The following is a 57,671-nucleotide window of genomic DNA, read 5'->3' as shown; positions in this document are numbered from 1 at the left end:
ACGTGGAGCGGCTCACGGAGCTGGGCACGGTCTTCGCCGGGGCGGCCCTGCAGGCGGGTGCGTTCCCCGCGGACCTGCTCGGCAAGGCCTAGCCGCCCTAAGCGCATCTCGGCAAGGCCTGGCCGCGCTCGGCGCATGTGGCCCCACCGCCGGGGTACTCGCCCGTTCCGCGGCCTCGAACGATCCTCCGTAGACGGGGCCGGGGAGACGAAGGGAGAACCTCGTGTTCCGTGCGATCGCAGATGTGCTGCGCCAGATCGCTGGGGCCATCGCCACCGTGGTCACCCTGCCGTTCCGGGCCCTGGCCCGGCTGTTCGGCGGAGCTTCGCGTTCCGGGCGCCGGTCCGGCCGGGCCCGCCGGGTCTGACCGCAGGTCCGGCCGGGTCCGGCCGCTCCGGGCCCCGGGTCTGACTGCCTCGCTGTCGGTGCCACCTGCCACAATTGGCGGGCAACCCCAGTGAGAAGGCGGTACCGGAACGTGACGACCACCCCAGCGTCCATCGAAGGCAGGATCGCCGAGGAACTCGGCGTGCGGGAGCGGCAGGTGAAGGCCGCCGTGGACCTGCTCGACGGCGGGTCGACGGTGCCCTTCATCGCGCGCTACCGCAAGGAAGCCACCGAGATGCTCGACGACGCGCAGCTGCGCACGCTCGAGGAGCGGCTGCGCTATCTGCGGGAGCTGGAGGAGCGGCGGAGCGCCATCCTCGACTCGGTGCGCGAGCAGGGCAAGCTCACCGACGAGCTGGAGGCCCGCATCCGCGAGGCCGACACGAAGGCCCGCCTGGAGGACATCTACCTGCCGTTCAAGCCGAAGCGGCGGACCAAGGCGCAGATCGCCCGCGAGGCCGGTCTCGAGCCGCTGGCCGAGGGACTGCTCGGGGACCCGACGGTGGAGCCGCAGGCCGCGGCCGCCGCGTTCGTCGACGCGGACAAGGGCGTCGCCGACCCGCAGGCCGCCCTGGACGGCGCACGCGCCATTCTCACGGAGCGGTTCTCCGAGGACGCCGACCTCATCGGCGAGCTGCGCGAGCGCATGTGGGTGCGCGGCCGCCTCGCCGCGAAGGTGCGCGACGGCAAGGAGGAGGCGGGCGCGAAGTTCGCCGACTACTTCGACTTCGCCGAGCCGTTCACGGAGCTGCCCTCGCACCGCGTCCTCGCGATGCTGCGCGGCGAGAAGGAGGACGTGCTCGACCTGGTCCTGGAGCCGGAGGAGGCCACCGAGGGCCCGTCGTCGTACGAGGGCTCGATCGCCCGGCGCTTCGGGATCGCCGACCGAGGCAGGCCCGCCGACAAGTGGCTGACGGACACGGTGCGCTGGGCCTGGCGGACCCGCGTCCTGGTGCACCTCGGCATCGACCTGCGGCTCCGGCTGCGCACGGCCGCCGAGGACGAGGCGGTGCGGGTGTTCGCCGCGAACCTGCGCGACCTGCTGCTCGCCGCCCCCGCGGGCACGCGCGCGACGCTGGGCCTCGACCCCGGTTTCCGTACGGGCGTGAAGGTCGCCGTCGTGGACGCCACCGGCAAGGTCGTGGCCACGGACACGATCCACCCGCACGTCCCCGCGAACAAGTGGGACCAGTCGCTCGCCACCCTCGCGCGGCTCGCGAAGGAGCACGACGTCGACCTGGTCGCGATCGGCAACGGCACGGCGTCCCGCGAGACCGACAAGCTCGCCGGTGAACTCATCACCAAGCACCCCGAGTTGAAGCTCACGAAGGTGATGGTGTCCGAGGCGGGCGCTTCGGTGTACTCGGCGTCGGCGTTCGCCTCGCAGGAGCTGCCGGAGCTGGACGTGTCGCTGCGCGGCGCCGTGTCCATCGCCCGGCGTCTGCAGGACCCGCTCGCCGAGCTGGTGAAGATCGACCCGAAGTCCATCGGCGTCGGTCAGTACCAGCACGACCTGTCCGAGGTGAAGCTGTCCCGCTCCCTCGACGCGGTCGTCGAGGACTGTGTGAACGGCGTGGGCGTGGACGTGAACACGGCCTCCGCCCCGCTGCTCGCCCGGGTCTCCGGCATCGGCTCCGGCCTCGCCGAGAACATCGTGGCGCACCGCGACGCGAACGGCCCCTTCAAGAGCCGCAAGGGCCTCAAGGACGTGCCCCGGCTCGGCCCGAAGGCCTACGAGCAGTGCGCGGGCTTCCTGCGCATCCTGGGCGGCGACGACCCGCTCGACGCCTCCAGCGTGCACCCCGAGGCGTACCCCGTGGTGCGGCGGATGGCGGGCACGGCGGGCGGCGCCGTGGGCTCGCTGATCGGCGACACGGCCACGCTGCGGTCCCTGCGGCCCGCCGACTTCGTCGACGACAGCTTCGGCCTGCCGACCGTCACGGACATCCTCAAGGAGCTGGAGAAGCCCGGGCGCGACCCGCGGCCCGCCTTCAAGACGGCCACCTTCAAGGACGGCGTCGAGAAGATCTCCGACCTCACGTCCGGCATGGTCCTGGAGGGCGTCGTCACGAACGTCGCCGCGTTCGGCGCGTTCGTCGACGTCGGCGTCCACCAGGACGGCCTGGTGCACGTCTCCGCGATGTCCAGGACCTTCGTCAAGGATCCCCGGGACGTGGTGAAGCCGGGCGACATCGTCAAGGTGAAGGTCCTCGACGTCGACGTGCCGCGCAAGCGGATCTCGCTGACGCTCAGGCTCGACGACGAGGCGGCCCAGGACTCCGCCGGGGGCGGCGGACGCCAGGAGCGCGGCGGACGTCCGCCGCAGCAGCGCGGCGGGGCCCCCGGCCAGGGTCAGGGCCGCCGTGGCCAGGGCCGGGGGCAAGGCCAGGGCGGTCGCCCCCAGCGGCAGCAGCGGCAGGCGCCGCCGCCCGCGAACGACGCGATGGCGGAGGCTCTGCGCCGCGCCGGTCTTGTCGATCCCAAGCAGCGCTAGCGCTCACTCCGCCGGTTCGCCCGGCCAAGCCGACCCGCGTCTGCGGGCTCGTCCTGGCCGGGCGCGCCGTTCCCCGCGCCCTTTGAGGCGCGATCCGGCGTCGCAGTGGACGGGCGGGGTCAGGGGGACGGTTCCGCCACCTTGCCCTCCGCCACTTCCAGACGGCGCGTGACGTGCACGGCGTCGAGCATGCGGCGGTCGTGCGTGACCAGGAGAAGCGTGCCCGTGTAGGAGTCGAGGGCCGACTCCAATTGCTCGATGGCGGGCAGGTCCAGGTGGTTGGTGGGCTCGTCGAGGACCAGCAGGTTCACGCCCCGCCCCTGGAGCAGGGCCAGCGCCGCGCGCGTGCGCTCGCCCGGGGACAGGGTCACCGCGGGCCGCAGCACGTGATCCGCCTTCAGGCCGAACTTGGCGAGGAGCGTGCGGACTTCCGCCGGGTCGGTGTCGGGCACCGCCGCCCGGAACGCGTCGAACAGCGACTCCGCGCCGTGGAACAGCGCCCGGGCCTGGTCGACCTCGCCCACGACGACACCCGAGCCGAGCGCGGCATGGCCCTCGTCCACGGCGACGCGGCCGAGCAGGGCGGCCAGGAGCGTCGACTTGCCCGCGCCGTTGGCGCCGGTGATGGCGACGCGGTCGGCCCAGTCGAGCTGGAGGTCGACCGGACCGAGCGCGAAGGAGCCACGACGGACGACCGCGCCGCGCAGGGTGGCCACGACCGTGCCGGAGCGCGGTGCCGCCGCGATCTCCATGCGCAGCTGCCACTCCTTGCGCGGTTCCTCGACAACGTCGAGGCGCTCGATCATGCGCTGGGTCTGGCGTGCCTTCGCCGCCTGCTTCTCGCTGGCCTCGCTGCGGAACTTGCGGCCGAGCTTGTCGCTGTCGGAGGCCTTGCGGCGGGCGTTCTTGACGCCCTTGTCCATCCAGGTCCGCTGCATCTGGGCGCGGTCCTGGAGGGCGGCGCGCTTGTCGGCGTACTCCTCGTAGTCGTCGCGGGCGTGCCTGCGGGCGACCTCGCGCTCCTCCAGATACGCCTCGTAGCCGCCGCCGTAGAGGTTGATCTGCTGCTGGGCCAGGTCGAGTTCGAGGACCTTGGTGACCGTGCGGGTCAGGAACTCGCGGTCGTGGCTCACGACGACGGTGCCCGCGCGGAGGCCCTGGACGAAGGACTCCAGGCGGTCGAGGCCCGCCAGGTCCAGGTCGTTGGTGGGCTCGTCCAGCAGGAACACGTCGTAGCGGGACAGGAGCAGCGAGGCGAGGCCCGCGCGCGCGGCCTGGCCGCCGGAGAGCGCCGTCATCGGCTGGTCGAGGCGCACGCCGAGGCCGAGCGAATCGGTCACTTCCTCGGCGCGTTCGTCCAGGTCGGCGCCGCCGAGGGCAAGCCAGCGCTCCAGGCTGTTCGCGTACGCGTCGTCGGCGCCCGGCGCGCCCGCCACGAGGAGTTCGGTGGCCTCGTCCATGGCGGTCTGCGCGGCGGTGACGCCGGTGCGGCGGGCCAGGAACGCCTGGACGGTCTCGCCCGGGCGGCGGTCGGGCTCCTGGGGCAGGTGGCCGACCGAGGCGGTCGGCGGGGAGAGGCCGACGCGTCCGGACTCCGGGGTGTCCAGGCCGGCGAGGAGGCGAAGCAGCGTGGACTTGCCCGCGCCGTTGGCGCCCACCAGGCCGATGACGTCGCCGGGGGCGACGACGAGGTCCAGGCCCTCGAAGAGGGTGCGGTCGCCGTGGCCGGCGGCTAGGTCTTTCGCGACAAGAGTGGCGTTCATCAGGGCCTGAGCCTAATGCGCGGGGGTGGGGCGCGGTGGGGGTGGTACCGGAAGCGCGGGGGGTGGCGCGTCGCGGTGGTGGGCCGCGCGCCGCGGGACGGGGAGGCGCGGGCGGCGGGCCAAGGGCCCCGGGGCTTCCCACCGCGGAGCAGCAAGCCCCGACGGGCTTGTCACCGCGGAGCAGCAAGCCCCGAAGCGTCACGCGGGCGCCGCCGCGTCAGGCCCACCGCCTAGGACGAAGCCGACGCCACCAGCACGCTGTCCGGCGTCCGCGCCACCACGTAGCGGGCCCGGTCCGGCAGGGGCACCCGGTGCTCGCCCGGTTCCAGGACCTCGTCGAGGACCTCGTGGACGCGGGTGCGGTAGAGGCGGTCGACGCGGTAGACGGTGAGCCGTACCCGGCACGTGGAGGTGATCTCGGTGACCACGCTGTCGCCCGCCACCGCGAGCCGGGTCAGCCTGCGCTGCGCCAGCGGGCTGCGGTCGAGGGCGTACTCGATCTGGGCGACGAGCAGCGGAACGATGGGCGCGAGGCCGTCCACGAACGCGACGTCGACGCCCGCGGTGTCGAACGAGGCCCGCACCGCGTCCCGGGTCGGCGCGGGCACCTCCCGCCCGAACGCCACCGCCCCGTACGTCCGCAGCTCCTCCGCCGGTACCCCCGCCGCGTCCGCCGCGATCTCCGCGCCGATGCCGATGGTGCGCAGCGCCGCCGCGAGCTTGGCGTTCAGCGCCACCCGGGCCCCGATGAGGAGCACCCGCCGCCCGGCCCCCGGCGCGACCCCGTTCAGTAACCGCCCCAGCTCCGCCCGGTACTCGCCGCCGCGGAAGCGGAACGGCCCTATGCCGTGGTAGCCGTTGAGCTCCAGGTCGGCCTGCTCGGAGGTCTGCCAGGCGAAGTCGCGCCACACATAGTCGCCGTCGTCGGCACCGTCGTCCCCGGCGGCACCGTCGTCCCCGGCGGCGCTCCCCCGCGTCCGCTCGATCACCGCCGTGACGGCCCCGCACTCCAAGCCCTCGCACTCCGGACAGCCGTAGATCACGTACCGCCCGTCCCGCAGCGGGGCCTCGGCCTCCAGGAGCAGGCGGCGCACATGGGTCGTGAAGATCGCCGGAGGGATGTCGGACGCCAGCGGGGACACCGCGTCGAGGTCGGCGAGCTGGAACAGCAGCGGGCGGCCGTTCACGATGAAGTCGACGAATTCGCGGTGCACTTGATAGTCACCACCTGCGAGAACTCCACCGGCGCGCATCGCCGGTGCCAGGCCGAAGGTCGCATACTCGGCAGACATGCTGTGAGTATCCCCACCCGGTCCGGGGTCTGAGCACGACATGGTGTATTCCGCTACGTTTCCGGGATGGGTGGGACTGACAAGGCGGATGTGACGATCATCGGCGGCGGGGTCATCGGCCTCACCACCGCCGTGCTGCTCGCGGAGCGCGGCCACCGCACCCGGGTCTGGACGCGGGACCCGGTCGAGCGCACGACCTCGGCCGTTGCGGGCGGCCTGTGGTGGCCCTATCGCATCGAACCCGAGGCGCTCGTCGGCGCGTGGTCGACGCGCTCCCTGGAGGTGTACGAGGAGTTGGCGGCCGACGCGGAACGCACGGGCGTACGCATGGTCGAGGGCGTACACGCCGGGCTCGACCTGGACGGCCTGGGGCCGTGGGCCGCGCGGGTGCGGGGGCTGCGCGCGGCGACGCCCGAGGAGTGCGCGGACGGCGGGCTGTGGGCGCGGCTTCCGCTGATCGACATGCCGGCGCACCTGGCATGGCTGCGGGAGCGGCTGCTCGCGGCGGGCGGCACGGTCGAGGAGCGGACGGCGAAGAGCCTCGACGACGCGCTCGACGAGACCCCGTGCGTCGTCAACTGCTCGGGGCTCGGCGCCCGGGAGCTCGTACCGGGAGACGGGACACGTCCCGTGCGGGGGCAGTTGGTGCTCGTGGAGAACCCCGGGATCCGTACGTGGTTCACGTCCGTCGACGCTTCGCCGGCGACGACGTACTTCATGCCGCAGCCCGGGCGGCTGGTGCTCGGCGGGACAGCCGACGACGGTGACTGGTCCCTGGAGCCCGATCCGGCGGTGGCGAAGGACATCGTCGAGCGGTGCGCGCGGGTGCGGCCGGAGATCGCGGCGGCGCGGGTCATCGGACACCGGGTGGGGCTGCGGCCCGCGCGCGCGTCGGTACGCCTGGAGCGCGAGGCACGCGGGGGCGGGCGGGTGCTCGTGCACAACTACGGGCACGGCGGGGCCGGGGTGACCGTGGCGTGGGGCTGCGCCGGGGTGGCGGCGCGGCTCGTGGCGGAGGCCACCGCGTGACCTCCACGACGGTCTGAAGGCGGCCGCCACGAGGACCTGGTGGCGGCCGCGAAAGCCGTACCGGCCACGGCGGCGTGCGCCGTGGCCGGTACGCGGCTCCGAGCAGGCCTCAGCGAGCCGGATCCGGCTGCTGCTCGGCGCCGGAGTCGGTGTCCGTGCCGTCCCCGTCGTCCCCGTTCTCGGACGGGCCGATCTGGAGCTCGAACTCGCCGACGCCGTACTGCTCGTGACCGGCGATGACGGCCTTCTCGACGGCCTCGGTGCCGTGCTCGCCCCGCACGATCAGCGGGTCGTGGCGCAGATCGCGCATCAGCGCCACACACATCCCGATCATGACCAGGGTGAACGGCGCCGCCACGAGGATCGTCAGATTCTGCAGGCCCGTGAGGGCGTTGTCCTTCCCGTCGCCGATGAGCAGCATGATCGCCGCCACGGCGCCCGTCACCACGCCCCAGAAGATCACCACGAGGCGACCGGGTTCGAGCGAACCCTTCTGGGAGAGCGTGCCCATGACGATCGAGGCGGCGTCCGCCCCGGACACGAAGAAGATGCCGACGAGGATCATCACGAGCAGGCTGGTGGCCGTCGCGATGGGGTACTCGTGCAGCAGACCGAACAGCTGCGCCTCCGGGGTGTCGTCCCCCTTGAAGCCGCCGCCCTCCTTGACCTTTATGGCGCTGCCGCCGAAGACGGCGAACCAGATCAGGCTGACCGTGCTGGGCACGAGGATGACGCCGCCGACGAACTGCCGGATGGTGCGGCCGCGGCTGATGCGGGCGATGAACATGCCGACGAACGGCGTCCACGAGATCCACCAGGCCCAGTAGAAGACCGTCCAGCTGCCGAGCCACGCCGAGACGCCCTCACCGCTCGATGCCTCCGTGCGCCCGATGAGCTGGGGCAGGTCGCCCAGATACGAGCCGATGGAGGTGGGGATCAGGTCGAGGATGATGACGGTCGGGCCCGCGATGAAGACGAACACGACCAGGACCAGGGCCAGCACCATGTTGATGTTCGACAGCCACTGGATGCCCTTCTCCACGCCGGACACCGCCGAGGCCACGAACGCCACGGTCAGCACGGCGATGACGGCGATCAGCAGCCCGGTCGTCGCCTTCTCCCGCCAGTCCAGTTCCTCTATGCCGCTGCCGATCTGGAGCGCGCCGAGACCGAGGGAGGCCGCGGAGCCGAAGAGCGTGGCGAGGATGGCGAGGATGTCGATGACCCGGCCCCACGTCCCGTGGGCGTGCTTCTCGCCGATGAGCGGGACGAAGACGGAGCTGATGGTCTGGCGCCGGTTCCGCCGGAACGTGCTGTAGGCGATGGCGAGGCCCACGACCGCGTAGATCGCCCACGGGTGCAGCGTCCAGTGGAAGAGGGTCGTCGCCATGGAGGTCTCCATGGCGGCGGCCTTGTCCGCAGGGTCGGTGCCGGGCGGTGGCGTGGAGAAGTGCGCGAGCGGCTCGCTCACGCCGTAGAACATCAGACCGATGCCCATGCCGGCGCTGAACATCATCGCGACCCAGGACACGGTCCGGAACTCGGGCTCCTCCCCCTCCTTGCCGAGTGTGATCTTGCCGTACCGGCTCAACGCCAGCCACAGCGCGAAGACCACGAAGCCGGACGCCGCCAGCATGAAGGCCCAACCACCGTTGTGGATCAGGCCTTCGAGCATGTCCCCCGAGACGTCCTCGAGGGTGTCCGTGGCGACGGCACCCCAGACCACGAACGCCAGGGTGAGCACGGCGGTGACGCCGAACACCACCCGGTCGGTCTGGGCGGACCGGCCGCCGGAGGGGCCCACCGCGAGGGGCGGGCCTCCTCCGCCGTCCGCTTTCTCTGTTTCCTGGGTCACAAGTGCACCTTTCGCGGAGTCGTTGATCGACCTTGGGTTCTTCTCCGCTACCCCCTACCACATGTGACGTGCGCTCCGATGCCTCAACAGTCGGTGTCGGGCTGCCCGGTGACGAGGTGGTACGGCGCGCGTTCGTCCAGGAGCAGCGGGACGAGTGCGCGCGCGGACTGCCGCAGCGGCACGAGGGCGCCCGCGCCGTCCCGCTTCACGGTAACGCCGTGGAGGCCGAGTTCATCCTTGACGTCGGCGAACTGTTGCGGCGTCAGGCGGTAGCCGCACGGCGGATCCGCGATGACTTCGGCGGGCTCGGCCGGGTCGTTGTCAGCCCCGCCCAGGTAGACGGGTCCCCGGTCGCGCAGGCCCGCGAGGCGGGACGCGGTGCTCGCCGCCTCCAGGCGGTACCGGTGCTCGTCGGCGTACGAGAACAAGCCGCCGAGCGCCGAGAGTTGTGAGTGCACCCGGCGCCGGTTGTTCAGGGCCTCGTCGTTCTTCTCGGCGTCGGAATTGGGGCCTCCCCTGCTCGAACGGAGTTGAGAGCTTGGGGAAGGGTCGACTCGGCTCTCGATGAGGAGTCCTGCGGCGTGCTTGAGGCCGGAGGCGTTGCGCAGGATGCGCTCCTGGCCGTCGCCCGCGACCTGCTTGATGGGCTCGCCGGTGACCGGGTCGGTCCAGATGCCGTACGTGCCCGTGGTGTAGCCGTCGGCCTCGGCCGCGGGCCGGACGTAGTCGAGGGACAGCGCCTTGGCCTCCCGGTGCACCGCGCCGTGCGTGTTGAGGTTGCGCGGCCACAGGTCGAACAGGTCCTTGTCGTAGTACTTGGGCGTGGCCCCGTACTCGTGCAGGTCGTAGATGGAGTCGGGCCTGTGGTCGCGGATGACGGCGGCCATGGCGCGGCCCTCGGCGGTGGCGAGGGCGATGTGGTCGCGGTTGATGTCGACGCCGTCGGAGTTGCCGCGGGTGTTCGCGGCGCGCCCGTCGGGGTTGGCGGTGGGCACGAACAGGAGGGTGGTGCGGGACAGGAAGCGCCGGGTCTCCTTGTCCTTGGCGTACGCCAGGTCGCGGATCGTGCTGAGGCAGGCGTCACGGCCGGACGGCTCGTCGCCGTGCTGGCTGCACACGAGCAGCACGGTGCTCGCGGTGCGGCGCTCGCCGACCCGCACCAGCTGCACGGGCCGGTCCTGCTTGGTGGTGCCGATGCGGGACACCGACACCCGGTCGGTGGCCTTGTCGATCGTCTTCAGGAGCCGCTGCTCCTCGGGCTGGCTGGTCCAGCGCGCGCCGTTGCTCTCCTCGAAGCCGGTGCGCGGCGGCTTGGGCGGGGCCGCCTGCGCGGGGGCCGTCAGAAGAGGTGCGGCGAGGGCGGCACAGGCCGCGGCCAGGGCCACGGCGCGGATGCGGGGTCTCATGAGGTGCGGCCTCCAGGGATGGGGGTGATCGGGCGCGGCTCCGCGACGCCCTCGAGCCGGGACTCGCGCGGGATGGTGCTGTGCGGGGTCGTGGCGAGGGCCTTGGTGCCGCCGACGAGGGGGACGCGGGCGACGGTGCGGGCGAGGTCGACGGTCAGGGTCGGGGTGTCGGCGGGAGCCGTGATGAGGTTCCGGTCGGTGCCGCCGACGATGAGCGCGAGCCGGTGCCCCTTCGGTACGACGTGGTCGCTCGCGGCCAGGTCCAGGGTGATGGTGTACGGCTTGCCGGGGGTCAGCGGCTCGCCGTGCTGGTCGGAGGCGTGGTTGCCGAGGTCGGCCCAGCCGCGGCTGAAGATGGTGTAGTCGACGGCGGCGGTCCTGGCCTCGGTGTTCTTGAAGCAGGAGCTGTCGCCGGGGGTGCTCGCGCCCCAGCAGGAGCGGTCGGGAAGCGTGTTGATGCCCTCGTCGTCGTGGGCGTAGTCGCGGATGGTGTCGGGGCCGAGGTCGACGAGGACGGCGCTCAGATGGGCCGTGCGGGTCGTCGGCGTGACCGTCACCTTCACCTGCGAGGAACCGGAGACGCGCAGGTCACGGGCGAGCGGCCGGGTGGTGAAACCGGCCTTGGCGGACGTGGACGAGTCGATCGTCGCGGCCCAGTCGGTCTCGCTGAGCCGCCGGTCGTCGGTGAACGTCTCGGTGCCCTTGCCGGGGCTGACGCCGAGGACGCCGACGCCGGGCGCGGAGCCCTTGGCGGGGCGCAGCGCGGTGGTGTGCGTGCCGCGCGGCGGCCAGGTGCGGTCGGTGGACCAGCGGTCGGGGGCGCGCTCGATGTCGGCCATGGGCTCGCGGTCGATGCCGTTGCGGTGGCCGAGGAGTTCATGGTCGAACCAGCGGTGCAGGGTGCGGACCCACTCGGCGCGCCGGAAGTCGAAGGGGTCGACGTGCCCGGCCTGGCTCAGCCAGATCTTGCGCTGCACACCGGCGTCGGCGAGGGCGTCCCACCACTGCCCGAAGTGCTTGGTGCGCACGTTCAGGTCCTGCTGGCCGTGCACGACGAAGACGCTGGCCTTGACCTTGCGGGCGTCCGGCACGTGGTCGCGCTCGGTCCACAGCGGGGTCCAGTCGCCGGTGCGGGGCGCGCCCTGGATCAGGCGCTGCTTGACGTGGCCGCAGCGGGCGGCGGCCTCGGGGCTCTCCACGCCACGTGCGAGGCCGTCGGGGCCGCTGTTGAACAGCGGGGCGCCCTTGGCGAAGTAGTAGTCGTACCAGGAGGAGATGGCGCCGATCGGCACGATCGTCTCCAGGCCCTCGACGCCGGTGGCGGCGACGCCGTTGGCGACGGTGCCGTCGTAGCTCTTGCCGATCATGCCGGTGCGGCCGTTGGTCCAGCGCGCGTCGGTCCGCTTGTCGCCGGTGCGCGAGGTGTAGCCGCGGGCGCGGCCGTTCAGCCAGTCGACGACGGCCTTGGCGGACTGGACGTCGGAGCGGCCGCCGATGTCGACGCAGCCGTAGGAGCGGTTGGTGCCCGCGAGGTCGACGGCGACGAAGGCGTAGCCGCGGGGCACGAAGTAGTTGTCGTAGTACAGCGGGAACTGGACGGGGTCGCCGTTCGCGTCGTACGTCTTCTTCTGGCTCTCGTTGCCGCGCCCGCAGCAGGAGTAGTACGGGCTCGCGTCCATGATGACCGGTATCTTCCGGCCCTTGGCGGCGGGTTCGCGGGGCCGGACTATGTCGACGGCGACGCGGTCGGTCTTGCCGTCCGCGTCGCCGTCGATCCGGGTGTCGACCCACACGGACTCGCGTATCGCGTCCGCGTAGGAGTAGACGGGTCTGCTCTCCTTGGGCTGCGCGTGCGCCTCGGGGCCGCGCGGCGCGGAGTGCGCGGCGCCGCCCGGGGACAGGAGCGTGGCCAGGAGGGCGGCGAGGGCCGCCACCAGGAGCGCTCTCCACATCGTCGGGGTCAGGGGGCGCGTGCGTCGCGCGCGTATCGGCATGGCGCGGAAGGTACACGCGTCAACAGCCGCCGGAAAGAGGGCCGTCGAGAGATCGGAAAGGTCCATGGGACACAAACGCACATGTCGGCCGAATGGCGATCGTGTGACATAAGCGGCCATGGACATGGCCAGGAGCGGGAGTGCTCAATAGGGTCGACCGCATCGTGCGTCACCTCGTGCCGGACGCGGCTCGGCGGCCCCGTATCCCTGGGGCCGCCGAGCCGCGCCTTGGCGCAACCCGTCTCGTTCCGTGATGACTTGGAGTTCCACGTGCACCGCAGACTCATCGCCCCGGGCGCTCTCGCGGCCGCTCTCGCCCTGCTGGCGATCCCGGCATCGGCCGCCGACTTCTCCCCCGGGGCCCCGGGCGCCGGCGACCACTACTACCCCGACGCGGGCAACGGCGGCTACGACGTCTCCCATTACGACCTGCGCCTGAAGTACCAGCCGAAGACGGACCTCCTGGAGGGCACGGCCACCCTCCAGGCCACCACCACCCAGGACCTGTCCCGCTTCAACCTCGACTTCGGCCTGAAGGTCAGCGAGGTCCGGGTCAACGGCAAGAAGGCGGCGTTCGCCAAGACCGGCGAGCAGGAGCTGGAGATCACGCCGAAGGCGGGCCTGCCCAAGGGCAGTTCGGTCTCGATCGTGGTCCGTTACGCGGGCAAGCCCTCCGAGGTCAAGATCCACGGCTTCACGGCCTGGCAGCGCACGCCCGACGGCGGCGTGGCGGCGCAGGAGCCGGAGTCGTCGGCCTGGTGGTTCCCCGGCAACGACCACCCGCGCGACAAGGCGACGTACGACGTGTCGGTGTCCGTGCCGGACGGCACCCAGGCCATCTCCAACGGCGTGCTCCAGTCGCAGTCCTCCAAGCTCGGCTGGACCCGCTTCAACTGGCGCTCCAACAAGCCGCAGGCCACGTATCTCGCCACGCTCGCCGTCGGCAAGTTCGACATCACCACGGACAAGACCGACAACGGCCTGCCCGTCCTCAACGCCTACAGCAAGGACCTCGGCGACAACGCGGGCGCCGCGCGCGCCAGCATCGAGCGGACCACCGAGGTCGCGGAGTGGCTGGAGGAGGTCTTCGGCAAGTACCCGTTCAACGCCCTTGGCGGGTACGTCCCGAACGTGCCCACGAGCTTCGCCCTGGAGACCCAGACGCGGCCCTTCTACAGCCCGAAGGCCTTCGCGAACGGCTCCAACGTCTCCATCGTCGTCCATGAGCTGGCCCACCAGTGGTACGGCGACAGCGTCTCCGTGGAGAACTGGAAGGACATCTGGGTCAACGAGGGCTTCGCCCGCTACAGCCAGTGGCTGTGGTCGGAGAAGGAGGGCGAGGGCACGGCGCAGGAGCTCGCCGACTTCGTGTACGCGAACAACGCGGCGGACTCCCCCTTCTGGCAGGTCAAGCCGGGCGACCCGGGCCCGGACAACCAGTTCCACATCGCCGTGTACGACCGTGGGGCGCTCGCCCTGCAGGCCCTGCGCAACGAGGTCGGCGACAAGACCTTCTTCCGCATCCTGAAGGGCTGGCCGAAGGAGAACGCGTACGGCAACGCGAGCGTGCGCGACTTCGTGACCTACGCCGAGAAGGTCAGCGGCAAGCCGCTCTCCGCGCTCTTCGACACCTGGCTCTACAAGGCCGGGAAGCCGGCCGCCCCGGCCGCGCGCGACGCCGGTGTCGCCCGGGCGAAGGGCAGCGCCGCGGCGGCGAAGCCGAAGTCCTGGAAGAAGATCGCGGCGACGAACTCGATCCACGACCATGAGGACGGCGGCCACGGCAAGGCTGGCCACGGCAAGGGTCACGACCACCGCTGACGGCTGTACGTGTGTGAGGCGCGCTCCCGCCCGGTGCTCCGGTGCCGGGCGGGGCGTCGGTCAGCCCCGCGCGCGCCGCGCCGCGCGGGCCCGGCGGGCCGGGGGCGCGTAGCGGAGGCGTTCGGGCAGGCGCGGGTACGCCCAGCGGACCGCGCGGCCGAAGCGACGCAGGCGGCGCTCCTGGGCGGGCGTCCAGGCGAGGCCGATGGCGGCACGGGCGTCGGCGGGCATCAGGCCCACGGTGAGGAAGCGCCGGAACCGCGCGAGGCCCGGGAGCAGCACGGGCCACAGCACCCGCAGGACGACCTGGAGGGTGCGCGACCCGCGGTCGGGCGGCGGCAGCGGGCGGTCGACGGCGACGAGGTCGCGTACCACCGCCGTCTGCTCGAGTTCCTCGGCGAGGATCCGCCGGTAGTACGGCCAGAACTCCTCCAGGGACTGCGGCATGTCCCGGTCGTGGAGCCCGAGGACCCGGCCCACCTGGAGGCACTCCGCGTACAGCTGCCGTTCCTGCGCGGGCGTGAACGGCTGCCCCAGGCAGGCCCGGGAGCGCAGGTAGACGGGGAATCCCGTGGCGTGCACCCAGGCGTAGTTCGCGGGGGTGAGCGCGTGATAGCTCCGCCCGCGGGTGTCGGTGCCCCGGATGTCGCGGTGCAGGGCGCGCAGCCTGCGCCCCTCCTCGGCGGCGGCCTCGCCCCCGTACACCCAGAGCAGCAGGGACCTGATCGAGCGCTCGCCGCGCCCCCACGGGTCCGTGCGGAACACCGAGTGCTCGTCGACGCCCGCGCCGACCGCCGGGTGCGCCACCTGGAGGACCATCGCGGCGGGCAGGGCCAGGAGCGTGCGGTACTCACCGGCGATGTCCCACAGGATCCCGTCGGGCGGGGGTGGCGCGGGGTCGGGCACACCACCAGTATGCGGCGGTATGCCCCCCATGTGCCCGGCTCCGGGAGCTCTGCGGACGCAAAGGCGGGCGGCGCCCCGAAGGACACCGCCCGCCGCCTGGGCCGTGCGCGCAGGCTCTCGCATCGCGCGCCGCCGGTGCTACTTGCCGAGCTCGGCCGCCTCGCGCTCGGTCTCGCGGTCCTGCTTGCGGCGGATCGCGTACCAGCCGACGGTGAGCGCGGCCGCCACGATCGGGATGAGGAAGAGCGTCTTGCGGCCCACCTCGGCGTCCTTCCACATCAGGCCGAGCACGGCCAGGAGGAAGGCGATGGTGATGTACTGCGTGACGCCGCTGCCGGGGAGCCGGAAGTTCGGCCTGGTCAGGTGGCCTTCCTTGGCCCTGCGGACGAAGGCGAGGTGGCAGACCATGATGCTGATCCAGGTGCCGATGATGCCGAGCGACGCCACGTTCAGGACGATCTCGAACGCCTTGTCCGGCACCACGCGGTTGAGGGCGACACCGAGGACACCCACCGACGCGGTGAGCAGGATGCCGCCGTAGGGCACCTGGTTGCGGTTCATCTTCGCCGTGAACTTCGGCGCCGAGCCCGCCATGGCCATGGAGCGCAGGATGCGTCCGGTGGAGTACAGGCCGGAGTTCAGCGAGGACATGGCGGCGGTGAGGACGACGAAGTTCATCACGTCACCGGCACCGGAGACACCGATCTTGGAGAGCACCGTGACGAACGGGCTCTCGTCGGCGGAGTAGACCGAGCCGGGGAGCAGCAGCGCGAGCAGCACGACCGAGCCGACGTAGAACACACCCACACGCCACATGATCGAGTTCACCGCGCGCGGGACGACCTTCTGCGGGTCCTTGGTCTCACCAGCGGCGACACCGACCAGTTCCAGGGAGGCGTACGCGAAGACGACACCCTGGAGGACGATCACGACCGGCATCAGGCCGTTCGGCAGGAAGCCGCCGTGGTCGGTGATCATGTTCAGGCCCGGGGTCTCGCCGCCCACCTTGTGCTGGGTGGAGACCAGGAAGATGCCGACGAACATGAACGCGACGAGCGCCGCGACCTTGATGATCGCGAACCAGAACTCCATCTCGCCGAACCACTTCACGGAGATGAGGTTCACGGCGAGGACCACAGCGAGCGCGGCGAGCGCGAGCAGCCACTGCGGGATGTCCGTGAAGAAGCTCCAGTAGTGCGTGTAGAGCGCGATGGCCGTGATGTCGGCGATGCACGTGGTCGACCAGTTGAGGAAGTACATCCAGCCGGCGACGTAGGCGCCCTTCTCGCCCAGGAACTCCCGGGCGTAGCTCACGAAGGAGCCGGACGAGGGCCGGTAGAGGACCATCTCGCCGAGGGCGCGGACCACGAAGAAGGCGATGATGCCGCACACGAGGTACGCGACGGCGAGCGCGGGGCCCGCCGAGTGGAGGCGGCCACCCGCCCCGAGGAACAGGCCGGTGCCGATCGCGCCACCGATCGCGATCATGTTGACGTGGCGGCCCTTGAGGTCCTTGCTGTAACCGGCGTCGCCCGCGTCCGCGGGGGCGGCCTGGGACGCGTTGCGGGCGTCCGCGGCCGTGTCTACGGCGTCGTTGCTCACGTGGAAGGTCCACTCTGTGGTGCCCGGAAGAGGTTCCGGGGTCCGGATGTGCTGCGGGTCCGCGGCACCCCTGACGTGCGCGGACCAACGCGACACCTTCCCTCAGGGATGGTTCCGGATGCGGTGGCGCACATCACATAGCGGCACTTCTCACATGGTGGGCGGCGTCTGTACAGGCCTACGTCACTCGGTGTACATGCTCTCGATGACGTCGGCGTACTTGTCTCTGATGACGCGGCGGCGCAGCTTCAGGGACGGCGTCAGCTCCCCGGACTCCGGGCTCCACTCCTTGTCGAGCAGCCGGTACTTCTTGATCTGCTCGGTGCGGTTCAGGCGCGCGTTGGCCGCCTCGACGGCGCGGTCGACCTCGGCGCGCACGACGGGGTGGTCGGCGAGTTCGCCGGGGGTGGTGTCGATGCCGTGGGCGGCCGCCCACGCGGGTGCCATCTCGGGGTCCAGGACGAGCAGCGCCACCAGGTACGAGCGGCCGTCGCCGTGGACGAGGGCCTGGCCGACGAGCGGGTGCTCCTTGAGGGCGTTCTCGACGAGCGCGGGCGCGACGTTCTTGCCCGTGGACGTCACGATCAGCTCCTTCTTACGGTCGGTGATCCAGAGGAAGCCGTCGTCGTCGAGGTGCCCGATGTCGCCGGTCGCGAACCAGCCGTCCGCGTCGCAGCCGCCGTCCACCCCGCCGCCGTGGCCCTCGCCGCGCAGATAGCCCGCGAAGACGAACGGGCCGCGCACCATGACCTCGCCGTCGTCGGCGACGCGCACCTCCATGCCCGCCAGCGGCTTGCCCACGGAGCCGATCCTGAAGGCCGCGGGGCTGTTGATGGTGACCACGCCCGTCGTCTCGGTCAGCCCCCACGCGTCCATGACGACCAGGCCGAAGCCCGCCCAGAAGCGGACCACGTCCACCGGCATCGGAGCCGCCGCGCTGGCCGTCCACAGCAGCCGGTCGAACCCGGCCAGCGCGAGCAGCGGGTCGAGCACCCCCTCCTTGGCCTCGCGGTACGCCGCCGCCAGCTCGGCGGACGGCTCCTCGCCGCGTTCGCGGCAGGCCACGTGGGCGCGGGCCGTCTCGTTCGCGGCCGCCACCGCCCGGCGCCGCTCCTCGGGCAGCCCGGCGAGCGCCGCCCGCACGGCCGCGGCGAGCTTCTCCCACACCCTCGGCACGCCGAAGAACTGGTGCGGGCGCAGCTCCCGCACGGTGGCGGCGACCTGCGTCGGCTCGGCGCACAGATAGACGTGGGCGGCGCGGAGCAGCGGCAGATAGATCCCGAGCATGCGCTCGGCGATGTGCGCGAACGGCAGGTAGCAGATGTGGCCGACGTGCTCGGGGAACTCGATCACGGAGTCCAGGGCGGTGCCGTTGCCCACGACCATGCCGTGCGTCAGGCGCACGCCCTTGGGATCGCCGGTCGTGCCCGAGGTGTAGACGACGGTCAGCGGATCCGTGGCCCGGCTCTCCCGCCAGGTCTTCTCGAAGGTGTCCGGGCTGAACAGGCGGGCGCCGGCGGCGTGCAGCGAGCCGTACGTCCGGTGCGGTCCTGCGGCGGCCGGGTCGACGACCACGAGGCGTTCGAGCGGCGCCGTCGGGTCGTCGAGCAGGGGCTCCCAGCGGGGCAGCTCCCGCGCGCCCTCGACGATCGCGACGCGGGCGCCGCTGTGCCGGACGATGTGCGCGATCTGTTCGGGCGCCGACGTCCCGTACACGGTGACGGGGACCGCGCCGAGGTGGACCAGGGCGAGGTCGCTCAGCCAGTGCTCGGGGGTGTTGCCCATCATCATCAGGACGTGCTCGCCGCGCCCGACGCCGAGCGCGGCGTACCCGGCGGCGAGGACGGCGGTCTTGCGGCGCACCTCGCTCCAGGTGAGCGTCGTCCAGCCGGTGCCCTCGCGCCAGGAGAGGGCGGGGAGTCCGGGGTGGTCCTCGGCGTTGCGCAGCAGCAGGGCGGGGAAGGTGATGCGGGCCGGGTCTGCGGGAAGCCGCAGGATCGTGGTCATGAAACCGCCTCCTGACACCGTGGGTTCGTCATCGGCTACGTGGCGTGACTGGCCCGGAGGCTTTCACAACAGTGGTGGCACAGCAATACTGTTGCACCGCATTGGTGCAGCAGCCGGGGAGGTGAGGAGCCGCGATGACGACGGACATGGAGCGGTCCGCGGCGACGGAGGAGTCCGCCGCGGCGGACGTTTCCGCGGCGGCGGAGGAATCGACGTTCACCGTCGACGAGTTGGCCGCCCGCGCGGGCGTCACGGTCCGCACGATCCGCTTCTACAGCACCAAGGGCCTGCTGCCGCCACCGGTGATCGGCCCGCGCCGCGTGGGCCACTACGGCCCGGAGCATCTGTCCCGCCTCGCCCTCATCGAGGAGTTGCAGCACCAGGGCATGACGCTCGCCGCCATCGAGCGCTACCTGGAGCAGCTGCCGCCCGACCTGAGCGCCCACGACCTGGCCATCCACCGTGCGGTGGTGGCCTCGTGGGCGCCGGACGCGGCGGAGGACATGGCGCGCGCCGAGCTGGAGCGGCGGGCGGGCCGGGCCCTGTCGGACGCGGACCTGGACCGGCTCGCGGCGATGGGCGTGGTGGGCCGCGCGGCGGAGGCGGAGGACCGGCTGCGGGTGGACACCGGGCTGCTGCGGCTCGGTGTGCAGCTCCTCGACGTGCCGATCGCGCACGAGACGATCCTGGCCTCGCGCACGGTCCTGATGGAGCACGCGCGCGCGGCGGCGCACGAGTTGTCGCGGCTCTTCCGGGACGAGGTGGGGGACGCCTGCCGCGAGCGGGAGTCGGACCCCGAGCACGTCGCCGCGATGCGGTCCCTGTCGGCGCACATGCAGCCGATGGTGGTGCAGGCCCTGGTGACGGCGTTTCAGCGGTCGCTGAAGGAAGAGCTGAGGGAGTGGCTCAAGGAGACCTGAGCCACTCCCCCTGTGTACGGCGCCGGGTCAGGCGTCGCTGAACCGCTCGCCCCGCTCGGCCTTCTCCACGAGCAGCGCGGGCGGCGCGAACCGCTCGCCGTAGCGCTCGGCCAGCTCCCGCGCGCGGGCCACGAACGCGGGCAGCCCGGCGCCGTCGTCGTAGCCGTTGATGTACTGCAGGACGCCGCCGGTCCAGCCGGGGAAGCCGATGCCGAAGATGGAGCCGATGTTGGCGTCGGCGACCGACGTCAGGACGCCCTCCTCCATGAGCCGCACCGTGTCGAGCGCCTCGGAGAACAGCATCCGCTCCTGCATGTCACGGAACGGGATCTCGTGCCCCTGCTTCGTGAAGTGCTCCCGCAGGCCGGGCCACAGACGGGTGCGCCTGCCGTCCTCGCCGTACTCGTAGAAGCCGCCGCCACCGCTGCGGCCGGTGCGCCCGAACTCGTCGATCATCCGGTCGATGACGCCCTCCGCGGGGTGGCTGGGCCAGGTGCCGCCCGCCTCCTCGACGGCCCGCTTGGACTCGTTGCGGATCTTGCGGGGCAGGGTGAGGGTCAGCTCGTCCATGAGGGAGAGGACCTTGGCGGGGTAGCCGGCCTGGGCGGCGGCCTGCTCGACCGAGGCGGGCTCGATGCCCTCGCCGACCATCGCGACGCCCTCGTTGATGAAGTGCCCGATGACGCGCGAGGTGAAGAAGCCGCGCGAGTCGTTGACGACGATGGGCGTCTTGTTGATCTGGCGGACCAGGTCGAAGGCGCGCGCCAGGGCCTCCTCGCCGGTGCGCTCGCCCTTGATGATCTCCACGAGGGGCATCTTGTCGACGGGCGAGAAGAAGTGCAGGCCGATGAAGTCGACCGGCCGGGCGACGCCCTCGGCGAGCGCGGTGATGGGCAGCGTCGAGGTGTTGGAGCACAGCAGCGCGTCGGGCTCGACGATGTCCTGGATCTCCTGGAACACCTTGTGCTTGAGCGCCGGGTCCTCGAACACGGCCTCGATCACGGCGTCGCAGCCCGCCACGTCCTGCGGGTCGGCGGTAGGCGTGATGAGGGCGAGCAGCGCGTCCGCCTTCTCCTGGGTGGTACGCCCCCGGGAGACGGCCTTGGCGCACAGCTTCTCCGAGTACGCCTTGCCCTTCTGCGCCGCCTCGGCGGAGACGTCCTTGAGGACGACCTCGATGCCCGCGCGGGCGCAGGAGTAGGCGATGCCCGCGCCCATCATCCCGGCGCCGAGCACGGCGACCTTGCGGACGGTCCGCGGCTCGATGCCCTGGGGGCGGTTTCTGCCCGCGTTGACGGCCTGGAGGTCGAAGAAGAACGCCTGGATCATGTTCTTGGAGACCTGGCCGGTGACCAGCTCGGTGAAGTACCGGGCCTCGATGGTCAGGGCGGTCTCGAAGTCGACCTGGGAGCCCTCGACGGCGGCCGCGAGGATGTTGCGCGGAGCCGGGTAGGGGGCGCCCGCCAGCTGCTTCTTCAGGTTGGCGGGGAACGCGGGCAGGTTGGCGGCGAACTTCGGGTTCGCCGGGGTGCCGCCGGGGATGCGGTAGCCGGGGACGTCCCAGGGCTGCTGCGACTCGGGGTGGGCGTCGATGAAGGCGCGGGCCTTCTCGATCATCTCCTCGGGGGTGGCCGCCAGTTCGTGCACGAGGCCGTTCTCCAGGGCTCGCTTCGGGTTGTACTGGGTGCCCTGGAGCAGCACCTTCAGGAGCGCGTCGGCGATGCCCATGAGGCGTACGGTGCGGGTGACGCCGCCGCCCGCGGGCAGCAGGCCGAGGGTGACCTCGGGCAGGCCGATCTTGGAGCCGGGCGCGTCGAGGGCCACGCGGTGGTGGCTGGCGAGGGCGATCTCGTAACCGCCGCCGAGGGCCGCGCCGTTGAGGGCGGCGACGACGGGCTTGCCGAGGGTCTCGATGCGGCGCAGCGAGTTCTTGATGGCGGTGCCGGTCTCGAACGCCACCCGGGCGTTCTCGGGGCCGACCTGGATCATGTCCTTCAGGTCGCCGCCCGCGAAGAAGGTCTTCTTCGCGGACGTGTAGATGAAGCCGCGGATGGCGTCCTTGTCCGCCTGGACGGCGGCCTCGGCGCGGTCGGCGATGGCGGCGATGGAGTCCTTGAACGCCTGGTTCATGGTGTTCGCGGACTGGTTGGGGTCGTCGAGGACGAGGGTGACGACGCCGGTGTCGTCCTGTTCCCAGCGGATGGTGGTGCTTGCGGTCATGTCTTTGTCTCCGTGAAGTCTGTGGCGGGCGGATTCCGGGGAGGGCGGTACTGTCTCGTTGCCGACTGGCCGCCGGTGGGGGCTGGTCGCGCAGTTCCCCGCGCCCCTGAGGCAAGCGGTTCCGCCGCGCCTCAAGAGGCGCACGGAGTGCGCCTTTCAGGGGCGCGGGGAACTGCGCGAGCAACCACGACGCACCCGCGGTCGGCGACGCACCCCTAGCCCCTACGGCGACTAGCCCTACAGCCGCTCGACGATCGTCGCGATGCCCATCCCGCCTCCGACGCACAACGTCGCAAGCCCGTACCGCAGGTCACGCCGCTCCAGCTCGTCCACGAGCGTGCCGAGGATCATCGCCCCGGTCGCCCCCAAGGGATGGCCCAACGCGATCGCCCCGCCATTGACATTGACCTTGTCCAGGGACAGGCCCATGTCCTTGACGAAGCGGAGCACCACCGCCGCGAAGGCCTCGTTGATCTCGACGAGGTCGATGTCGTCGATGGTGAGCCCGGCCTTGGCGAGGGCCTTGCGCGTCGCGGGCGCGGGCCCGGTCAGCATGATCAGCGGCTCGGAGCCCGACACCGCCACGGAGACGATCCGCGCACGCGGCGCGAGGCCGTACCGCTCGCCGACCTCCTTGGTGCCGACGGCGACCAGCGAGGCGCCGTCGACGATGCCGGAGGAGTTGCCCGCGTGGTGGACGTGGTCGATCTCCTCGATCCAGTGGTACTTCTGCAGCGCGACCGCGTCGAAGCCGCCCAGGTCGCCGATGTCCTTGAAGGACGGCTTGAGCTTGGCGAGGGAGTCGGCGGTGGTGCCGGGGCGCAGGTGCTCGTCGTGGTCGAGCACGGTGAGGCCGCTGCGGTCCTTGACGGGCACGACGGACCGCTCGAAGCGGCCCTCCTTCCAGGCCGCGGCGGCCCGCTCCTGGGAGAGGGCCGCGTACTCGTCGACGTCGCGGCGGCTGAAGCCCTCGATCGTGGCGATGAGGTCGGCGCCGATGCCCTGGGGCGCGAAGTTCGTGTCCCAGTTGGTCATCGGGTCGGCGAACCAGGCACCGCCGTCGGAGGCCATCGGCACCCGCGACATCGACTCGACGCCGCCCGCGAGCACCAGGTCCTCCCAGCCCGAACGGACCTTCATGGCGGCCAGGTTGACCGCTTCGAGGCCCGAGGCACAGAAGCGGTTCTCCTGGACGCCCGCGACCGTGTCGGGCAGTCCGGCGGCGATGGCGGCGATCCGCGCGATGTCGGAGCCCTGGTCGCCGACGGGGCCGACCACGCCGAGCACGATGTCGTCGATGGCGGCCGGGTCGAGGCCGGGGAAGCGGGCCTGGATCTCGTGGATGAGACCGACGACGAGGTCGATCGGCTTGGTGCCGTGCAGGGCACCGTTGGCCTTGCCGCGTCCGCGCGGGGTGCGGATCGCGTCGTACACATACGCTTCGGTGGTCACGCCAGAGCCTTTCGGGGGTGTCCGGGAGGGGTGGGGTCAGCCGAGCAGCGAGCGGCCGATGATCTCTTTCATGATCTCGGTCGTGCCGCCGTAGATGGTCTGGATCCGGCCGTCGGTGAACGCCTTCGCGACGCGGTACTCCGTCATGTAGCCGTAGCCGCCGTGCAGTTGCAGACAGCGGTCCGCGACCCGCTTCTGCAGCTCGGTGGCCCACCACTTGGCCATGGAGGCGTGCACGGCGTCCAGCGTGCCCGCGGAGTGGTCGGCGATGCACCGGTCCAGGAAGGTGCGGGTCACGGCGCACTCGGTGGCCATCTCGGCTATCTCGAACCGGATGTGCTGGAGCTTGGCCAGCGGGCGCCCGAAGGCCTCGCGCTCCTTGACATACGCGGTGGTGATCTCGAGCAGGTACTCGGCGGCGGCGATCCCGGCGACGGCGATGCCCATGCGCTCCTGCGCGAGGTTCGTCATCAGGTGCACGAAGGCGCCGTTGAGCTCGCCGAGCAGGTTCTCCTTGGGCACCCGCACGTCGTTGAAGAACAGCTCGGCGGTGTCCTGGGCCTTCTGGCCGATCTTGTCGAGGTTGCGGCCGCGTTCGAAGCCGGCCGTGCCACGCTCGACGACGAGCAGGGACAGGCCGTGGGCGCCGCCCTCGGGGGTGGTCTTGGCGACGACGATGACGAGGTCGGCGAGGATGCCGTTGGAGATGAACGTCTTGGAGCCGTTGAGCAGCCAGTGGTCGCCCTTGTCCTCGGCGGTCGTGCGGATGCCCTGGAGGTCGGAGCCCGCGCCGGGCTCGGTCATGGCGATCGCCGTGATGGTCTCGCCGGAGCAGAAGCCGGGCAGCCAGCGGCGCTTCTGCTCGTCGGTGGCGAGGCCGGTCAGATACGGCCCGATGATGTCGTTGTGCAGGCCGACGGCGAGGCCCGCGGCGCCCGCGCGGGTGAACTCCTCGGCGAGGACGGCGGCGTAGCGGAAGTCGGGGTTGCCGCCGCCTCCGTACTCCTCGGGCACGGCGAGGCCGAGCAGGCCCTGGCGCCCGGCGGCGAGCCAGGCCTCGCGGGAGACGACGCCGTCCTTCTCCCACTGTTCGTAGTGCGGAAGGACCTCCTTGGCGAGGAAGGTGCGGACCGTCTCGCGGAACGCGTCGTGCTCGGGGTCGAAGAGCTGCCGTTGCATGTGTCAGTGACCTCCCCGGCCCTAGAGCCAGCCCTTGACGGTTTCGATGAGTCCGGCCGGGTCGGGGCCGACCGGAACGACGTTCAGCATGGTGACGCCCGCGGCGCGGAACACCTCGACGCGTTCGCGCACGTACTCCGCGGGGCCGCACAGCGACATCAGTTCGCAGAACTCGTCGGGCACGGCGGCCTCGGCCTCCTTCTTGTGCCCGGCCAGATACAGCTCCTGGATGCGCGCGGCCTCCTTCTCGTAGCCGTACGCGACCGCCAGGTCGTTGTAGAAGTTCTTGCCGACCGCGCCCATGCCGCCGACGTAGAGGGCGATCTGCGGCCGGGCGAGGTCGCGGGCCGCCGCCGCGTCGTCGCCGATGGCGAGCAGTCCGCCCGCGACGACCTGGAGCGGGCCGAGCGCCGGATCGCGCCGGGCGCGGCCCTCGGCGAGGGGCGCGCCCCAGACTTCGTGCGCCTTCTCCGGCAGGAAGAGCGTGGGCAGCCAGCCGTCGGCGATCTCGGCGGTCATGCGGACGTTCGCGGGCCCCAGGGACGCGACGTACAGCGGCACTTCGGGGCGGACCGGCCTGGTGAGGATCTTCAGGGGCTTGCCGAGGCCGCTGCCCCGCTCCGGGGGGAGCGGCATGTCCGTGATGCCGTGGTGGTCGATGACCTCGCGGCGCAGGATGCGGCGGGTCAGCTCGATGGTCTCGCGGGTGCGGCCGAGCGGCTTGTCGTACGCCTTGCCGTGCCAGCCCTCGACGACCTGCGGCCCGGACGCGCCGAGGCCGATGATGGCGCGGCCCCCGGAGACGGCGTCGAGCCCGGCGGCGGTCTGGGCGATGAGGGCGGGGGTGCGCGAGTAGACGTTGAGGATCCCGGCGCCGATGCGCATGCGCTCGGTGCGGGCGGCCAGATAGCCCATGATCGTGGGCGAGTCGAAGCCGTACGCCTCGGCGACCCAGACGGCGTCGAGGCCCGCCCGTTCCAGGGCCGCGACGGCGTCGGCGCCCGCGCGGGGGTCGCCCGCGTAGGCGAGCGGGGTGGAGATCTCCATCAGGCGCCTTCCTGGCCGGGGTGGTGCGGGGCGGGTGCTGCCGGGTCCGGTGCGTGCGGGGCGAGCAGGTCCGGTACGTCCCAGTCGTGGGCCACGGCCGCCGTGTCGGCGCCGGGCCGCGCGGGCCCCGAGCGCACGGACGTGGGCGTCGCGGAGAAGCGCGGCGCGGGCGCGGGCTGGGTGATGCCGCCGTGCTCGGTGAACGTGCCGCGGGCGGCGAGGTGCGGGTGGTGCGGGGCCTCCCCCAGCGAGAGCACGGGCGCCACGCAGGCGTCGGAGCCCTCGAAGAGCGCCGTCCACTCCGCGCGCGTACGCGTCCGGAACCGGGCGGCCACCGCCTCGCGCAGCTCGCCCCAGCGCGCGAGGTCCTTGCGCGCCGGGGCGACCTCGGCGAGGCCGATGAGCGCGATGAACTCGTCGTAGAACTGCTGCTCCAGGGCGCCGACGGCCATGAACTCGCCGTCGGCGGTCTCGTACGTCCCGTAGAACGGGCAGCCGCCGTCGAGGAGGTTCGCGCCCCTGCGGTCCTGCCAGCTGCCCGCCGCGACCATGCCGCGGATCATCGAGGACAGATGGGACGTGCCGTCGACGATGGCGGCGTCCACGACCTGTCCGGCGCCGGTGGCGCGCGCGTGGTGCAGGGCGGCGAGGACGCCGACGACCAGGTACAGCGAGCCGCCCGCGTAGTCCCCGAGGAGGTTCGCGGGGACGGTGGGCGGCTCGCCGGGCGCGCCGATCATGCCGAGGGTGCCGGTGAGGGCGATGTACGCGATGTCGTGCCCGGCGCGCTGGGCGAGCGGGCCCTCCTGGCCCCAGCCCGTCATGCGGCCGTAGACCAGCTGCGGATTGCGGGCGTGGCAGGGCTCGGGGCCGACGCCGAGGCGCTCGGCGACGCCCGGGCGATAGCCCTCGATCAGCACGTCCGCGCGGGTGACCAGGTCGAGGACGCGGGCCGGGCCATCGGGGGACTTGAGGTCGACGACGACGCTGCGCTTGTTGCGGTTCGTGATGTCGTACGCGGGGTCGATCGCGAGTCCGCCGCCGCCGGGGCGGTCGACGCGCACCACGTCGGCGCCGAGGTCGGCGAGCAGCATGGCGGCGAACGGGCCGGGCCCGATGCCCGCCAGCTCGACCACGCGCACCCCGGCGAGCGGCCCGTGAACGCCCTTGTCCGGCACTGCCATTGAGCCCCCAGCGCTGTGACACAACCGATGTAACACCAGTGATGCTAAGAACGCGTTCCACTCCGCACAAGCCCCTGACGAGCAAGCGCTTAGCCGAGGGGCCGGCCGGGGCGGGTCCTGGCAGGGCGCGGCGGAGCGCTCCGCACGGGCCGCGTGGGGGCGTGCGGCCTCATGTGCCGCGCTCCTCCAGTTCCGCCACGCGCTTCTTCGGTGCGATCGTCCGATAACTCTCCTCGACCCAGTCGCACAGGAGGTCCGCGGCCGGGGCGCCCTTGGCCTCCAGCGGGATCGACACCCAGCCGGACCTGCCGAGGCCATACCCTGCGGGTTCGGCGCCCGGGGCGGTCAGCGCGTGGGCGTGCGCCGCCTCGTCGGTGAGCTTGACGGTGACACCCATGGGATAGCTGCCGTCGTCGACGCCGAGGAAGACGAACACTTTCTTGTGAACCTTCGCGACGGTCTCGCCCCAGGGGAACTCCTCGGTGGCGCCGGGGAGGCCGAGCGCGAAGCCCCGCACCCGCTCCCACTTGGCCAGCGCGGCCTTCGACGGCCGCTTCTGCTTCTTCGGTCGCTCCGGATCGCCCGCCTGCGGTCCTGCCGTGTCCGCCATGGCACCTCCTCGTTCGGGGCCCGCTCGTTCACGCTAGCCTCAGCCACCGACAACGGCGCGGGACACACGGCTGAGAGGTGCCATGACCAGTCATGACAAGGACCGTCCCTATGACATCGTGCTCTTCGGAGCGACGAGTTTCGTGGGGGCGCTGACCGCCGAGTACCTCTCCGCGCACGCCCCCGACACCCTGCGGTGGGCCATCGCGGGGCGGGACGCGGCCAAGCTGCGCCGCCTGCGGGAGCGGCTCGCCGAGGACCGTCCCGGCTGCGCGGAGCTGCCCGTCGTGCACGCGGACGCGACCGACCCGGTGGCCCTGCGGGAGCTTGCGGCGGGGGCGCGCGTGGTGGCGAGCACCGTCGGCCCCTACCTCAGCCATGGGCAGGACCTCGTGGCCGCGTGCGCGGAGACCGGCACGGACTACGTCGACCTGTGCGGCGAGCCCGAGTTCGTGGACCTCGTGTACGTGCGGCACGACGCCCGCGCGCGGGAGACCGGCGCGCGCCTGGTGCACGCCTGCGGCTTCGACTCCGTGCCGCACGACCTGGGCGCGTACTACACCGTGCGCCAGCTCCCTCAGGACGTGCCGCTGCGCGTCGACGGGTTCATCAGCGCCGACGCGCGCTTCTCCGGCGGTACGTTCTCCTCCGCCCTGCAGCAGTTCGCGCGCGGGCCGCAGATGCTGGCCGCCGCGCGGGACCGGCGACGGCACGAGCCACGGCTCGTGGAGCGCCGCGCCTCCACCCCGGCGAGCGGTCCCCGCTACGCCGGGGAGGTCGGTGCCTGGGCGCTGCCGCTGCCGACCATCGACCCGCAGATCGTGGCGCGCTCGGCGCGGGCCCTGCCCCGCTACGGCCCCGACTTCCGCTACCGCCACTACGCCGCCGTGAAGTCGCTCCCCGTCGCCATCGGCGGGGTGGCCGCCGCGGGCGCGCTGTTCACCGTGGCCCAGGTGCCGCCGGTGCGGCGCTGGCTCGGCGGCCTCCTCAAGCCCGGCGAGGGGCCCGACGCGGCGCGCCGTGCGACCAGTTGGTTCTCCATGCGCTTCGTCGGCGAGGGCGGCGGCAGGCGCGTGTACACCGAGGTGTGGGGCGGCGACCCCGGCTACGGCGAGACCGCGAAGATCCTCGCCGAGGGCGCGATGTCCCTGGCCCTGGACGAACTGCCCGCCGTCGCGGGCCAGGTGACCACGGCAGTGGCGATGGGCGACGCGCTGACCCGGCGCCTCATGGACGCGGGGATCGGGTTCCGTGTGGCGGCGGTGCGCTGACGGGTGCGTGGGCCGGGTCCGGGGCGGCCGGGTCCGGGGCGGCCGTGGAGCCCGCCTCGGGCCGGGCGGCGCCCGGGGCCGGGTGCCGCCCCGTCAGCCGCCCGTCGCCTCCCGCAGGGCCGCCCTGCACAGCGCGTCCGCTCTGCGGGTGGTCTCGGGCAGGCGGTAGCGCGGGGTGAGGTGGAGGGTGTGGGCGCGGGCGTCGGCGAGGGTCACGCGGTGGCCCACCGACACGAACACCGGCTTGACGCCCTCGCGGGTGCGCAGCGCGCTGCCGACCTCCTCCGCGCCGTCGAGCAGCGGCGCCGCGCTGCCGCGTGCGGCGCCCGGCGCCTCGTACGCGAAGGTGAACGGGTTCTTGGCGACGCCGATCGTGGGCCGTCCGGTCAGCACGCCGAGGTGGCTCGCGAGCCCGAAGCGGCGCGGGTGCGCGACGCCGTAGCCGTCGCACACGACGAGCCCCGGGTCGGCCGTCAGCGCTTCCAGGGCCGCGAGCACCGCAGGGACCTCCCGGAACGCCAGCAGGCCCGGCACGTACGGGAAGGCGACCCGGCCGACCGCCGTCGCCTCCTCCACGACCTCCAGGCTCGCCCCGTCGAGCACCACCACGGCCGCGGCGACCACGTCGCGCTCGTCGTCGTAGGCGACGTCCACGCCCGCGACGTGTCCGGTGCCTGGCCGGGGCCCCGGCTCGTCGCGTACGACCCGCTGACGCAGGGCGTCCTGGACGGCGCGGGCCGCGGCCTCGTCCGTGGGCCAGTCGGCGGGCAGGGGCGGGATCGTGGTGGTGGTGGTCGTGTTCATGGTGGGCCGAGCCTAGGGCCTGTCCGATGGGTCGGCGGGGACGGCGGCCTGGCCCGGGTAGCCTCTCGATCATGTTTGTCATGGAGCTGACCTACACCGCCCCCGTCGACCGCGTCGACGCCCTGCTCGCCGACCACGTCGCCTGGCTGGACGCCCAGTACGCGGCCGGGGTCTTCATCGCGTCGGGGCGCAAGAACCCGCGCGACGGCGGCGTGATCCTGGCCGTGGGCGAGAGCCGGGAGGAGATCGAGAAGCTGGCGGCGAGCGACCCGTTCACCGTCGGCGGTGTGTGCGCGTACCGCATCACGGAGTTCCTGGCGACGAAGACGGCACCCGAGCTGGCCGGTTACCGGCAGCAGCTGCCGGGCTGAGCCCGGCGGCAGCCGCCGCGCGCCGGTGCCCTCAGCCCCGTTCGAGCCGCGCCACCCGCCCCTTCTCCCCGGCCGCCCAGCAGCCCAGGTCCCGCGCGCAGTCGACGGTGTCGTACGAACCCGTGTCGACCGTCCGCCAGCTGCGGCCGCCGTCCGTCGTGAGATCCGTGCCCGTGGGGCCGACCGCGAGGGCGGAGCGGCGGGTGTGCGGCAGCCAGGTGACGCCCGAGCGGTACGCGGGGACGGGCTTCGCGGCGGGCCGCCAGGTGCGGCCGCCGTCGGTGGTCGTCGCGGCGGCGCGGGGCGACTGCTGGTCGGCGCGGTAGTCGCCGCCGACCGCGATGCCGTGCGCGCGGTCGCGGAAGGCCAGGCCGAAGACGCCGCGCGCGGGGTCGCCGCCCGGGATCGGGGCGTCCGTGGCGGTCCACGTCAGGCCCCGGTCGGCGGAGTGCAGCACCCGTGCGCGGGCGGCTCCGCCGGTCGCGAGCCACACGTCGCGCGGGCCCGAGCTGACCAGGCACTGGCCGCTCGCGGCGAACCCCGACTCGCCCTCCTGCGCCTTCGGCATGCCCTTGTCGGGAAGGACCTTCCAGGAGCGGCCGCCGTCCCTGGTCGACAGGATGCGGTACTTGCCGTTCACGGGGTCGCTCATCGCCAGGCCGTGACGGCGGTCGAAGAACGTCATGCAGTCGTAGAACGCTTTGGGGTCGGTGTTGTGGAAGGACTCCGTCCAGGTCGCGCCGCCGTCGTCGGTGCGCAGCACCCGGGACGCCTCGCCCTCGCCGATCGCGAGCACCACGGCACGGCGCCCGTCGAACGCCTCGACGTCCCGGAACTCGAGCGCCGACGCCCCGGGCGGTGACACGTTCCGCCAGCTCGCGCCGCCGTCGGTCGTGCGCAGCACGGTGCCCTTCGTCCCCGCGGCCCACGCGGTGCTGCGGCTCACGGCGGCGAGGCCGCGGAAGCGGGCGTCGGTGCCGGTGGGCTTGAGCGACCAGGCGGGGCGGGTCGGGTGGTGCGTGGCGCCGGTTGCGGGTGCGGCGGCGGTCCGTTCGCCGGGCGTGAGGGAGGCCGACGTGCCGGCCGCCGTACTCGGCACGGCCGGGGCCGACGGTTCACCCTGCGCGGGCGGCACCGCCGCGACCGACGTCAGCGCGAGAGCCGCCGCGCCGAGACCGGCCCACACGCCACGGCTCGCCCACCGGGACCGCACCGGGGCCGCCTCCTGCCCAGGACATTCCGCATTCCCCGTACGTATCGCCAACCCCGCCCGTATCTTCCGTACCTCACGCATCGCACGCCCCTCCCGGTCCAGCTGCCCCGTGGCCCTCATGGCGGGCCGAAGCTAGCCCACCCCCAGGGCCTCGTCCAGATGGCGGTACTGAGCCTTTCGGCGGTCGCCCGAGCGGGGGTCGACGGGAACCGGTCGTGGTACCCGGGTGTCGCGGTGACAGAGGTCACTCGCTCCAGAGGGGTCCTCGCGTGCACGGATCCTCCGTTTCCGACGTCTATTCAAGTGTCCGACCCCGGTCGTGCACACCCAGGTCGTCCAGCCGTCAGAGTCGTCCAGCCGTCAGAGTTGAGGGAGCAGGCGTTGTCCACTGTCATCGAGCAAGCCGTTGAGGCCCGCCTGGTCGCCGCCGCGCCCCGGATGCCCACCATTCCCGCCACCCTGCACTACGACGGGCGCGACCCCTTCGCCGTCCGCATGAGCTTCCCCGCCCCGGCGACGCTGGAGGGCGTGGAGGTCTACTGGACGTTCGCCCGCGAGCTGCTCACGCACGGCGTGGAGAACGCGGTGGGCGACGGCGACGTGCGCGTGCGGCCGTACGGCTACGACCGCACGGTCCTGGAGTTCCACGCCCCCGAGGGCACCGCCATCGTGCACGTCCAGACGGGCGACCTGCGCCACTTCCTCCAGCGGACGACGGCCCTCGTCCCTGCGGGGCAGGAGCACCTGCACGTCGACCTGGACCAGGACCTGGCCGACCTGATGCGCGACGCGTGCTGAGCCGGGGCCGCCCCGGCCCCGGCCCCGCCCGCCGCACCTCAGCCGACCGTCACACCTGAGCCGACGGCCGCACCTGAGCCGACGGCCGCAGCTCAGCCACCCACCGCACCTCCCCCGCCCCTGCGGCCCGCCTCAGCGGCCCGCCTCAGCGCCCCAGAAGACCGTTGAGCTCCCCGTAGTCGAGCCCGCCCGCCAGCGACGCGTACGTCCCCTCGGTCAGCAGCTCCCGCGCGGCACCGCGGACCAGGGCGTGCACCGCCTGCGCGATGCCCGAGCCGACGCTGACGCGCGCGACGCCGAGACCGGCCAGCTCCGCGACCGCCGGGGCGCCAGGACCCACCATCACGTTCAGCGGCCCGTCGACGCCCTCGACCAGCGCCTTGACCGTGTCCGGAGCCACCGCGCCGGGCACGAAGACCCCGTCCGCGCCCGCGGCGAGGAACGCGGCGGCCCGCTCCAGGGTCAGCGCGAGCCGGGCGTCCGGACCGTCGCCGACGCCCCGCAGGTAGGTGTCGACGCGCGCGTTCACGAACAGCGGCACGCCCGCCGCGTCGGCGGCGCCGCGCGCGGCCGCGATCCGCTCCGCCTGCTCGGCGACGGGCCGCAACGGCTCGGCCGCCCCGTACAGCGCGTCCTCGATGTTCACGCCCACCGCCCCGGTGGCGAGGACGGCGCGCACCGTGTCCGCGACACCCGCCGCGTCCTTCGCGTAACCGCTCTCGATGTCGGCGGTCACCGGCACGTCGACGGCGGCCGTGAGGGCGGCGACGGCGGCGAGCGCCCGGTCCCGGGACAGCCGGTCCCCGTCGGCGGCGCCGAGGGCCCAGGCGAGGCCCGCACTGGTGGTGGCGACGGCGGCGGCACCGGCCGACTCGACGACGCGGGCGCTCGCGAGGTCCCAGGCGTTGGGCAGGACGAGCGGGGCGCCGGGGGTGTGCAGGGCGCGGAAGGCGGTCGCGGTGGCGTGCTGGTTCGTCATGGCCGGTACTCAAGCAGGGGCGCGGGGCGGGGTCTGGCGACAATCCGACATCACCGCTCACCGTCCCGCCGAGCGGAAACTCCTTTGCGCGCCGGCCGTCCGGACCGGCACGCTGGTGGTGGAGGCCACCGGGCAGGAGCGCCGGTGCGCCCCGCCCGGAGAAGCCCCGCCCGCAGAAGCCCCGCGCGCGGAAGCTTCACCCGCAAAAGCCCCGCCCGCAGAAAAAGCCCGTTGACAGACCCCCGCACCACTTCTACGGTGTATAGCGGTTCTGTTGCCGTCGATTGGAGAAGGACGTTGCTCGTCTGAGGTCTTGAGACACCGCGTCGCAGCTGTCGACGAACTCCCCGCCCTGGGTGAGTTCCCCGCTGCGCACGATGTGTGCGACCTCGGCGTACGAGCCGTCCGTTCCGGCACCGGGCCTTCTTCTTTCTCCGGCCCTCCGGCGTGACCGCCCCCGCCGTCCTCCCCCGCCGTCCGGCCCCGGCACTCCCGGCGCCCCGGCGGCGAGCCGACGCACGCACGGCCCTCGCGGTGTCCCGCACACGTTGCCCACACCCGCCGCACCACAAGCAACCGCGAGGCCTGTATGTCCTTGTCCCCCACCACCTCCATCACCTGCACGTCGCTCGCCTTCAACTGGCCGGACGGCACCAGCGTCTTCGACGGCTTCCAGGTCGCGTTCGGCCCCGGCAGGACCGGTCTGATCGGCCGCAACGGCTCGGGAAAGTCGACCCTCCTGAAGCTCGTCGCGGGTGAACTGACGCCCGCCGAAGGGGCCGTCCGCACCGCGGGCGACGTCGGCTACCTGCCGCAGAACGTCACCCTGGACACCACCCTGCGCGTGGACGAGGTGCTCGGCATCGCCGCCACCCGCGCCGCCCTGCACGCCATCGAGGCGGGCGACGCGAGCGAACAGCACTTCACGGCCGTCGGCGACGACTGGGACGTCGAGGAGCGCGCGACGGCGACCCTCGACCAGCTCGGCCTCGGCCACATCGGCCTCGACCGGACCACGGGCGAGGTGTCCGGCGGCGAATCCGTGCTGCTTCGCCTGGCCGCGCTGCTCCTGCGGAGGCCCGACGTCCTGCTGCTCGACGAGCCCACCAACAACCTGGACCTGCACGCCCGCCGGCGCCTGTACGCGGCCGTCGACGCCTGGTCCGGTGTGCTCGTCGTGGTCAGCCACGACCGGGAGCTGCTCGACCGCGTCGACCACATCGCCGACCTGCGCGACGGCGAAGTGACCTGGTACGGCGGCAACTTCAGCGCGTACGAGGAGGCGCTCGCCGTCGAGCAGGAGGCCGCGGAGCGCATGGTGCGCGTCGCCGAATCCGACCTGCGCAAGCAGAAGCGCGAACTCGTCGACGCCCAGGTCAAGTTGGCCCGCCGCAAGCGGTACGGCCAGAAGATGAACGACCAGAAGCGCGAGCCGAAGATCGTCATGGGAGCGCGCAAGCGGGCCGCCCAGGTGTCCGCGGGCAAGCACCGCATCATGCACGAGGAGAAATTGAGCGAGGCCAAGGAGCGCCTGGACGACGCCGTCGAGGCGGTGCGGGACGACGACGAGATCCGCGTCGACCTGCCGTACACCGCGGTACCGCCGGGCCGCACCGTCCTGACGCTCCTCGACCTGACGCTCCGTTACGGGGCGCGGGTGAAGGGCGGGTTCGATCTGCGCGGACCCGAGCGGATCGCGCTCGTCGGCCGCAACGGCGCGGGCAAGACGACGCTGCTGCGGACGATCGGCGGCGAACTCGAACCGCTCGACGGGGAGGCGCGGGCGCACGTCCCGCTGCGTTTCCTGCCGCAGCGTCTCGACGTACTCGACGACGAGCTGAGCGTCGCCGAGAACGTCGCCCGGTTCGCGCCCGACGCCACGAACAACCGGGTCCGGGCGCGCCTGGCCCGCTTCCTGTTCAAGGGCGCGAAGGCCGACCAGCGGGCCGCGACCCTCTCCGGGGGCGAGCGGTTCCGGGCGGCGCTCGCCGCGCTGCTGCTCGCCGAGCCCGCGCCGCAGCTTCTGATGCTCGACGAGCCGACGAACAACCTCGACATGGCGAGCGTCCGGCAGCTGTCCACCGCCCTGGAGAGCTACGAGGGCGCGCTGATCGTGGCCAGTCACGACCTGCCGTTCCTGGAGTCCATCGGCATCACCCGCTGGCTGCTGCTCGACGGGGAGCTGAAGGAGTTCGGGGACCTCGCGGCGATCACGGAGTTCATCGAGAGCACCAAGGGCGCGGACGCGGAGGAGGAAGCCGAGGAGGCGGCGGCGGAGGTGGTCGACAGCTCGCGGATCACCGCGTAAATCACGACAGAAGCTGTCGGGTATCCCGGTTAGCTTCACGTGTATGCGAGCAGCCAGTCACCCACCGCACCCGCCGTCGGACCACCAGCACATCACCATCAGCAAAGGCCGTGAGAACAACCTGAAGGAGGTGGACCTGCGCATCCCGAAGGGCCGTCTGACGGTCTTCACCGGGGTGTCGGGGTCCGGGAAGTCGTCGGTCGTCTTCGACACGATCGCCGTCGAGTCGCAGCGCCAGCTCAACGAGACGTTCACATGGTTCATCCGCAACCGGCTGCCGAAGTACGAGCGGCCGCACGCGGACGCCATCGAGGACCTCGCGCCCGCGATCGTCGTCGACCAGAAGCCGATCGGCGGCCACTCCCGCTCCACCGTCGGCACGATGACCGACATCTACTCGGCGATCCGGGTCCTGTTCTCGCGGCACGGCACCCCGAGCGCGGGCCCGGCCACCGCGTACTCGTTCAACGACCCGAGCGGGATGTGCCCCGAGTGCGCCGGGCTCGGCCACACCGTGCGGCCCGACTACGACCGCATCCTGGACCCCGCCAAGTCCCTCGCGGGCGGCGCGATCCTGTTCCCGCCGTTCGCCGCCGGGACCTGGCAGGGCCAGACGTACACGAACACCACCGACCTCGACACGCACAAGCCGGTCGGTGAATTCACCGCGGTGGAACGGCAGTTCCTGATGCGCGGCGGCGGACGCGGCGCGCGGGCCGCCAAGGTCACCGTCGACACCGCCGGCGGCTCCCACCCCACCGCCTACGAAGGCCTCGCCGACCGCTTCGAGCGGCTGTATCTGCACCGCGACCTGTCGGCGCTGTCCCAGAAGACCCGCGACACGGTGCAGCCCTTCCTCGTCGAGGGCCACTGCCCGGCCTGCGACGGCGCCCGCCTGAACCCGGCCGCCCTCGCCAGCCGCATCGGCGGCCTGTCCATCGCCGACTGCGCGCGCATGGAGGTCACCGACCTGATCGCGGCGCTCGGCCGGATCCACGACCCGGTGGCCGGGCCGATCGCCGGGGCCGCCGTCGCCGCGCTGAGCCGCATCGAGGCGATCGGCCTCGGCTATCTGAGCCTCGGCCGCGAGACGTCCACGCTCTCCGGCGGCGAGGGCCAGCGCCTGAAGATGGTGCGCCACCTGGGCTCCAGCCTCACCGGCATGACGTACATCTTCGACGAGCCCAGCGTCGGCCTGCACCCGCGGGACGTGGGACGCCTCGGCGACCTGCTGCTTCGCCTGCGCGACAAGGGCAACACCGTGCTCGTGGTGGAGCACGACCCGGACGTGATCGCCCTCGCCGACCACATCGTCGACATGGGCCCGGCCGCGGGCAGCGACGGCGGCCTCGTCGTCTTCGAGGGCACCCCCGAGGAGCTGCGGGCCGCCGACACCCTCACGGGCCGCTGCCTGCGCCGCACCAGCGGCGTCAAGGAGCACCCGCGCGAGCCCGTCGGGGGCGAGTGGATCAAGGGGGCCGATCTGCACAACCTCAAGGACGTGAGCGTGCGGGTGCCGACCGGGGTGCTCACGGCCGTCACCGGTGTCGCGGGCTCCGGCAAGAGCACGCTGGTGTCCCGGGCCTTCCTGGAGCAGCACCCCGACGCCGTGGCCGTCGACCAGTCGTCCATCGGCATCTCGGGGCGGTCGACCCCGGCGACGTATCTGGGGATCATGGACCGGATCCGGGCGCTCTTCGCGAGGCGGACGGGCACCGAGCCGGGTCTGTTCAGCTTCAACTCCCGGGGCGCGTGCGAGAGTTGCCAGGGCCGTGGGATCATCTACAGCGACCTGGCCTTCATGGACCCGGTCACCACGACGTGCGAGGCCTGCGAGGGGAGGCGCTTCAAGGACGAGGTGCTGCGGCTGACCGTGGGCGGGCGCTCCGTCGTCGACCTCCTGGACATGACCGCCGAGCAGGCGCTGGCCTTCTTCGCTGACTTCCCCGACCCGGCGGTACGCCGCCGGCTGCACGCCCTGCGCGACGTCGGCCTGACCTACCTCACCCTCGGGCAGCCCCTGTCCACGCTCTCCGGCGGCGAGCGCCAGCGCATCAAGCTCGCCACCCAGCTGCACCGCACCGGCACCACCTACGTCCTCGACGAACCGACGACCGGACTGCACATGGCCGACGTGGACGGACTGCTCGCGATGCTGGACCGGCTCGTGGACGCCGGGAACACCGTGCTCGTCGTCGAGCACAACCTGGACGTCGTCAAGCACGCGGACTGGGTGATCGACCTGGGGCCCGAGGGCGGCAAGCACGGCGGGCGGATCGTCTTCGAGGGGACGCCGCGGGAGCTGCTCGGGGCGCGCGGCTCGCACACCGCGGAGCATCTTCGGCGGGCCGTGGGGGCGCCCGGGAGCGGGGTGCGCTGACGGCGGAACCGGGGGCTCCGGCGGGACCCGGTTCGGGGAGCTCTTTACGGAGGGCTTAACCTACGGGAACGTAACCTACGATGCCGTAGGTACGCCGCTCGCGGTGCCGTGGTTCCCCCCTCGCACCGCACCCCTCCCCCTCCCGTCCCCAGGAGCCCCCGTGACGATCACCCCTTCCCACCTCGGCAGCACGGACACATGGACCGACGCCCGGCTCCTGTACGCCCTGGAAGAAGTGGTCGAGAAGGAGCTCAACCGGCACCTGGGCGTCGCCAAGGACTGGATGCCCCACGAGTACGTGCCGTTCTCCGACGCCCGGAACTTCCCCGGGTTCTTCGAGGACGGCGAGGCCTGGGAGAAGGGGCAGTCGCCGGTCACCGACATCGGCCGGATCGCCCTCGTCGTCAACCTGCTCACCGAGGACAACCTCCCCAGCTACCACCACGAGATCGCCTCGCTCTTCGGCCGCGACGGCGCCTGGGGCACCTGGGTGCACCGCTGGACCGCCGAGGAGGGCCGCCACGGCATCGTGATGCGCGACTACCTCCTCGCGTCCCGCGCCGTCGACCCCGACCAGCTCGAGCAGTTCCGCATGGCGCACATGAGCGAGGGCTTCGAGTCGGACAACCGGCACTCGATGCTGCACTCCGTGGCGTACGTCGCGTTCCAGGAGCTGGCCACGCGGATCTCCCACCGCAACACCGGCCACCAGTCCGGCGACCCCGTCTGCGACCGGATGCTGGCGCGCATCGCGACCGACGAGAACCTCCACATGGTCTTCTACCGGAACCTGCTGCGCGCCGCCTTCGACCTCGCCCCCGACCTCACGATGTGCGCCGTACGGGACGTCGTCGTCGGCTTCCGCATGCCCGGACACGGCATCCCCGGCTTCGAGCGCGCCGCCGCGCAGATGGCCATCGGCGGTGTCTACAACCTGCGCATCCACCACGACGACGTGCTGCAGCCCGTGCTGCGCTTCCTCAAGGTCATGGAGGTCCCCGGGCTCGGCCCCGAGGGCGCCCGCGCCCAGGAGGAGCTCGGCCTCTTCATGGGCGGCCTGGACGCGGAGGCCTCGAAGTTCGACGAGCGCCTGGCCGCCCGCAAGGCGCGCATGGCCGCGCGGGGCTGACCCGGAACCCCATTTACGCCCCCTGCCCGCGGTGCCATGTTGGTCGGAGTTGAGCGGACGGACACAGCCGCCGTCGACCGCAGGGGGTGCACGGGAGTGGCACGGACCCATGAGTGGATGTTCTACGAGGTCATGTGGCGCAGCTGGGCGGACCGGGCACGGGTGCCGTACCCCGTGCCCTGGTGGGCACAGACCGCCTTCCGGCGCTGGAGCGACGACTTCGACGCGGGCACGTACGAGTCACGGGAGGCCGCCTTCGCCTCCAACGCGCTCTACCGCTACTGGCACATGGTGGGCGTCAAGGACCATCGCCAGGAGTCCCTGGTCGGGCAGGCCGGGGAGATCGAGCCGGTGTACGACAAGTACTGCCTGGCGTTCTTCCTGTACGACCCGGCCACGGGCACCGTCGGGGTGCCGCAGCTCGCGGAGTGCGGCACGGTCACGCAGCACATGGAGGCGCCGCATGTGCCGGAGGTCGTGACGACGTTCCGCGGGACGGACGGCGTCGCCTTCACCCAGCGGACGTTCGCGGTGCCGGTCGGGCCGCGGCAGCGGGACCTCACGGTGACCCGGCTGAGCGTCACGGGGCCCGGCGGGCCCGCGCGCGAGGGCTGGCTGTGCGCGGCGGTGCTGCCCGCGGGGCCGAGCGGTTTCCAGCGGCACGACCGTCGCGCCCCCTCCGGCACCGACCGGCGGCTGACGTTCCTGCGCTATCTGCCCGACGAGGCGCGGGTGGAGACGAACAGCGGCTGGGGCCCGGCGTTCGACACGGCGCCCGAGTACTACGGGGTGTACGGCAACCCGGACTTCTCACTCGACCCGGCCACGTATCTGGCGCGCAGCCCGTTCCACGACCTGGCCGTCGACGGCAAGCTGAACGCCGCACTGCAGGCGCAGGACCAGGTCGCCGGGTTGTGCAGCGCCGCGTTCGCGTGGCCGTTCCGGCTCGCGGGCGACGAGGTCTTCGAGGTCGACGTGCGGCTGCCCGTCGACCTGTACAGCGGGGCGGCCGACCTCGCGGAGCTGCGGGCCACGCCCGCCGCCGACCTGGCCGCGGCCAACCGGGCGTTCTGGTCGGCGAAGCTCCTCGGGCAGGGCGTGCAGCCCGGACTGCCAGGGCCGGTGGCCCACTTGACGGACCTGTTCCGGCAGGCGCGCTCGCAGCTGCTCGTCCTCTCCGACCACGGGGAGATCCACCCGGGTCCGACGGTGTACGACTCGTTCTGGATCCGCGACTCCTCGGTGGAGGCCACGGCGTGCTCCCTGGTGGGGGACGCGGCGCTCGCGGAGCACCAGTTGGGCACGCACTATCCGGGGCGGTTCAACCGCGGCACCGGCCGGATCGGGCCGTGCGCGGAGTACGGCTTCTACGGCGGTCCGCACGAGCGGGACGACCACGAGTGGGACAGCAACGGCCAGGCGCTGTGGGCAATCGGCCGCTACGACCGCACGGCGGGCAGCTCGGCCGCGTTCGGCGCGAAGCTGTACACGCCGTACGTCATCGACGGCGCCCGCTGGCTGCGCGACAACCGGGACGGGAACGGCCTGCTGCACAGCGGCTGGAGCGCCGAGCACCTGGGCGAGCGCGACAAACCGCACTACTGGGACGACCTGTGGGGCCTCGCGGGCCTGTACGAGGCGGCCCGGCTCGCCGAGCGTCTCGGCACCCCGGACGTGCGCGAACTGTGGGCCGCCTTCGACGACTTGAAGCAGGCCACGGCGGCGTCGATCCGCTGGGTCCTCGCGGAGCAGCGGCGGCGCGGCGAGTGGGAGACGTACATCCCGACCGGGCCGGGCGACGTGGGACGGCGCGACTCGACGATGATCGGCGCGGCGGCGTACTTCCATCCGCTGCGCCTGCACATGGGCAACAAGCTCGGTGACGACGTCGACCGGGCGGCGCGCTGGACCCTCGACACCATGTACGGCCGGTTCGTGACGGGCGGCTTCCGGCACGAGGCGGCCTGGAACGCCTACGGGCCCTATCTGACCACGCAGTTGGCGCACGCGTATCTGCTCGCCGGGGACCCGGCGCGGATGGACGCGCTGCTCGGCTGGGCCGTGGCCGCCTCCATGGCGCGCGTCGACGACCGGGCGGTGGCGCTCGGCGCGTGGAACGAGCAGCACGCGTTCCCCGTGGCGTCGGGCTTCACCGAAGTCCCCCACCGGCACTGGTACATGGGGGACATCCCGCACGGCTGGGCCGCCGCGGAGTATCTGCTGCTGCTCCGCGACATCCTGCTCTTCGAGGCCGACGAGGACCGCGATCCGCATCTGTACATCGCCCCGGGCGTGCGTCCGCACTGGGTGCCGGACGGGGACGCGGTGACGGTCGAGGACGCTCCGACGCTGTTCGGCGCGCCCTTCGGCTACCGGCTCACGCACGACGCGGGCGCGCGCACGGTGACCGTGGACGTCACCCGGGCCCCGGAGCGGGTCCGGTACGTCTACCCGTGCCGCTTCGGCAGCGTGCGGTCGGCATCGGCGGACGGCCGCGAGCTGCCGGTGAGCGGCGACGACGTGCATGTCCCCGCGGGCACGCGACGGGTCGAGGTGAGCTACGCCTAGCGCCGGGACGTGCCGCGCCCGGCCCGGTTCCCCCGTCGGCCCGGGCCGGGCGCGGCCACCCGCAGCGGTCTCAGGCCTGGTCGCGGCGGAGGCTCTGCCGTTCCTTCTCGGAGAGCCCGCCCCAGACCCCGAACCGCTCGTCGTTGTCCAGTGCGTACGTGAGGCAGGTCTCGCGCATGTCGCACAGGAGGCAGATGCGCTTGGCCTCGCGCACCGAGCTCCCCGGCTCGGGGAAGAAGAAGTCGGGCCCGGTCTGCGCACACAGCGCCTGCTCCTGCCAGGCCAGTTCGGGCTCGGTCACAGTGGTGTCGTAGTGCATACGGTGATCGTGCTGGACGGCGCGAAACAAGCGATCAACGTTCGCTCAACGCGGCGCGCCGAGCGCCCCGGGACCGGCTCTCACCGGCCCCGCGACCCGCGCCACGCGGCACGCCCCGGCTCGCCCCCGCGGCCACTCCGACCGCTCCGACCACGTCACCCCTGCGGCGGCTCCGGCTGCATCAGCGCGAACCGCGCGCCGTGGGGATCGGCGAGCTTGGCGAACGCGCCCACCCCCGCGAGGTCCATCCGCTCGGCCCGGACCGTGCCGCCGTTCGTCCGTGCCTTCTCCACGACCGCGTCGATGTCGGCCACCTGGAAGTACGGCATCCAGTAGACCCCCGCCTCCTGCTCGACCGGGTCCTGGTCCAGCGGCCACAGGCCCCCGAACATGTCGTCCGGGGTGCCCTCGCCCGGGTACACCATGGTGTACGAGCCGCCCTCGAAGGGCTGGACGATGGTCTTCCAGCCGAACACCGTCCCGTAGAAAGCGGCGCCCGCCTCGATGTCCGGGGTGTACAGCTCGGTCCAGATCAGCCCGCCGGGCTCGTTCACCAGCTCCAGGCCCTTGTTCTGCCCCGGCTGCCAGACGCAGAAGGGGACGCCGCCCGAGTCGGCGAAGCCCGCCATGCGGCCGAGGTCCAGGACGTCCATCGGCTCGAACAGGGTGCGGCCGCCGGCCTGTCCGACCTGCTTGGCGGTGGCGTCCGCGTCGGGCGTGCAGAAGTACAGCGACCAGGTGGGGGCGGCCACGTCGGGCGGGTTCTCCATCCCGCCGGCCACGGTCCTGCCGCCGAGCTGGAATGTGCCGTACCCGCCGACGTCCTCGCCGCCCCTCTCGAAGTCCCAGCCGAAGACCTCGCGGTAGAAGGCGGCCGCGCCGTCGATGTCCGTGGTGCCCAGATCGACCCAGATCGGGGCGCCGGTGAGCGTGAGATTGCTGAGCATGATCGACTCCTTTGTCGCTCTTGTCGCCTCACGGGACGGCCCTCGTCGCCGGACGGGACCGCCACTTCCGAGTCTTCCACCGGGCACTGACAATCCGCGCGCGCGACCCCGGCCCGGACACCCACCGTCACCACCCGTCGCGCCACCGGACCGGTTTCCGTCACCCTCCGCACCCGCCCGTCATCACCTTGTGAACCCGGACAAGATTCTGAGAGCGCTCTCAGCCACACCTCTTGACGCCACGTTTTCACCGCGGCAACAGTGGGGGCACGTCGACGCACGACCGCGCGCCCGGGCCGCACTCCTGCTCAACTCCCCCCACTTTCCCCCCACTTTCCAGCCAGGAGAGAATTTCCGTGATCTCGCGCAGAGTGTTCCTGACGTCGTCCGCGGCCGCCGCGGGCGCCCTCACCTACCCCGCCTGGGGCCCCGCGCTCAGCCCGCGCGCCCACGCCGCGCCCGCGACCTGCGAACTCGCCCTGCAGAACAAGTCGCTGCCGGGCCAGGTCCGCGCGTACGTCACCGGGCACGAGCCCGGCACCGACCGCTGGCTGCTGCTCAAGCCGGACGGCGGGGTCTACCGCCCCGAGTCGCCGTCGGCCCCCCAGACACCGCTGCCGGTGGACTGCGCCATCCCCCTCGGCGCCGCGGGCTCGGCGCCCAAGGTCCTGACACTGCCCCAGATGTACGGCGCCCGCGTCTACTTCGTCCGCGACGACAAGCTCGGCTTCTTCCTCAACCCGGGCCCGAGCCTGGTCGAGCCCGCCTTCGCCACCAAGGAGGACCCGAACTACGGCCGCACGTGGTCGTTCTGCGAGTTCACCTTCAACAGCACCCAGCTGTACGCGAACATCAGCTACGTCGACCTGGTGACCGCGCTGCCCATCGGCCTGACCCTGGCGGGCGACGCCACCCACACCGTCGCCCCGCTGCCGAACGGCGCCGTCGACAAGATCGCCGCCGATCTGGTGGCGCAGGCGGGCAAGGACGGGCAGCCCTGGGACAAGCTGGTGATCCGCGGCGACGGCGGCGTGCTGCGGGTCATCTCCCCGCAGAACCTCATGGCCCCGTACTTCGACCGCCCCGACCAGATGCCGTTCCGCGACCTCTTCAAGGGCTACGTCGACCAGGTCTGGGACAAGTACCGGTCCACCGACCTGCGCATCGACCTCCAGGGCGGGCGAGGCGTGCGCGTCGGCCGGGTCACCGGGGACACGCTCACCTTCGAGGGCGGCCACACCTTCGCGAAGCCCTCGTCGAAGGACATCTTCACCTGCAACCACGGCCCGTTCGCCAACAACCCGAACGACCCCGACGACAAGAAGGGCCTCCTCGCCCGCCTCGCCGCCGGCTTCAACCGCAGCATCATGCTGACCCACCCCTCGCAGCCCAACGGCACGACGTCCGGTGACTACTACCGCGGCGACGTCACCAACCACTGGGCCCGCGTGGTGCACGCCAACTCGCCCATCGGCTACGCCTTCCCGTACGACGACGTCCGTCCGGACGGCCAGCCGGACGTGTCGGGGGCGGCGCACGACGGGAACCCGCGGAGGTTCACGGTGTCGGTCGGCGCGTAGGCGCTGGACGACGCGTTCCAGGGGGCGGGCAGATCCTTCCGGTGCCCGCCCCCTCCGGGTGCCCGGGGAGTGGCGGACCGCTAGGCGGAGTCCCGGCGTACGAGGTGCGTGGGCAGCACCACGCGTGCGGCCTCCTTCGGGGCGTCCGGGGTCCCGGGCTGCGGCTGCCCCTGGTCAGGGCCCTGCGCCCGGCCCCGCAACTGGCCCTGCCCCACCACGCCCTGCCCTTGGTCGCGCAGCAGCAGCGCCGCCATCAGGCGTCCCATCTCCTCGATGTCCTGCCGCACCGTCGTCAGCGGCGGATCCGCCTGCTCGGCCAGCGGCAGCATGTCGTCGAAGCCGACGACCGCCACGTCCTCGGGGACCCGCCGCCCGGACTCGCGCAGCACGCGCAGCGCCCCGGCCGCCGACAGGTCGTTCGCGGCGAAGACCGCGTCCACGTCCGGGCAGCGCTCCAGGAGGGCGCGCATCGCGCGTTCGCCGCCCGCGGGGGTGAAGTCGCCCTCGGCGACAAGCCGTGGATCGCCGGCCGGTACGACGTCGCGGTAGCCGTCGAGGCGGTCGACGGCGGAGGTCTGGTCGAGCGGCCCGGTGATGTGGGCGACGCGGCCGCGGCCGAGGCCGGTGAGGTGGCGTACGGCCTGGCGGGCGCCACCGCGGTTGTCGCAGTCGACGTACCGGACGCTGCCCGCGCCGCCCGTCCAGCCGGGCCGCCCGCCGAACACCGTGGGCAGACCGGCGCCGTGGATGATGCCGGGCAGCGGGTCGTCCAGGTGCAGCGAGAAGACGAGTGCGCCGTCGACGTGACCGCCCGCGAGATAGCGTCCGACCCGCTCGTGGTCGTCCCTGCCCTCCGTCAGGAGCAGCACCAGCTGGACGTCACGCGCCGTCAGTTCCTTGCTGATGCCGCGGAGTTGGCGGGCGAAGAACGGGTCGGCGAACACCCTGGTCTCCGGCTCGGCGATGACTACGGCCACGGCGTCGTGGCGCCGGGTGACGAGGCTGCGGGCGGCGCGGTTGGGGACGTAGCCGAGTTCCCTGACCGCGTGCCGGACCTTCGCCGCGAGCACTTCCCGCACCCCGGCGTCGCCGTTCACCACCCGTGACACCGTCGCCCGCGACACCCCGGCCCGCGCGGCCACGGCCTCCAGCGTGGGACGCGCTGCTGCCTCGGGCACCTCGGGACTCCTCGTCGACGGTTGCCGATCAGGATAGCCCCGGGCCGCGCGGCAGGCCCGTCGCCTAGAGTCGGGACCATGACTCCGCCTCCGAAGGACCCGCCGCCACGGATCAGCGAGAACGCCCGTGACACCGCCGTGCGACGCCTGCAGGAGGCGTACGCCGACGGGCACATCTCGCACGAGGAGATGGACGAGCGCCTGCACCAGGTCCTCACCGCGACGGCGCCCGGCGAGCTCGACGAGGCCCTGGCCGCGCTCCCGGCGGAGGACCCCGGCACCACCTCCACCATCGCCGCCGCGACCGGACGGATCCGGCGGCGCGGCGCCTGGCGGGTGCCGCGCACCCTCAAGGTGCACTCCGCCCTCGGCCGGGTGCACCTGGACCTGTCCCAGGCGGTGTTCGAGCATCCGGTGGTCGACATCGAGCTGCGCCTCGGCACGGGCGCGGCGAGGATCACGGTGCCGCACGACGCGGTCGTGGACCTCGAAGGGCTGAGCGCCGGCTGGAAGGACACGCTGTACAAGGCCGGGCGCGGCGCCCGCCCCGGTGGCGGACCGACGATCCGGATCACCGGGGCGATGGGGATGGGACGGCTGAAGATCCGCCACGCACGGCGTTGAGGCGCTCGCGGCACCGGTGACACCGGTGTCAGTGGTGCGAGTGATCCGCGCTCGCCCCACCGGACTCGCCGGAGTCACCGGACTTGCCCGCACCCGATCCGCCCGCACCTGACGTGTCCGAACCCGACTTCTCCACGCCCGACTTCTTCTCCGCCTTCGCGTGCGGATGGTGCGGCTCGTAGTCCGGAATCGTGCCGTCCGGCTTCTTGACCAGGAAGAGACCCACCATCCCCATGTCGGAGTGGCTCTGCACATGGCAGTGGTACATCCACGCCCCGGCGCCCACCCCCTCGCCCGCGATCACCTGGAAGCCGAAGGAGTCGCCGGGTCCTGTGATCTTGTCGTCGAGGACCTGGCTGGGGTCGTCGGGGCCGGTGAGCAGGCCGGTGCGGTTGTCGGCCCAGCGGTGACCGTGGATGTGGAACGTGTGGTAGTACTCGCCGTGCGTGATCGACACGAACTCGACCCGATCGCCCACCGTGGCCTCGAAGTTCGGCCCCGAGTGCGCGGGCTTGTTGTTGATCATCATGTCGTTGAAGACGACGACGCAGGTCTGGTCCGGCAGGATGTCGCCCTTGCGGCGCACGATCACCGCGCCGTAGAGGCCCTTGCGCACGCCGCCGGTGCCGTGCTCGGTGCCGACCACGTGGTCGTGGTAGTGCCAGTAGCCGGCCGTGCCGGGGCGCCAGGTGCCGTCCTTGCGGCGGCCCGGCGCGTGGGTGCGCCAGGTGTAGGTGCGCTTGCCGCCGGGCGCCACCTGGGACTTGGTGTGTTTCGTGCCGTCGCTGGAGATCTCGTAGTCCATGCCGTGGACGTGCAGGCTGACGTCGACGTCCGTGGTGTTCTCGAACTCGACGTGCAGGGTGTCGCCCTCGTTGAGTTCGAGGAGCGGGCCGGGGATGGAGGCCTTGCCCTTCTCCAGGCCGTAGCCCATCTGCCCGTCGGGAAGCTTCTCGGCGTACATCTTGATGCGTCGCACCTCGCCGCCCGCCGGGGCCGTCTTCGGCGGGTCGACGGCGCGCGGGGCGTCGGCCGCGGAGTCCGCGGCCATCACCGACAACGATGTCACGCCCACGGTGGCCGCCGCTCCCCCGGCCAGCATCCGGCGGTTGAAGCTCCGTCTGTCCATGGCGAACTCCCCACTCATATACGGAAACTGACGCTACGTACGGACACCGCCGGGGCGCCCGGGGCACCGGATTCCGGCCACACGCTAGCGGCAGTGCTCCGGTTTATCCACACGCAGGACAAAGGTCGCACGAAGTGATGTCGTAGCTCTTGGCTAGCCGTCAAAAGAGGGCTAGCTTCGTCGGCGCCAGCCCTCGAAGGGGGCTAGCTTCTCCGGTGCTGTTGATGTATTCGCCGTAGCCGTGACCGACGATGGGTGGGTGTACTCATGCGGCTGAAACCGCATCAAACGCCCCCAACCGCACGAGGGTTGGGCAGAACCAGACAGAGATCCACGCGCCGCGCCTGGGCGGCGGCCCTGGCCGCCGGGGCCGTCGCCGCCGGCCTGCTCACGGGCCCCGCCGCGACCGCGCGGCCCTTTCCGGAACCGCCCCCCGACGCGGAGGCGATGAAGACAACGATGTCACGCGCGCTGCCCGCTCCCCCGGGCGGCGCGAACGTGCGTGTGCTCGCCTTCTACGGCTCGGCCGCGGGCGGCGACGAGTCGCCGGTCGTCGACGCGGCCATCGCCGCCATCGAGAAGATCGGCCAATCGGGCCCGGCCGAGCAGCGGTTCACGGTCACGGCCACCGACGACCCGGCCGTGTTCACCAACGCCAAGAAGCTCGGCAAGTTCAACGCGGTGACGTTCGTGACCGGCGGCGGCGACGTCCTCGACGCCGAGCAGGAGGCGGGCCTTGAGGCCTACATGGAGGCGGGCGGCGGCTTCCTCGGCCTGCACGACGCGGCCCGCGCGGAGCCCTACTCGTCCTGGTTCACCGGCCTGGTCGGCGCCCGCCCCAAGGACGCGAGCCCCACCGCCGCGCAGCGCGCCACCGTCGAGGTCGGCGACCGCGAGAACCCCGCCACCAAGGACCTGCCGCTGGAGTGGAAGCGCCCCGACAAGTGGCTCAACTGGGAGACCAACCCGTCGGGCGCCGTGCACACCGTGGCCCGCGTGCGCGAGTCGACGTACAAGCCGGGCGAAGGCGCGAACGGCGCGGACCACCCGGTGTCCTGGTGCCGTGACTACGACGGCGGCCGGTCCTTCTACACCGGCATGGGCGGCACCGCCGACGCCTACGACGAGGCGGACTTCCGCGGCCATCTGCGCGGCGCCCTGCTCTGGACGACCCGCATCGCCCGCGCCGACTGCAAGGCCACCATCAACGCGAACTACCGGGCCGAGCGCCTGACCCAGCCCAACAAGCCGGGCCAGAACGACCAGATCGGCGAGCCGCACGGCCTGGTCACGGCCCCCGACGGCAAGGTGTTCTACATCGGCCGCGGCGGCGCCGACTCCTCGCAGCCCGTGATCACCGACTGGAACAACCCGGACATCGGCAAGGGCAAGGGCGAGATCCACGTCTACGACCCGAAGACCAAGAAGTCGACCCTGGCCGGGGCGCTCACCGTCTTCGGGAACAAGGGCGGCGGCGGTGAGCTGATCAAGGTCGAGGAGGGTCTGCTCGGCATCGAGCTGGACCCGAAGTTCGAGCAGAACGGCTGGGTGTACCTGCACTACACGCCGCACTCGCAGCTCAACCGCGACACGCACATGGCCGAGCGGTACGTCTCCCGCTTCACCCTCGACCGCGCCACCGACAAGCTGGACCTGAACAGCGAGAAGGTGCTGCTCAAGTGGCCGGTACAGGTGCACAGTTGCTGCCACTCCGGCGGCGGGATGTCCTGGGACTCCAAGGGCAACCTGTACATCGCGACCGGTGACAACAACTCCTCCGGCTTCAGCGACGGCTACTCGGGCAACAACCCGCAGCCGAACTTCAAGGGCGTCTCCTTCGCCGACGCCCGCCGCACCGCGGGCAACACCAACAACCTCAACGGCAAGATCCTGCGCATCCACCCCGAGCCCGACGGCACGTACACCCTGCCCGAAGGCAACCTCTTCACCGGCAAGGAGCCGGACGAGGGCGGCGGCAAGACGCGCGGCGAGATCTATGTGATGGGGGTCAGGAACCCGGCCCGCATCTTCGTCGACCAGAAGACCGACATCCTGTACGCCGGGTGGGTCGGCCCCGACGCCGGTCAGCCGTCGACGACGTGGGGCCCGGCGAAGTACGACACGTTCGCGGCCATCACGCACGCCTCCAACCGCGGCTGGCCGTACTGCATGGGCAACAACCAGCCCTACCGCGACCGCAATCTGCCGGACCCGAGCAAGCCGCTCGGCTGGTACGACTGCAAGAACCTGCGCAACGAGTCGCCCAACAACGACGGCCTGGTGAAGATCCCGCCGGCCGAGCCCAACACCATCTGGTACTCACCGCAGGGCGGCGGCATCGACTACCCGCGCGACGCGAACGGCGTGCCGAGCTACAAGCCGGAGGAGCAGAAGCAGCTCCTTCCGTGGCTGAAGGGCGGCGGCCAGGCCACGATGAACGGCCCGGTCTACCGCTACGACGCGGCGAGCACGAGCGCCGACAAGTGGCCGTCGTACTGGGACGGCAAGTGGTTCGTCGGGGACTTCTACGACGGCGACCAGCCGCGGCACGCGGTGCTCACCGACCCGAAGACGGTCGGCAAGGGCGGTCTGCCGGTGCACGCCGAATCGCTCAAGAAGATCATTCCGGTCGGCAACGACCACATCAAGAACCTCATGGACTGGAAGTTCGCTCCGGACGGCTCGCTCTACGTCCTCGACTACGGGCGCGGCTTCTTCACCTCGGACGCCAAGTCGGCGCTGTGGCGCGTGACATACAAGGGCGGCGGGGCCACTCCGGCCGTGTCCGACCTGGCGAGGAAGGCGGGACGATGAGATCCGTGAGTTCCCTGAGATCCGCTCGTCGCGGCAGGCTCTGGACGGCGCTGCTCGCCGCGCTCCTGATGGCGGTCGGCCTGACGTCGGCGGCGAGCGCGCGGCCCGACAACACCGGGCTCTCCGCGCAGCAGCAGACCCTGACCTGGACGGCCGACAACGACATCTCCAAGTACAAGTCGGCGCCCGCGACGGCGGTCGCGGGCAAGACGACGATCGTCTTCGAGAACAGCGTGGCGACGGGCAACACCACCGGCATGCCGCACACGCTGACGTTCGACGTCTCCGACCCGGAGTACAACAACGACGTCCCGCTGAACATCCTCGCCAACCCGGGCGACGACAAGGGCGGCAAGCACACGGCCGAGGTCACCCTGAAGCCGGGCCGCTACCGCTACTACTGCACCATCCCCGGCCACGGCGCGATGCAGGGCATCCTGGTCGTGACCGAGGGCGGCGGCGAGGACACCACCGCCCCGGAGACGAAGGCGAAGGTGGACGGGGCGACCAACTCCGACGGCGCGTACGTCGGTTCGGCGACGGTCACGGTGACGGCGACCGACGAGAGCGGCGGCTCGGGCGTCGAGAAGGTCGAGTACGCGGTCGGGGCCGACGGCGCCTGGCAGCCGTACACCGCGCCCGTGGTCGTGAACACGGTCGGCACGCACAAGATCCGCTATCGGGCGACCGACAAGGCGGGCAACGTGGCGGCGGAGAAGGCGGTCGACTTCAAGGTCGTCGCGCCGCCGACCGACGACAAGACACCGCCGGAGACCTCGGCGACGGTCAGCGGCGAGCAGAACGGCCAGGGCCAGTACCTCGGCATGGCGACGGTGACGGTGTCGGCGTCCGACGCGGGCTCGGGCCTCAACAAGGTCGAGTACGCGATCGGCGCCGGCGACTGGCAGCCGTACACGACACCGGTGATGGTCCACGAGGTGGGCAGCCACAAGGTCCGCTACCGCGCCTCCGACAAGGCGGGCAATGTCGCGCCGGAGAAGTCGGTGGAGTTCACGGTGGTCGCGCCGCCGACCGAGGACAAGACGCCGCCGGAGACGTCGGCGAAGGTCGAGGGCGACAAGAACTCGGACGGCGCCTACATCGGGAAGGCCAAGGTGACGGTCACCGCGACCGACTCCGGGTCGGGTGTGGACAAGGTCGAGTACTCCCTGGACGGTGGCCCGTACGTGGCGTACGCGGCGCCCGTGGTCGTCGACCGCGTCGGGCGGCACACGGTGGCGTACCGGGCGAGCGACAAGGCGGGCAACACCGCGCCCGCGAAGTCGGTGGCGTTCACGGTCGACGAGGGCGGCGGGGTGCCAGGCCCCAACTGCCCTGAGTACGACGAGCGGTTGACGGTCTTTGTCGGCACGGTCGACACGGGGATCCCGAACCGCGTCACCAACAACCGCTGCCGCATAGGCGAGTTGATCGAGGACGAGAAGGACTGGTCGTCGCACGCGCTGTTCCTCAAGCACGTCAAGACCGTCACGGACCGCCTCAAGAAGAACGCCGAGATCGACCAGCGCGAGTACAACAAGATCAACAAGGCGGCGAAGCAGTCGGGCATCGGCAAGCCGGGCCAGACCGAGGGCTACCGCTCGCTCTTCGACGGCACGCAGAAGTCCTTCGCCAAGTGGAGCCATGTGGGCGGCGGTTCGTTCGGCCTCAACGCCGACGGGTCGATGACCTCGGGCACCACGAAGAACGGCCTCGGCATGCTGTGGTTCCCCGAGCGCAAGTACGGCGACTTCTCGCTGAAGCTCCAGTGGCGCGACGACGCCCCGGCCGCCGGGAACGCCAACTCCGGTGTGTTCGTACGCTTCCCGCAGGTCCACGACCACCCGGAGGAGTCACGTCCGGAGTGGGTCGCCATCAAGTACGGCCACGAGGTGCAGGTGCTCGACCGTCCCGACGGCGACATGTACAAGACCGGCTCGGTGTACGGCTTCGACCGCGTCGGCCTCGCGGGCGCGGGCGTGACACCCAAGGGCACCTGGAACGACTACGAGATCCGCGTGGTCGACCAGAAGTACTCGGTGTACCGCAACGGCGTCCTGCTCAACGAGTTCGACAACACCGGCGGCCAGCTCTTCGAGCCGCCGCGCGGCGACGACCCGGGCACGGACGGCCGCCGCTTCGCGTCCGGGTACATCGGGCTCCAGGTCCACGGTGTCACGGACGTGGTGTCGTACCGCGACATCCGGATCAAGGAGCTGTAGCAACTCCCCCTGAAACGAAGCGGGTTCAGTCGTCGTCGTGCTTCGCGCGGCTCGGCTGGACCCGCTTCGGCTCGCCGGGCATCTTCGGGTACTCGGGCGGATAGGGCATGTCGCCGAGCCCGTGGTCCCTCTCATCGCGGTCGGCCTGTTCGAGGAGCCCCTCAAGGGAGAAGGCGTGCCCGTCCATGTCCTTGTGGACGTCGCCGACCTCGGCGAAGCGCGCGGGCATGGTGCCGATGTCGAAGTCGGTGGGCACGGCGTCGTCGATCTCGTCCCAGCGCAGCGGCGCGGAGACGGGGGCGTGCGGGCGGGCGCGCACCGAGTAGGCGGAGGCGATGGTGCGGTCGCGTGCGGTTTGGTTGAAGTCGACGAAGATGCGCTCGCCGCGCTCCTCCTTCCACCAGGCGGTGGTCACCGCGTCCGGATTGCGGCGCTCCAGCTCCCGGCCGCAGGCGATGGCGGCGCGGCGTACCTCGACGAAGGTCCAGCGGGGCGCGATGGGCACGAAGACGTGGATGCCGCGCCCGCCGGAGGTCTTGGGCCAGCCGCGCAGCCCGAAGTCACCGAGGACCTCCCTCAGCCCGTGGGCGGCGCGGACGGCGTCACCGTAGTCCGTGCCGGGCTGGGGGTCGAGATCGATGCGGAGCTCGTCGGGGTGGTCGGGCTCCGCGCGGCGGACCGGCCAGGGGTGGAAGGTGAACGTGCCGAACTGGGCGGCCCAGACGACGGCGGCGACCTCGGTGGGGCAGATCTCGTCGGCGGTGCGGCCGCTGGGGAAGGTGATGGTGCCCGTGGGGATCCAGTCGGGCAGGTTCTTCGGGGCGCGCTTCTGGTAGAAGTGCTCGCCGCCGAGGCCCTCCGGGTACCGCTCCAGGGTGGTCGGCCGGTCGCGCAGCGCCCGCAGGATGCCGTCGCCGACGGCGATGAAGTACTCGGCCAGGTCCCGCTTGGTGAAGCCGCGCTCGGGGAACAGCACGCGGTCGGGGCTGGAGAGCCGCACCTGCCGCTCTCCAGCCGCCAGCTCCACCGCCGCGCCGGCGCCCATGCGTGCCACGGTAGCCGTGCCCGACAAATGCCGCATATTGGGTTGTATGGCTCGGCCGGTCGCAGAATCTGACCACCAGGCGCCGCTTCGCTTGTTCATGACGGCTAGGAAGGCACGGCTGGCCGTCGCTGCCTGCGTGCCCGATAGGCCTGGTCGGCGGCGGCTTGGGCGCCCTTCCACGCAGCGCGCATCCGGGTTCCCACCCGGCAGTAGTTCTCTTCCTGACAGGGAGGGCAGCCATAGAGGTGCCCCATGTAGTCGGCGTACCGGTCGTCCGCCAGCTTGTCCGCACGCGATGAGGTTTGGTCGGTGGTGCTCACGACTCGATCGCCTGCAACACGTCGGCCGTCGACAGCAGCGCGGCGAGACGCACGGGGTCGCACAAGTGCCCGCGGCGTGATGGTGCCACTGCCCAGTAGGTGACGGGCGAGGCCTGCTTGCCGATGCGCGGCACGGCTAGGTATGTGCCGGTCCTGAGCCGATCCCCGGGTCCCTCCCACACGGCGTCGGGTGCTACGAGTGCGTAGTAGCGGCCGCTGTTCGTGCGGGTGTCACAGATGACGGGGCCGTGCAGACAGTCGTCAAGCGCCTGCTGCACCACGTCCGCCTGGTCGCTGCCCACTGCGGCGTGGAGGAGGCGGCCCGGGACGCGGATGGCGTCGAAGCGCTCGCCGAGCGGCAGGAGCGCGATTCCGTGGTTGGCCCACTCTGACATGGCCTGACGCGGTGCGGGGTGCACCCGGGCGAGCCAGTCGGCGATGGCACCGCGGTCCGGCGAGTGCTCCCGTGCGCTGCCTTCTGAGCTCGGCCGGGGGCCTTTGCTCTCGGCCATGTCGACTCCCTCATCGTCGGCCACGCCCCGGGGCCGGTGCACGGCCGCCTGGGCTCTTGCTGCTCTGGCCAGTGTCTTGTGACGGTAGGTGTCGACTCGATCCCCCACCGGTAATCTCACCGTGGGATGGAATTCCATCCTGTTCGTGGATGGCCGGGGGCTGCGCCATGGGGACCGCACTGGAACCGATCGAACTGCCGGACTGGGCATGGGAGCGCGCAGAGGTCCGGAAGGCACTGAGAGCGCGCGACATGGGCGCCGTGTTCCGGCATGTGCAGCAGTACGCGGGAGCGAGCCAGGCCCGCATCGCCACGGCCGCCGGGATGACGCAGGGCCGCGTCAACGAGATCATCAACGGCCGCCGCGAAGTGTCCCGCCTCGACGTGTACGAGCGGATCGCGAGCGGGCTGCGCATGCCCGACGACGCCCGCCACCTCCTCGGTCTGGCCGCCGCCCGGGAACGTCGAGCGGGCGGCCCCGCATTCGACCTTGCGGCGTTTCCGGAGGTGGTGCGGGTCTACGGGGCACAGCACTCGGCGGCCGAGGAGATCCAGCAGCAAGCCCGCGAGGCCGCGGAGTTGGACGTTCTCGCGGTGCGCGGGCTCGGGCTGATCGGCCTTAACGACAGCCTGCTGCGCGCCTGCCTGCCCCGCGAACAGGGCGGCCGGGGACTCCGGATCCGGGTGGCGCTTCTCGACCCCGGCAGCGATGCCCTGGCCCGCCGCGCGGCCGAGATCGGCGAGTCCGCGGAGTCTCTCGCCGGTGGGGTGCGACTGACGGAGGCGCGGCTGCGGGAGTTGGCCGATGCAGGGGACATCGGTGTGTGGCGGTACCGGATGCTGCCCACTTGGCGGGTCATCCGCACGGACTCCACCATGTTCGTCGGGGCCTTCGACGCCGGCTGGGAGGGTCACGAGTCGGCGATGTACAAGGTCATGGCAACGCCGCACGGCCCGCTCTTCCGGGGCTTCCGGCGAATGTTCGAGGCAGTCGTCAACGGGGCACAGCGCACTGTCTGAAGAGAGGGGAAACGGTGGTGATCGAGGCCGAGTTGAAGGCCCGGATTCATGCTCGGGAAGCTGTGATGCGGCTGCTCGACGAGAGGGCGACGGCCCGTGTCGAGGTGTACCGGGATACGTACTACGACCGCCCTGACGGGTCGCTGGAGAAGGCGGGCCAGGAGCTTCGGGTGCGTACCGTGCACGGAGCGGACGAGACCCGCACGGTGCTCACCTACAAGGGCGCGGCCGTCGACGAGCAGTCCGGGTCGAAGCCCGAGCACGAGACTCGTGTCGAGGACGCCGACCAGGCACACGCGATCCTCCGCGGGCTCGGCCACGTCGAGGTCATCGCCTTCGAAAAGCAGTGCCGCAACTACGACTTCGAGGCGCGCGGCCGCCAGATGCTCGCCACCCTCGTACGGGTCCCCGAGCTGGACGGGACGTTCCTGGAGGTCGAGACCCTCGTCGACGAGGACGACGTGACCGCGGCCCTGGGCGACATCCGTGAGGTGCTCGCCGACCTCGGGGTCGGTGCGGAGGACCTGACGCGGGAGACGTACACGGGCGCCGTGGCGGCACAGCGGGGCTGACCCCGCAACGCAGAAATGCCCCCTTCGAGGTGCGAGGTGAGGCCTTTGCCAGGCAGGGAGCGAGGCGAGGCCGAGGCGTATGTTTCCCGTTACTCAGGGAGTTTTTCCGGTTCCCCCACAGGACGCCATGTGATGTCGTCGCTGGTCAGGCCCCGGCGTTCCAGAAGCTCGGTGAGATCGAGCATTTGTACGGCGCTGACGTGCACTGGGTCGATGATGAAGCCGAGCGCTCGGCCCGTCTGCCGGACGACAGCTGCCCAGGTGGTCAGGTCACTGCCTTCCAATAGCCCGGGCTCGATGGCAATGAAGGGTGTGGGTCCGAGGGCATCGGTGACTTTGCTGTAGCAGTCCCATATGAAATCGGCGGCGGGTGGCCATTCGCCGTCGGGGGGTTGAAACCAGGCTTCGACCTCGGTGTCCCGGCGGTGGCTGAACTCGGAGGCGATGCCGTGAGTTTCGAGCGCGAAGCGTGCTTGCTCTCGGTATTCAGGCTTCACCTGAACGGTCACGAACAGCGTCCTGGCTGGCATGTCTCTCATTCCAGCAGGGTAGTGCGGTGGGGCGAAGCCCCAGGGGTCTACTCAGGTTTCAGCCCCCGACGGGGAAGCTCGTGCAGTCCGGGTCGTCCAAGCAGTCGGCGAACTCTTCCTGGCCCGCCTCGTTCACCTGCTCCAGCGCTTCCAAGTACATGTCCTCACGGCTCGCGTCCGGCACCTCCGCGCACTCGGCAGGCTCCGGGTCCTCGTCGACTTCCGGGTCGAAGTCGTCCGGGCGCGCTTCGATGGAGTGCATCCATGCCTTGATGCACGCTCTTCGCTGCTCGGCCGCGTCGACGTTCAGCGTCTTGGACGGCTTCTGCTTCTCAGGCTCGGTGTTGGAGCTGTCGTCAGAGCTGGAGCAGCCTGCCAAGGTGAGGGCAGCGAGCGTGAGCACAGTGATCGTAGTGCGGCGCATGGTTTCCCCCGGAGGCTGTGTGAGGCCCCGGAGCGTAGCGGCGCGGCTGGCGTGATCGGGCTGGAACGTGTGAAGGTCCCGCCGCGCCGAAGGCGGCAGGGCCGGTGCTGCGCGCCACCTGACGCATGTAGCGCAGCGTGGCAAGGCCCCCCACCAATACTGCACCTCGGAGCAGCCACATAGAACCGCTCACCAGACGCTGGCTGAACAGGCGGACTGTGGGGACGCCTCATAGATTTGGACCATGGATCTCCCGGTGATGCCGCCCGTGAAGCCCATGCTCGCCAAGTCCGTGGCGCGGATTCCGCCCGGGATGCAGTACGAGGCGAAGTGGGACGGGTTCCGGGCCGTCGTCTTCCGGGACGGCCCGGAGGTCGAGATCGGCAGTCGGGGCACGAAGTCCCTGACCCGGTACTTTCCCGAGCTGGTCGAGGCGCTGCGGGAACGCCTTCCGGAGCGGTGCGTGGTCGACGGGGAGATCGTCATCGCGCGCGGGGGGCGGCTCGAATTCGACGCCCTCAGCGAACGCATCCATCCGGCGGAGTCCCGGGTACGGCTGCTCGCCGAGCGCACACCGGCGTCGTTCGTCGCCTTCGATCTGCTCGCCCTCTTCGACGAGTCCCTGCTCGACGTCTCCCTCAGCGACCGGCGCGCGCTTCTGACCAGGGCACTTGAGGGTGTGAGCGCGCCCGTGCACCTGGCTCCCGCCACCCTCGACCGGGAGGTGGCCGAGCGGTGGTTCGAGGAGTTCGAGGGCGCCGGGCTCGACGGGGTGATCGCCAAGCCGCTGGACCTGCGGTACCGGCAGAACGAGCGCCTCATGTACAAGATCAAGCACGAGCGGACCGCGGACTGCGTCGTCGCGGGCTTCCGCTTCCACAAGAGCGGGCCCGTGGTGGGGTCGCTGCTGCTCGGTCTGTACGACGACGGGGGGACGTTGCAGCACGTCGGGGTGTGCGCGGCCTTCGCCATGAAGCGGCGGGCCGAGCTGATGGCCGAGCTCGAACCGCTGCGGATGGAGTCCGTGGCGGGGCATCCGTGGGCGGCGTGGACCGAGGAGGCCGCCCACGAGGGGGCGCGGCTGCCGGGGGCGGTGAGCCGGTGGACCGGCAAGAAGGATCTGTCGTGGGTGCCGTTGCGGCCGGAGCGGGTGTGTGAGGTGGCCTACGACCACATGGAGAACGGGGCGCGGTTCCGGCACACCGCGCAGTTTCGGGCGTGGCGCCTTGACCGGGATCCCGGCTCCTGTACGTACGCCCAGCTGGAGGAGCCCGCCGGGTACGACCTGACCGAGGTCCTCGGGTCGCCCCCGGCGTAGGGTGCCGCCGGGCTGCAGCCCTTCCCCGCCGCTCCGCGGCGGATCTCTCCCACCCACCCGCCCACTTCTCTCGGACCAGTCGCACCGCCCCCGCGTCCCGGCACACCCGCGCCCCCGGACCGGCCGCACC

General features: G+C 71.8%; 45 protein-coding genes (1 of these 45 running past the window's edge). 20 read left to right on the top strand and 25 right to left on the bottom strand.

Translation table 11 applies throughout. The annotated features are described in order from the left end of the window. From OO63_RS20455 to OO63_RS20450, 3 genes are all read left to right on the top strand, one after another. Positions 1 to 92: the 3' end of an SCO6745 family protein gene (locus OO63_RS20455; protein ID WP_051811019.1), read on the top strand. The gene continues 808 nt to the left of window position 1, outside the view; only the last 92 of its 900 coding nucleotides appear in the window; its start codon lies off the left edge, out of view; the stop codon is at positions 90 to 92. Positions 93 to 223: 131 nt separating this feature from the next. Further along, positions 224 to 367 (top strand): LPFR motif small protein, encoded by a 144-nt coding sequence (locus tag OO63_RS46005; RefSeq protein ID WP_016639291.1) that lies wholly within the window; start codon positions 224 to 226, stop codon positions 365 to 367. Between the two features lie 111 nt (positions 368 to 478). Further along, on the top strand, positions 479 to 2,881 hold the full coding sequence (locus OO63_RS20450) for a Tex family protein (RefSeq protein ID WP_030357015.1): 2,403 nt from the start codon (positions 479 to 481) through the stop codon (positions 2,879 to 2,881). A 119-nt stretch (positions 2,882 to 3,000) separates the two neighbouring features. Here OO63_RS20450 and OO63_RS20445 read toward each other — a convergent pair whose 3' ends face one another. Further along, positions 3,001 to 4,644, bottom strand: a complete 1,644-nt coding sequence (locus tag OO63_RS20445; protein ID WP_030357014.1) for an ABC-F family ATP-binding cassette domain-containing protein — start codon at positions 4,642 to 4,644, stop codon at positions 3,001 to 3,003. Positions 4,645 to 4,874: 230 nt separating this feature from the next. Beyond that, on the bottom strand, positions 4,875 to 5,936 hold the full coding sequence (locus OO63_RS20440) for a hypothetical protein (RefSeq protein WP_030357013.1): 1,062 nt from the start codon (positions 5,934 to 5,936) through the stop codon (positions 4,875 to 4,877). 66 nt (positions 5,937 to 6,002) lie between these two features. On the opposite strand from OO63_RS20440, the gene OO63_RS20435 reads away from it, so the two are divergent. Continuing rightward, complete coding sequence (locus OO63_RS20435) at positions 6,003 to 6,965, top strand: FAD-dependent oxidoreductase (protein WP_030357012.1); 963 nt, start codon at positions 6,003 to 6,005, stop codon at positions 6,963 to 6,965. Between the two features lie 109 nt (positions 6,966 to 7,074). On the opposite strand, the gene OO63_RS20430 is transcribed toward OO63_RS20435, so the two are convergent. From OO63_RS20430 to OO63_RS20420, 3 genes are all read right to left on the bottom strand, one after another. Next, complete coding sequence (locus OO63_RS20430; protein ID WP_031192587.1) at positions 7,075 to 8,769, bottom strand: BCCT family transporter; 1,695 nt, start codon at positions 8,767 to 8,769, stop codon at positions 7,075 to 7,077. A 134-nt stretch (positions 8,770 to 8,903) separates the two neighbouring features. After that, entirely contained in the window at positions 8,904 to 10,226 is a 1,323-nt protein-coding gene (locus OO63_RS20425; protein ID WP_030357010.1) for a M14 family metallopeptidase, read from the bottom strand. Continuing rightward, positions 10,223 to 12,220 carry a Xaa-Pro dipeptidyl-peptidase gene (locus OO63_RS20420; protein ID WP_030357009.1) on the bottom strand — a complete coding sequence of 666 codons (1,998 nt, stop codon included), beginning with the start codon at positions 12,218 to 12,220 and terminating at the stop codon, positions 10,223 to 10,225. Before OO63_RS20420 ends, OO63_RS20425 begins: the two co-directional genes overlap by 4 nt. 270 nt (positions 12,221 to 12,490) lie before the next feature. Between OO63_RS20420 and OO63_RS20415 the strand changes: the two genes are divergently transcribed. After that, positions 12,491 to 14,041, top strand: a complete 1,551-nt coding sequence (locus OO63_RS20415) for a M1 family metallopeptidase (RefSeq protein ID WP_030357008.1) — start codon at positions 12,491 to 12,493, stop codon at positions 14,039 to 14,041. 60 nt (positions 14,042 to 14,101) lie between these two features. On the opposite strand, the gene OO63_RS20410 is transcribed toward OO63_RS20415, so the two are convergent. From OO63_RS20410 to OO63_RS20400, 3 genes are all read right to left on the bottom strand, one after another. Further along, a complete protein-coding gene (locus tag OO63_RS20410) occupies positions 14,102 to 14,977 on the bottom strand; it encodes an oxygenase MpaB family protein (RefSeq protein ID WP_051811018.1) in 876 nt (291 codons plus the stop codon). Between the two features lie 108 nt (positions 14,978 to 15,085). Then, positions 15,086 to 16,549, bottom strand: a complete 1,464-nt coding sequence (locus tag OO63_RS20405) for an amino acid permease (RefSeq protein ID WP_030357006.1) — start codon at positions 16,547 to 16,549, stop codon at positions 15,086 to 15,088. Between the two features lie 183 nt (positions 16,550 to 16,732). Continuing rightward, complete coding sequence (locus OO63_RS20400) at positions 16,733 to 18,556, bottom strand: AMP-dependent synthetase/ligase (RefSeq protein ID WP_030357005.1); 1,824 nt, start codon at positions 18,554 to 18,556, stop codon at positions 16,733 to 16,735. A gap of 146 nt (positions 18,557 to 18,702) precedes the next feature. Between OO63_RS20400 and OO63_RS20395 the strand changes: the two genes are divergently transcribed. Continuing rightward, positions 18,703 to 19,476 (top strand): MerR family transcriptional regulator, encoded by a 774-nt coding sequence (locus OO63_RS20395; RefSeq protein WP_051811022.1) that lies wholly within the window; start codon positions 18,703 to 18,705, stop codon positions 19,474 to 19,476. A 27-nt stretch (positions 19,477 to 19,503) separates the two neighbouring features. Here OO63_RS20395 and OO63_RS20390 read toward each other — a convergent pair whose 3' ends face one another. From OO63_RS20390 to OO63_RS20365, 6 genes are all read right to left on the bottom strand, one after another. After that, a complete protein-coding gene (locus tag OO63_RS20390) occupies positions 19,504 to 21,696 on the bottom strand; it encodes a 3-hydroxyacyl-CoA dehydrogenase NAD-binding domain-containing protein (protein ID WP_030357003.1) in 2,193 nt (730 codons plus the stop codon). A gap of 237 nt (positions 21,697 to 21,933) precedes the next feature. Continuing rightward, positions 21,934 to 23,148: an acetyl-CoA C-acetyltransferase gene (locus OO63_RS20385; RefSeq protein WP_030357002.1), complete on the bottom strand. Its 1,215-nt coding sequence runs from the start codon at positions 23,146 to 23,148 to the stop codon at positions 21,934 to 21,936. A 36-nt stretch (positions 23,149 to 23,184) separates the two neighbouring features. Further along, a complete protein-coding gene (locus tag OO63_RS20380; protein ID WP_030357001.1) occupies positions 23,185 to 24,327 on the bottom strand; it encodes an acyl-CoA dehydrogenase family protein in 1,143 nt (380 codons plus the stop codon). A gap of 21 nt (positions 24,328 to 24,348) precedes the next feature. Further along, positions 24,349 to 25,374: an LLM class F420-dependent oxidoreductase gene (locus OO63_RS20375; protein WP_030357000.1), complete on the bottom strand. Its 1,026-nt coding sequence runs from the start codon at positions 25,372 to 25,374 to the stop codon at positions 24,349 to 24,351. Next, positions 25,374 to 26,558, bottom strand: a complete 1,185-nt coding sequence (locus tag OO63_RS20370) for a CaiB/BaiF CoA transferase family protein (protein WP_051811017.1) — start codon at positions 26,556 to 26,558, stop codon at positions 25,374 to 25,376. The genes OO63_RS20375 and OO63_RS20370 overlap by 1 nt, the downstream gene beginning before the upstream one ends. A gap of 169 nt (positions 26,559 to 26,727) precedes the next feature. Continuing rightward, positions 26,728 to 27,168 (bottom strand): MmcQ/YjbR family DNA-binding protein, encoded by a 441-nt coding sequence (locus OO63_RS20365; protein WP_030356998.1) that lies wholly within the window; start codon positions 27,166 to 27,168, stop codon positions 26,728 to 26,730. 82 nt (positions 27,169 to 27,250) lie between these two features. Between OO63_RS20365 and OO63_RS20360 the strand changes: the two genes are divergently transcribed. Further along, complete coding sequence (locus tag OO63_RS20360) at positions 27,251 to 28,438, top strand: saccharopine dehydrogenase family protein (protein WP_030356997.1); 1,188 nt, start codon at positions 27,251 to 27,253, stop codon at positions 28,436 to 28,438. Between the two features lie 93 nt (positions 28,439 to 28,531). On the opposite strand, the gene OO63_RS20355 is transcribed toward OO63_RS20360, so the two are convergent. Further along, positions 28,532 to 29,242, bottom strand: coding sequence for an endonuclease V (locus OO63_RS20355; RefSeq protein ID WP_030356996.1), 711 nt, complete (start codon positions 29,240 to 29,242; stop codon positions 28,532 to 28,534). Positions 29,243 to 29,313: 71 nt separating this feature from the next. On the opposite strand from OO63_RS20355, the gene OO63_RS20350 reads away from it, so the two are divergent. Further along, the gene (locus tag OO63_RS20350; RefSeq protein ID WP_030356995.1) at positions 29,314 to 29,613 is read left to right on the top strand and encodes a YciI family protein; all 300 of its coding nucleotides are present in this window, start codon (positions 29,314 to 29,316) and stop codon (positions 29,611 to 29,613) included. Positions 29,614 to 29,644: 31 nt separating this feature from the next. On the opposite strand, the gene OO63_RS20345 is transcribed toward OO63_RS20350, so the two are convergent. Continuing rightward, positions 29,645 to 30,826 carry a WD40/YVTN/BNR-like repeat-containing protein gene (locus OO63_RS20345; protein WP_106983287.1) on the bottom strand — a complete coding sequence of 394 codons (1,182 nt, stop codon included), beginning with the start codon at positions 30,824 to 30,826 and terminating at the stop codon, positions 29,645 to 29,647. Positions 30,827 to 31,207: 381 nt separating this feature from the next. Here OO63_RS20345 and ssgD point away from each other — a divergent pair, with 381 nt between their 5' ends. After that, the gene (ssgD, locus tag OO63_RS20340; protein WP_030356993.1) at positions 31,208 to 31,624 is read left to right on the top strand and encodes a spore wall synthesis regulator SsgD; all 417 of its coding nucleotides are present in this window, start codon (positions 31,208 to 31,210) and stop codon (positions 31,622 to 31,624) included. Between the two features lie 145 nt (positions 31,625 to 31,769). Here ssgD and OO63_RS20335 read toward each other — a convergent pair whose 3' ends face one another. Then, entirely contained in the window at positions 31,770 to 32,603 is an 834-nt protein-coding gene (locus OO63_RS20335) for an isocitrate lyase/PEP mutase family protein (RefSeq protein WP_030356992.1), read from the bottom strand. Positions 32,604 to 33,192: 589 nt separating this feature from the next. On the opposite strand from OO63_RS20335, the gene OO63_RS20330 reads away from it, so the two are divergent. The 4 genes from OO63_RS20330 to OO63_RS20315 all read left to right on the top strand — a co-directional run bounded on the left by OO63_RS20330 (position 33,193) and on the right by OO63_RS20315 (position 40,988). Continuing rightward, positions 33,193 to 34,911 (top strand): ABC-F family ATP-binding cassette domain-containing protein, encoded by a 1,719-nt coding sequence (locus OO63_RS20330; RefSeq protein WP_199819450.1) that lies wholly within the window; start codon positions 33,193 to 33,195, stop codon positions 34,909 to 34,911. A gap of 43 nt (positions 34,912 to 34,954) precedes the next feature. Continuing rightward, on the top strand, positions 34,955 to 37,291 hold the full coding sequence (locus OO63_RS20325; RefSeq protein WP_051811016.1) for an ATP-binding cassette domain-containing protein: 2,337 nt from the start codon (positions 34,955 to 34,957) through the stop codon (positions 37,289 to 37,291). A gap of 160 nt (positions 37,292 to 37,451) precedes the next feature. Next, positions 37,452 to 38,420 (top strand): acyl-ACP desaturase, encoded by a 969-nt coding sequence (locus OO63_RS20320; RefSeq protein WP_030356989.1) that lies wholly within the window; start codon positions 37,452 to 37,454, stop codon positions 38,418 to 38,420. A gap of 96 nt (positions 38,421 to 38,516) precedes the next feature. Further along, positions 38,517 to 40,988: a prenyltransferase/squalene oxidase repeat-containing protein gene (locus OO63_RS20315; protein ID WP_078619246.1), complete on the top strand. Its 2,472-nt coding sequence runs from the start codon at positions 38,517 to 38,519 to the stop codon at positions 40,986 to 40,988. 70 nt (positions 40,989 to 41,058) lie between these two features. Here the strand turns inward: OO63_RS20315 and OO63_RS20310 are convergent, their stop codons facing one another. Then, positions 41,059 to 41,307, bottom strand: a complete 249-nt coding sequence (locus OO63_RS20310; RefSeq protein ID WP_030356987.1) for a WhiB family transcriptional regulator — start codon at positions 41,305 to 41,307, stop codon at positions 41,059 to 41,061. Positions 41,308 to 41,462: 155 nt separating this feature from the next. Next, the gene (locus tag OO63_RS20305; protein WP_030356986.1) at positions 41,463 to 42,254 is read right to left on the bottom strand and encodes a VOC family protein; all 792 of its coding nucleotides are present in this window, start codon (positions 42,252 to 42,254) and stop codon (positions 41,463 to 41,465) included. Between the two features lie 356 nt (positions 42,255 to 42,610). Between OO63_RS20305 and OO63_RS20300 the strand changes: the two genes are divergently transcribed. Continuing rightward, on the top strand, positions 42,611 to 43,834 hold the full coding sequence (locus OO63_RS20300; protein ID WP_030356985.1) for a glycoside hydrolase family 64 protein: 1,224 nt from the start codon (positions 42,611 to 42,613) through the stop codon (positions 43,832 to 43,834). A gap of 80 nt (positions 43,835 to 43,914) precedes the next feature. Here the strand turns inward: OO63_RS20300 and OO63_RS20295 are convergent, their stop codons facing one another. Further along, positions 43,915 to 45,012 (bottom strand): LacI family DNA-binding transcriptional regulator, encoded by a 1,098-nt coding sequence (locus OO63_RS20295; RefSeq protein ID WP_030356984.1) that lies wholly within the window; start codon positions 45,010 to 45,012, stop codon positions 43,915 to 43,917. A gap of 78 nt (positions 45,013 to 45,090) precedes the next feature. On the opposite strand from OO63_RS20295, the gene OO63_RS20290 reads away from it, so the two are divergent. Then, positions 45,091 to 45,636: a DUF1707 SHOCT-like domain-containing protein gene (locus OO63_RS20290; RefSeq protein ID WP_030356983.1), complete on the top strand. Its 546-nt coding sequence runs from the start codon at positions 45,091 to 45,093 to the stop codon at positions 45,634 to 45,636. Positions 45,637 to 45,664: 28 nt separating this feature from the next. Here the strand turns inward: OO63_RS20290 and OO63_RS20285 are convergent, their stop codons facing one another. Next, positions 45,665 to 46,765: a multicopper oxidase domain-containing protein gene (locus OO63_RS20285; protein ID WP_051811015.1), complete on the bottom strand. Its 1,101-nt coding sequence runs from the start codon at positions 46,763 to 46,765 to the stop codon at positions 45,665 to 45,667. A gap of 267 nt (positions 46,766 to 47,032) precedes the next feature. Here OO63_RS20285 and OO63_RS20280 point away from each other — a divergent pair, with 267 nt between their 5' ends. Further along, positions 47,033 to 49,579: a ThuA domain-containing protein gene (locus OO63_RS20280; protein ID WP_397622260.1), complete on the top strand. Its 2,547-nt coding sequence runs from the start codon at positions 47,033 to 47,035 to the stop codon at positions 49,577 to 49,579. Further along, positions 49,576 to 51,801: an OmpL47-type beta-barrel domain-containing protein gene (locus tag OO63_RS20275; protein WP_051811014.1), complete on the top strand. Its 2,226-nt coding sequence runs from the start codon at positions 49,576 to 49,578 to the stop codon at positions 51,799 to 51,801. Before OO63_RS20280 ends, OO63_RS20275 begins: the two co-directional genes overlap by 4 nt. Positions 51,802 to 51,826: 25 nt before the next feature. Here OO63_RS20275 and ligD read toward each other — a convergent pair whose 3' ends face one another. After that, entirely contained in the window at positions 51,827 to 52,846 is a 1,020-nt protein-coding gene (gene ligD, locus OO63_RS20270) for a non-homologous end-joining DNA ligase (protein WP_030356979.1), read from the bottom strand. A 316-nt stretch (positions 52,847 to 53,162) separates the two neighbouring features. After that, complete coding sequence (locus tag OO63_RS42300; RefSeq protein ID WP_051811013.1) at positions 53,163 to 53,678, bottom strand: hypothetical protein; 516 nt, start codon at positions 53,676 to 53,678, stop codon at positions 53,163 to 53,165. Between the two features lie 167 nt (positions 53,679 to 53,845). Between OO63_RS42300 and OO63_RS20260 the strand changes: the two genes are divergently transcribed. Together OO63_RS20260 and cyaB are read left to right on the top strand one after the other, a co-directional pair. Then, the gene (locus OO63_RS20260) at positions 53,846 to 54,697 is read left to right on the top strand and encodes a helix-turn-helix domain-containing protein (protein WP_030356977.1); all 852 of its coding nucleotides are present in this window, start codon (positions 53,846 to 53,848) and stop codon (positions 54,695 to 54,697) included. Positions 54,698 to 54,714: 17 nt separating this feature from the next. Further along, the gene (cyaB, locus tag OO63_RS20255; RefSeq protein WP_030356976.1) at positions 54,715 to 55,269 is read left to right on the top strand and encodes a class IV adenylate cyclase; all 555 of its coding nucleotides are present in this window, start codon (positions 54,715 to 54,717) and stop codon (positions 55,267 to 55,269) included. 89 nt (positions 55,270 to 55,358) lie between these two features. Here cyaB and OO63_RS20250 read toward each other — a convergent pair whose 3' ends face one another. Together OO63_RS20250 and OO63_RS20245 are read right to left on the bottom strand one after the other, a co-directional pair. Next, a complete protein-coding gene (locus tag OO63_RS20250) occupies positions 55,359 to 55,808 on the bottom strand; it encodes a hypothetical protein (RefSeq protein WP_157854018.1) in 450 nt (149 codons plus the stop codon). Positions 55,809 to 55,857: 49 nt separating this feature from the next. Then, positions 55,858 to 56,223 carry a hypothetical protein gene (locus OO63_RS20245; RefSeq protein WP_030356974.1) on the bottom strand — a complete coding sequence of 122 codons (366 nt, stop codon included), beginning with the start codon at positions 56,221 to 56,223 and terminating at the stop codon, positions 55,858 to 55,860. 244 nt (positions 56,224 to 56,467) lie between these two features. Here OO63_RS20245 and OO63_RS20240 point away from each other — a divergent pair, with 244 nt between their 5' ends. After that, the gene (locus tag OO63_RS20240; protein WP_030356973.1) at positions 56,468 to 57,541 is read left to right on the top strand and encodes an ATP-dependent DNA ligase; all 1,074 of its coding nucleotides are present in this window, start codon (positions 56,468 to 56,470) and stop codon (positions 57,539 to 57,541) included. Positions 57,542 to 57,671 lie beyond the last annotated feature (130 nt).

Origin of the sequence: Streptomyces alboflavus, assembly GCF_000716675.1 — a bacterium.
Lineage (GTDB): Bacteria > Actinomycetota > Actinomycetes > Streptomycetales > Streptomycetaceae > Streptomyces > Streptomyces alboflavus.
The sequence above is the reverse complement of the archived record's forward strand: the minus strand, read 5'-3'. Positions and strand labels throughout refer to the sequence as shown.

Excerpts from the sequence above, each read along its gene's own strand:
- OO63_RS20445 (WP_030357014.1), bottom strand. The coding sequence starts at position 4,644 with ATGAACGCCACTCTTGTCGCGAAAGACCTAGCCGCCGGCCACGGCGAC.
- OO63_RS20440 (WP_030357013.1), bottom strand. The coding sequence starts at position 5,936 with ATGTCTGCCGAGTATGCGACCTTCGGCCTGGCACCGGCGATGCGCGCC.
- OO63_RS20435 (WP_030357012.1), top strand. The coding sequence starts at position 6,003 with ATGGGTGGGACTGACAAGGCGGATGTGACGATCATCGGCGGCGGGGTC.
- OO63_RS20425 (WP_030357010.1), bottom strand. The coding sequence starts at position 10,226 with ATGAGACCCCGCATCCGCGCCGTGGCCCTGGCCGCGGCCTGTGCCGCC.
- OO63_RS20420 (WP_030357009.1), bottom strand. The coding sequence starts at position 12,220 with ATGCCGATACGCGCGCGACGCACGCGCCCCCTGACCCCGACGATGTGG.
- OO63_RS20410 (WP_051811018.1), bottom strand. The coding sequence starts at position 14,977 with ATGGGGGGCATACCGCCGCATACTGGTGGTGTGCCCGACCCCGCGCCA.
- OO63_RS20400 (WP_030357005.1), bottom strand. The coding sequence starts at position 18,556 with ATGACCACGATCCTGCGGCTTCCCGCAGACCCGGCCCGCATCACCTTC.
- OO63_RS20395 (WP_051811022.1), top strand. The coding sequence starts at position 18,703 with ATGGAGCGGTCCGCGGCGACGGAGGAGTCCGCCGCGGCGGACGTTTCC.
- OO63_RS20390 (WP_030357003.1), bottom strand. The coding sequence starts at position 21,696 with ATGACCGCAAGCACCACCATCCGCTGGGAACAGGACGACACCGGCGTC.
- OO63_RS20380 (WP_030357001.1), bottom strand. The coding sequence starts at position 24,327 with ATGCAACGGCAGCTCTTCGACCCCGAGCACGACGCGTTCCGCGAGACG.
- OO63_RS20375 (WP_030357000.1), bottom strand. The coding sequence starts at position 25,374 with ATGGAGATCTCCACCCCGCTCGCCTACGCGGGCGACCCCCGCGCGGGC.
- OO63_RS20370 (WP_051811017.1), bottom strand. The coding sequence starts at position 26,558 with ATGGCAGTGCCGGACAAGGGCGTTCACGGGCCGCTCGCCGGGGTGCGC.
- OO63_RS20365 (WP_030356998.1), bottom strand. The coding sequence starts at position 27,168 with ATGGCGGACACGGCAGGACCGCAGGCGGGCGATCCGGAGCGACCGAAG.
- OO63_RS20360 (WP_030356997.1), top strand. The coding sequence starts at position 27,251 with ATGACCAGTCATGACAAGGACCGTCCCTATGACATCGTGCTCTTCGGA.
- OO63_RS20355 (WP_030356996.1), bottom strand. The coding sequence starts at position 29,242 with ATGAACACGACCACCACCACCACGATCCCGCCCCTGCCCGCCGACTGG.
- OO63_RS20350 (WP_030356995.1), top strand. The coding sequence starts at position 29,314 with ATGTTTGTCATGGAGCTGACCTACACCGCCCCCGTCGACCGCGTCGAC.
- OO63_RS20335 (WP_030356992.1), bottom strand. The coding sequence starts at position 32,603 with ATGACGAACCAGCACGCCACCGCGACCGCCTTCCGCGCCCTGCACACC.
- OO63_RS20330 (WP_199819450.1), top strand. The coding sequence starts at position 33,193 with ATGTCCTTGTCCCCCACCACCTCCATCACCTGCACGTCGCTCGCCTTC.
- OO63_RS20325 (WP_051811016.1), top strand. The coding sequence starts at position 34,955 with ATGCGAGCAGCCAGTCACCCACCGCACCCGCCGTCGGACCACCAGCAC.
- OO63_RS20310 (WP_030356987.1), bottom strand. The coding sequence starts at position 41,307 with ATGCACTACGACACCACTGTGACCGAGCCCGAACTGGCCTGGCAGGAG.
- OO63_RS20305 (WP_030356986.1), bottom strand. The coding sequence starts at position 42,254 with ATGCTCAGCAATCTCACGCTCACCGGCGCCCCGATCTGGGTCGATCTG.
- OO63_RS20290 (WP_030356983.1), top strand. The coding sequence starts at position 45,091 with ATGACTCCGCCTCCGAAGGACCCGCCGCCACGGATCAGCGAGAACGCC.
- OO63_RS20285 (WP_051811015.1), bottom strand. The coding sequence starts at position 46,765 with ATGGACAGACGGAGCTTCAACCGCCGGATGCTGGCCGGGGGAGCGGCG.
- OO63_RS20280 (WP_397622260.1), top strand. The coding sequence starts at position 47,033 with ATGCGGCTGAAACCGCATCAAACGCCCCCAACCGCACGAGGGTTGGGC.
- OO63_RS20275 (WP_051811014.1), top strand. The coding sequence starts at position 49,576 with ATGAGATCCGTGAGTTCCCTGAGATCCGCTCGTCGCGGCAGGCTCTGG.
- ligD (WP_030356979.1), bottom strand. The coding sequence starts at position 52,846 with ATGGGCGCCGGCGCGGCGGTGGAGCTGGCGGCTGGAGAGCGGCAGGTG.
- OO63_RS42300 (WP_051811013.1), bottom strand. The coding sequence starts at position 53,678 with ATGGCCGAGAGCAAAGGCCCCCGGCCGAGCTCAGAAGGCAGCGCACGG.
- OO63_RS20260 (WP_030356977.1), top strand. The coding sequence starts at position 53,846 with ATGGGGACCGCACTGGAACCGATCGAACTGCCGGACTGGGCATGGGAG.
- OO63_RS20250 (WP_157854018.1), bottom strand. The coding sequence starts at position 55,808 with ATGAGAGACATGCCAGCCAGGACGCTGTTCGTGACCGTTCAGGTGAAG.
- OO63_RS20245 (WP_030356974.1), bottom strand. The coding sequence starts at position 56,223 with ATGCGCCGCACTACGATCACTGTGCTCACGCTCGCTGCCCTCACCTTG.
- OO63_RS20240 (WP_030356973.1), top strand. The coding sequence starts at position 56,468 with ATGGATCTCCCGGTGATGCCGCCCGTGAAGCCCATGCTCGCCAAGTCC.